The organism is Ferruginibacter sp. (assembly GCF_028288465.1).
Classification (GTDB): Bacteria; Bacteroidota; Bacteroidia; order Chitinophagales; family Chitinophagaceae; genus Ferruginibacter.
Map to the genome: position 1 here is coordinate 1 of NZ_JAQBNR010000014.1, position 40,882 is coordinate 40,882.

Annotated in this window: 36 protein-coding genes; 15 read left to right on the forward strand and 21 right to left on the reverse strand. The window is 41.8% G+C overall.

Translation table 11 applies throughout. The annotated features are described in order from the left end of the window. Positions 1–324 precede the first annotated feature (324 nt). From JWR61_RS04940 to JWR61_RS04965, 6 genes are all read left to right on the forward strand, one after another. Entirely contained in the window at positions 325–912 is a 588-nt protein-coding gene (locus JWR61_RS04940; protein WP_301926729.1) for a hypothetical protein, read from the forward strand. A gap of 199 nt (positions 913–1,111) precedes the next feature. Continuing rightward, positions 1,112–2,179, forward strand: a complete 1,068-nt coding sequence (locus JWR61_RS04945) for a hypothetical protein (protein WP_301926730.1) — start codon at positions 1,112–1,114, stop codon at positions 2,177–2,179. A gap of 9 nt (positions 2,180–2,188) precedes the next feature. Then, complete coding sequence (locus tag JWR61_RS04950; RefSeq protein WP_301926731.1) at positions 2,189–3,037, forward strand: HAD-IIA family hydrolase; 849 nt, start codon at positions 2,189–2,191, stop codon at positions 3,035–3,037. 94 nt (positions 3,038–3,131) lie between these two features. Further along, positions 3,132–3,632 carry a hypothetical protein gene (locus JWR61_RS04955; RefSeq protein ID WP_301926732.1) on the forward strand — a complete coding sequence of 167 codons (501 nt, stop codon included), beginning with the start codon at positions 3,132–3,134 and terminating at the stop codon, positions 3,630–3,632. An 88-nt stretch (positions 3,633–3,720) separates the two neighbouring features. After that, positions 3,721–3,963: a hypothetical protein gene (locus tag JWR61_RS04960; RefSeq protein ID WP_290340695.1), complete on the forward strand. Its 243-nt coding sequence runs from the start codon at positions 3,721–3,723 to the stop codon at positions 3,961–3,963. A gap of 331 nt (positions 3,964–4,294) precedes the next feature. Then, positions 4,295–4,435, forward strand: a complete 141-nt coding sequence (locus tag JWR61_RS04965; RefSeq protein WP_301926733.1) for a hypothetical protein — start codon at positions 4,295–4,297, stop codon at positions 4,433–4,435. A 222-nt stretch (positions 4,436–4,657) separates the two neighbouring features. Here JWR61_RS04965 and JWR61_RS04970 read toward each other — a convergent pair whose 3' ends face one another. From JWR61_RS04970 to JWR61_RS05000, 7 genes are all read right to left on the reverse strand, one after another. Beyond that, positions 4,658–5,986: a HAMP domain-containing sensor histidine kinase gene (locus tag JWR61_RS04970; protein ID WP_301926734.1), complete on the reverse strand. Its 1,329-nt coding sequence runs from the start codon at positions 5,984–5,986 to the stop codon at positions 4,658–4,660. A gap of 7 nt (positions 5,987–5,993) precedes the next feature. Beyond that, positions 5,994–6,668 (reverse strand): response regulator transcription factor, encoded by a 675-nt coding sequence (locus JWR61_RS04975; protein WP_301926735.1) that lies wholly within the window; start codon positions 6,666–6,668, stop codon positions 5,994–5,996. Between the two features lie 5 nt (positions 6,669–6,673). Continuing rightward, positions 6,674–7,537, reverse strand: coding sequence for a hypothetical protein (locus JWR61_RS04980; protein WP_301926736.1), 864 nt, complete (start codon positions 7,535–7,537; stop codon positions 6,674–6,676). A gap of 12 nt (positions 7,538–7,549) precedes the next feature. Then, the gene (locus JWR61_RS04985) at positions 7,550–7,852 is read right to left on the reverse strand and encodes a hypothetical protein (RefSeq protein WP_301926737.1); all 303 of its coding nucleotides are present in this window, start codon (positions 7,850–7,852) and stop codon (positions 7,550–7,552) included. Between the two features lie 61 nt (positions 7,853–7,913). Beyond that, a complete protein-coding gene (locus tag JWR61_RS04990; protein WP_301926738.1) occupies positions 7,914–8,588 on the reverse strand; it encodes a hypothetical protein in 675 nt (224 codons plus the stop codon). 544 nt (positions 8,589–9,132) lie between these two features. Beyond that, on the reverse strand, positions 9,133–10,170 hold the full coding sequence (locus JWR61_RS04995; protein ID WP_301926739.1) for a T9SS type A sorting domain-containing protein: 1,038 nt from the start codon (positions 10,168–10,170) through the stop codon (positions 9,133–9,135). Between the two features lie 93 nt (positions 10,171–10,263). Next, positions 10,264–12,216 (reverse strand): von Willebrand factor type A domain-containing protein, encoded by a 1,953-nt coding sequence (locus JWR61_RS05000; RefSeq protein ID WP_301926740.1) that lies wholly within the window; start codon positions 12,214–12,216, stop codon positions 10,264–10,266. Positions 12,217–12,468: 252 nt separating this feature from the next. Between JWR61_RS05000 and JWR61_RS05005 the strand changes: the two genes are divergently transcribed. After that, entirely contained in the window at positions 12,469–12,747 is a 279-nt protein-coding gene (locus JWR61_RS05005; protein WP_301926741.1) for a hypothetical protein, read from the forward strand. 66 nt (positions 12,748–12,813) lie between these two features. On the opposite strand, the gene JWR61_RS05010 is transcribed toward JWR61_RS05005, so the two are convergent. The 3 genes from JWR61_RS05010 to JWR61_RS05020 all read right to left on the reverse strand — a co-directional run bounded on the left by JWR61_RS05010 (position 12,814) and on the right by JWR61_RS05020 (position 15,265). Next, positions 12,814–13,344: a YMGG-like glycine zipper-containing protein gene (locus JWR61_RS05010; RefSeq protein WP_301926742.1), complete on the reverse strand. Its 531-nt coding sequence runs from the start codon at positions 13,342–13,344 to the stop codon at positions 12,814–12,816. A 262-nt stretch (positions 13,345–13,606) separates the two neighbouring features. Next, complete coding sequence (locus tag JWR61_RS05015) at positions 13,607–14,530, reverse strand: YihY/virulence factor BrkB family protein (protein ID WP_301926743.1); 924 nt, start codon at positions 14,528–14,530, stop codon at positions 13,607–13,609. A 171-nt stretch (positions 14,531–14,701) separates the two neighbouring features. Further along, positions 14,702–15,265, reverse strand: coding sequence for a DUF4082 domain-containing protein (locus JWR61_RS05020; protein WP_301926744.1), 564 nt, complete (start codon positions 15,263–15,265; stop codon positions 14,702–14,704). A gap of 250 nt (positions 15,266–15,515) precedes the next feature. On the opposite strand from JWR61_RS05020, the gene JWR61_RS05025 reads away from it, so the two are divergent. The 3 genes from JWR61_RS05025 (at position 15,516) to JWR61_RS05035 (ending at position 20,328) form a co-directional block, all read left to right on the forward strand. Next, a complete protein-coding gene (locus tag JWR61_RS05025; protein ID WP_301926745.1) occupies positions 15,516–18,101 on the forward strand; it encodes a circularly permuted type 2 ATP-grasp protein in 2,586 nt (861 codons plus the stop codon). A 92-nt stretch (positions 18,102–18,193) separates the two neighbouring features. Continuing rightward, on the forward strand, positions 18,194–19,072 hold the full coding sequence (locus JWR61_RS05030) for a transglutaminase family protein (protein WP_301926746.1): 879 nt from the start codon (positions 18,194–18,196) through the stop codon (positions 19,070–19,072). 215 nt (positions 19,073–19,287) lie between these two features. Beyond that, positions 19,288–20,328 carry a putative zinc-binding metallopeptidase gene (locus tag JWR61_RS05035; protein ID WP_301926747.1) on the forward strand — a complete coding sequence of 347 codons (1,041 nt, stop codon included), beginning with the start codon at positions 19,288–19,290 and terminating at the stop codon, positions 20,326–20,328. A 69-nt stretch (positions 20,329–20,397) separates the two neighbouring features. On the opposite strand, the gene JWR61_RS05040 is transcribed toward JWR61_RS05035, so the two are convergent. After that, complete coding sequence (locus JWR61_RS05040; protein WP_290340706.1) at positions 20,398–20,967, reverse strand: group 1 truncated hemoglobin; 570 nt, start codon at positions 20,965–20,967, stop codon at positions 20,398–20,400. A gap of 17 nt (positions 20,968–20,984) precedes the next feature. Then, positions 20,985–21,413, reverse strand: coding sequence for a hypothetical protein (locus JWR61_RS05045; RefSeq protein ID WP_301926748.1), 429 nt, complete (start codon positions 21,411–21,413; stop codon positions 20,985–20,987). Between the two features lie 241 nt (positions 21,414–21,654). Here JWR61_RS05045 and JWR61_RS05050 point away from each other — a divergent pair, with 241 nt between their 5' ends. Next, the gene (locus JWR61_RS05050) at positions 21,655–21,816 is read left to right on the forward strand and encodes a hypothetical protein (RefSeq protein WP_301926749.1); all 162 of its coding nucleotides are present in this window, start codon (positions 21,655–21,657) and stop codon (positions 21,814–21,816) included. Positions 21,817–21,850: 34 nt separating this feature from the next. On the opposite strand, the gene JWR61_RS05055 is transcribed toward JWR61_RS05050, so the two are convergent. The 3 genes from JWR61_RS05055 to JWR61_RS05065 form a co-directional block, all read right to left on the reverse strand. Beyond that, positions 21,851–23,014 carry a nitrilase-related carbon-nitrogen hydrolase gene (locus tag JWR61_RS05055; protein WP_301926750.1) on the reverse strand — a complete coding sequence of 388 codons (1,164 nt, stop codon included), beginning with the start codon at positions 23,012–23,014 and terminating at the stop codon, positions 21,851–21,853. A 321-nt stretch (positions 23,015–23,335) separates the two neighbouring features. Next, the gene (locus tag JWR61_RS05060) at positions 23,336–24,784 is read right to left on the reverse strand and encodes a DUF4932 domain-containing protein (RefSeq protein ID WP_301926751.1); all 1,449 of its coding nucleotides are present in this window, start codon (positions 24,782–24,784) and stop codon (positions 23,336–23,338) included. 115 nt (positions 24,785–24,899) lie between these two features. Further along, complete coding sequence (locus JWR61_RS05065) at positions 24,900–25,664, reverse strand: AraC family transcriptional regulator (protein ID WP_301926752.1); 765 nt, start codon at positions 25,662–25,664, stop codon at positions 24,900–24,902. Positions 25,665–25,873: 209 nt separating this feature from the next. Between JWR61_RS05065 and JWR61_RS05070 the strand changes: the two genes are divergently transcribed. The 4 genes from JWR61_RS05070 (at position 25,874) to JWR61_RS05085 (ending at position 30,044) form a co-directional block, all read left to right on the forward strand. Beyond that, the gene (locus JWR61_RS05070) at positions 25,874–26,536 is read left to right on the forward strand and encodes a DinB family protein (RefSeq protein WP_301926753.1); all 663 of its coding nucleotides are present in this window, start codon (positions 25,874–25,876) and stop codon (positions 26,534–26,536) included. A gap of 146 nt (positions 26,537–26,682) precedes the next feature. Then, the gene (locus JWR61_RS05075; RefSeq protein ID WP_301926754.1) at positions 26,683–27,390 is read left to right on the forward strand and encodes a hypothetical protein; all 708 of its coding nucleotides are present in this window, start codon (positions 26,683–26,685) and stop codon (positions 27,388–27,390) included. A gap of 29 nt (positions 27,391–27,419) precedes the next feature. Further along, positions 27,420–29,138 (forward strand): hypothetical protein, encoded by a 1,719-nt coding sequence (locus JWR61_RS05080; RefSeq protein ID WP_301926755.1) that lies wholly within the window; start codon positions 27,420–27,422, stop codon positions 29,136–29,138. A gap of 66 nt (positions 29,139–29,204) precedes the next feature. Further along, positions 29,205–30,044 (forward strand): alpha/beta fold hydrolase, encoded by an 840-nt coding sequence (locus tag JWR61_RS05085; RefSeq protein ID WP_301926756.1) that lies wholly within the window; start codon positions 29,205–29,207, stop codon positions 30,042–30,044. 38 nt (positions 30,045–30,082) lie between these two features. On the opposite strand, the gene JWR61_RS05090 is transcribed toward JWR61_RS05085, so the two are convergent. From JWR61_RS05090 to JWR61_RS05115, 6 genes are all read right to left on the reverse strand, one after another. Then, positions 30,083–30,556: a DinB family protein gene (locus JWR61_RS05090; protein ID WP_301926757.1), complete on the reverse strand. Its 474-nt coding sequence runs from the start codon at positions 30,554–30,556 to the stop codon at positions 30,083–30,085. 223 nt (positions 30,557–30,779) lie between these two features. Continuing rightward, positions 30,780–32,456, reverse strand: coding sequence for a SusD/RagB family nutrient-binding outer membrane lipoprotein (locus tag JWR61_RS05095; protein ID WP_301926758.1), 1,677 nt, complete (start codon positions 32,454–32,456; stop codon positions 30,780–30,782). A gap of 26 nt (positions 32,457–32,482) precedes the next feature. Then, positions 32,483–35,854, reverse strand: coding sequence for a SusC/RagA family TonB-linked outer membrane protein (locus JWR61_RS05100; protein ID WP_301926759.1), 3,372 nt, complete (start codon positions 35,852–35,854; stop codon positions 32,483–32,485). A gap of 316 nt (positions 35,855–36,170) precedes the next feature. Continuing rightward, complete coding sequence (locus JWR61_RS05105) at positions 36,171–37,226, reverse strand: aldose epimerase family protein (protein ID WP_301926760.1); 1,056 nt, start codon at positions 37,224–37,226, stop codon at positions 36,171–36,173. A gap of 13 nt (positions 37,227–37,239) precedes the next feature. Beyond that, complete coding sequence (locus JWR61_RS05110) at positions 37,240–38,580, reverse strand: sugar porter family MFS transporter (protein WP_301926761.1); 1,341 nt, start codon at positions 38,578–38,580, stop codon at positions 37,240–37,242. Further along, a complete protein-coding gene (locus JWR61_RS05115) occupies positions 38,561–40,756 on the reverse strand; it encodes a tetratricopeptide repeat protein (protein WP_301926762.1) in 2,196 nt (731 codons plus the stop codon). Before JWR61_RS05115 ends, JWR61_RS05110 begins: the two co-directional genes overlap by 20 nt. Positions 40,757–40,882: the final 126 nt, after the last annotated feature.

Here is a 40,882-nt window from a genome sequence, read left to right on the forward strand (position 1 = left end):
AAATTTCCAAGGCGAGTCTCTGCACAAGTTGCTGAAGTCCGCAACCAGCATCAGTTGCAGGACTCACTGACTATCAGTGTGAAGTACACGCATTACACGATGACCGTCCAGAACAATTTGAAAGTGCCTTCCTGATAGGTCGGCGAGTCCTGCGGCTTATAAAAAATTGTAAGGCTTCATGCCCAGCGCAGAGACTCGCCTTCGAAGTGTTCGATTTGCAGATTGGCAGCCAGCGATTTTACAACATGACTACACATTCAGGTATTTATCATTGATCTACACTAATCGTTCGTTATCTGAAACAAAATTTATTATCTTAACATCATGCCAGTAAAAAGAAAAATACCTTTTGACAACGGACATTTCTTTATCACTTTTACCTGCTACAACTGGCTGCATTTATTCGATCTTACACATGGATACGATTTAGTGTACAACTGGTTTGATATACTGAAAGCACAAGGCCATTATATTACGGGATTTGTAATCATGCCAAATCATGTGCATGCAACTATTGCATTTAGAAAAACTGCCAAAGGCATCAACACAATCATCGGAGACGGAAAAAGATTCATCGGTTATTCCATCGTTGAGCGTCTTAAGAAATCAGGATATACAGATGTACTGGAACAATTAGAAAACGCAGTTAACAAGAGTGACAAAAAAAGAGGCAAGTTACATGAAGTATGGGAAGATAGTTTTGACTGGAAGGAATGTATCAGCGATGCATTCACCTGGCAAAAACTGGACTACATGCACGAGAACCCATGTGCAGGTAAATGGCGGCTGGCCGAAAATGCCATTGGATACATCCATAGTTCTGCCCGCTATTATATTTTGGGTATCCAGGGATTTTACCCGGTCTTAAATTTTAAAGAATTACACGACATTGATTTGACCTCTGCTTCCTGAGAATACTAATTTGTTTCCGGTGAAAATTCCCAAGCGAGTCTTTTCACAAATTACTATTGCCTGCAACCAGCAATAGTTGCAGCGCTCACCAGCCACAGCATGCAAAAAATAAATGACCAGCTTTTACTATTAACCATATTCGCTATTTTGCAGCTTATTCAATAACAACGATCGCATTACCCATACATCAAATGAGTACATGAGTAACCCGGAAGTAATGAAAATGCCTTTTATCGATTTCACAGAAATCGTAAAAGAAGCCTGGCAGGCGTACGACAACAGCCGGCAAATAAAACGTATTGTAGATATCAGCGCCAAAGTGTCTACCAACCATGTGTACCGCATTACGTTTACAGATGCGAGCATCATTATTGGCAAGCTTTCTTATTTTGGTGTGTTCGATCATTTTGTGGAGGACCATACCATCATCAATTCCTTATCCAACAATTTACCGGCGCCGTTTGAAAATTTTCTGGCCCGCTCGCTCACCAAGGGGGAAAAGTTATTTGTATATCATTACAACAATTCGCTGCTGAATGTTTGGGTGGTCTTTTACCGGCCCATCACCATCAAAAAAAGAATGCCGGCAAGGCTGGATGAAGCACAGATCATCAAACTGGGCGAACAGGTGGCTTTGCTGCACAAGGCCTGTCACAGCATACGCAATACCCTGCAGCATTCTTCCAAAACATTGAACACAGATATTGAACACCTGCTGCGCAAACTGGAAACACCCGAAGGCAAATACGAACACCGCCTGCAAACAGACCAGATAAAAGCGCAATGCGACCTGTTTATACAAAACGCCGCCTTGCTGAATGAACCGGCACTGGATAAGATACCCGTGTTTGTTGACTGGAACATCGGCAACTTTTCTGTAACCTCTTCTTTTAAATTATACTCCCGCTGGGATTATGACTGGTTTAGAATCGGCAACCGCGTGCTGGATTTTTATTTCTTAAGCCGCGTGGTGTCGGACATCGGTGACAAAACCGCTTTTAGTTATTTTATCGGCCCGATGATGGAAGAAAGGTTTTTATTGTTCCTCCAATCTTACCACAGTGTATTTCCGCTCACGGAGCCGGAGATCCATTTTTTAAAAGAAGCCTACCGGTTTTTTATTTTGAACTATGTGATAAAAGAAGGCCGGTTTTTCTTTCACGAATTGTTTGCTACCAAATTACAAAGGGAGGCGATCGAAATTTATTTTCCTTCCATTGAAAAGGAATTTAATGCAGACCCCATCCTGAAAGCTTTAAACATTTAATCGTTCTGCATGCAAGAGCTACATTCTTTTTTATCGGTGGCATCCGGCTTCAAAGCCGTGTTTCTCGATTCGTACGGGGTACTAAAAAACTACCAGGGTCTCATTACCGGGGTGGAAAACACCGTGACCACTTTAAGGGAACAGGGTGTGGCCATCCGCATACTCACCAATGATGCCTCCCGCAGCCAGGAGCAACAGGTAGCCGGTTTTAATAAACTGGGTTTGCAGGGTTTACAAACGCATGAAGTAATCACCTCCGGCATGATGGCCAAACATTTTCTGCAGCATAAAATAACCGGTGGAAAGATTGGTTATATGGGCACGGAAAATTCGGCACGCTACATCTTGCAGGCCGGGCTGGAACATGTTTCCATCCGTGAAATTGATATGGATAAGCTGCATGAGATAAGCGCCTTTGTATTTCTGGATGATGAAGGTTTTGACTGGAATACGGATATCAACAAAACCATCAACCTGCTGCGCAGTACCAAAATTCCGGTGATTGTAGCCAATTCAGATAAGTTGTACCCGGTATCCAAAAACGATGTAGCCGTAGCAACGGGGGGCATTGCTAAACTGGTGGAGAATTTACTCGGCCGAAAGTTTATGCACTTCGGCAAGCCGGATACGCAGATGTTCACGTATGCCTACAACCGGTTGAAACGCCTGATGCCGGTTACCAAACCCGATATACTGATGGTAGGTGATAACCTGCACACCGATATTTTAGGCGGCAATAAGTTCGGCGTTAAAACCTGCCTGGTATTGTCCGGCAACACCAGCGAACACAGCGTGGAACAACAGATCATGTCAACGGGTATTATTCCTGATTATGTTTGCAGGTCTATTATAACGTGAGCCGTCATATAAACCGGAGTTGTAAATTTGGTGTGATGATTCAACTATTATATAAAATGATAGTGCAAAAACTACCTCCTGCAATCTTTTACTAATGAGGCCCGTACTTAGTTACAAGTGGAAAAAAATACTTTACTGGTTTGAATTGATTGCACTGCTTTTAATGGTGAGTGATGCATTTTTATTTCAGGTACACGATACGGGTGACAGTATTGATTTTTTTTCAAGCATTGAAACGGATCGCAGAATAAATTCTCACTACTCAATCTATTACCTTAATACGAAAGCTGGCCTGCAAATACCGTTGCCGGAAGATGGGAATTACAATATTCCGGATACCTGCAAACTCACCATCAATAAAGGATTTTTTACTAAAAAGCCAGCAAGCGTAGATATTATTGAAGGTACTTACCATCACCACTACCTGACCAGCATATTAAACAGAACTTTTGGTTCACTGATGATAACAGTTACACTGGCATTATTTATTTTGTTTGTGACCTTGCAATGGGTATTAAAAAAAACGCTCAATGAGATGCTGTTATTTATCATTTTATTTTTCGAGTTGTTTTTTATAATCGAAATATGGGTTTGAATTCATCAGCCTGTACTCCTGTTGGTAATGCACTTTTCCTGCATCAAGCTTTTCTGGATTTTCATTAACTTTAATAAAACATTTGAATATGAATACCCACGATAAGAAAACGGAAGTACTTGAATTACTCAGCCAGACCAACGATAGCAGTTTAATTGATGAAGTATATGAAATGCTGCATCCCGAATCGGCGATAGAAAATATCAACCTGCAATCACTTCCCGGCGAACTGCAACAAAAGATAAACAAAGCCCTTGATGATTATAAATCCGGCAACTACATTACTCATGAACAGATGAAAGAAAAAGTACAGCAATGGCTTACCAAATAATCTGGACTGCCGAAGCGGATAATGATTTTTACTCGATCATTCATTATTTAAAAGAGCACTGGTCTGATTATTCGGCGGAAAATTTGCTCACAGGATACTGAAAAAATTGGAACGAATTGCCGGAATGCCTTATGTCCCAAAGTTTACTTCTCAGCCAGCTATTCAAATGATAAAGCTGGATAAAAAGAATGTCTTATTCTATACAATTGAAAATAATTACATGATCCTGCTAAGCATATATCCTTATAAAAAAGATATTACAAAGAGTAAGTATTACTAATATGGGGCCCTTTTTAAAAATTGCTCCCCCTCCAATTCTACCATCAGGACTATGTATCAAAGAGTCTATCTTTTTTTGAGAAATAAATCATCCAAACACAATGATGCTAACACCAGCGAACACAGTGTGGAGCAACAGATCATCTCAACCGGTATTATTCCTGATTATGTTTGCCGGTCTATTATTACCTGAGGTATCATATAAACCGGAGCTGTAAATATTGTGTTACTACTCAACTATTGTATTAGCCATGGTTGCAAGTGCTTATTTCGCTTTGCTATATTCTTTCCGCCCCGATATTCCGCCCGGGAACTGGTTCGTGGCTGGTAAAAATCAAGCGATCATGCGCCGGTGTGGATTGAAATATAGCGTCCAATTTTTCCTGGTCTCCTGTTATAATTCATTATCACACTCTTAATCAGCCATCATTTGCCACGGAATTTCGATGCTGAAAACGGTACCCTTGCCCAATTCAGAGTTTACCTTTATCTCAAATTCATGATACAGTGCAATGCTTTTTACAATAGATAAACCAAGTCCGTACCCTTCCCCACCCTGCTGGCCTGATTTTTTAAAGCGGTTAAATATTGTTGTAAGTTCTTCGGGCGGTATTCCTATTCCGGTATCTTTTATCAACAGCGTGTAATGTTCCCCGGGAGTATATTGATCCATCACCTGGATGAATCCATTGGGTTTATTGTAGCGTATGGCATTGTTGATAAGATTATAGAGCAGTTGAAAAACAAGGTCGTGATTTACCTGCTTTACACCAGCGTTCATTGAAACACTATTGGTAAAACCAATATCGTTTATTTCCAGGCGATGTGATAGTTCGTCCATTACTTCTGTTACCACAGTATGCATATTAACGGTATCATTTTTTGCGAACTGATCGTTTTCAATGCGGGATATATACAACAATGAATGAACAATTTTTTTAAGCCTGTTGAGGGTTTTCATCATCGCCGATATTTTTTCCTGCTGTGCTTCGCTGATGCTTTCATCCACCATCATGTTTTCAATATTGGTTTGCAGAATACTGATTGGTGTCATCAGTTCGTGCGATGCATTGGAAGTAAATTCTCTTTCCTTATCAAAAGCTTCATGAATTTTTTCCATCAAACTTATCAGCGAATTGTCCAGGTACTTAAAATCTGATGTGGAGGTTTTTACTGGCGGCAATGATTCTTTAAATGGAAATTTCCTGTCCACCAGTTTGGTTCGCACTATCCTTGCAAGCGGCCTCAGCAATACATTTGTGTAAACCAGATCTGCTATTATACTGATTGCAATTAACCCTATCAGGATGTAAAGGGTAAACCGCTGCAGCAGGTGATTGTATTCGCCGATGGTGGCGGTTGTTTTACCAATCTCCAGCAGGTAATGCTGATGGCCATAGGTTAATGTATGAGTAAGCACACGGTAATTCAACGTGTCGTTATCTACTATGCGTTGCGAAGTTTCAATGGTATCTGAAACAACCTGGTTACCGGCCGGAAAGAGTGAAATATATTCTTCCTTCAGCATGGTATAGCTTCCATAGGCGCTGTCGCCCTGCAGGTAATAATCCACACCGTTCTTTTGTATTACGGCGAGTACCTTTTTTTTCTGTTCTCCTAAATAATAATTGGTGTATTGAAAACTCACCCGGTTTACCAGCAATGGCAGCATCACTACAAAAAGTACTACAATCAGTAATTTTGAAAGCGTGATAAAAAGGGTAAGCTTGGTGAGCAGTTTCATTGAGTACTTAAATTTTTATTTTGTAACCGATTCCCCGCAGCGTTTGCAACCAATCCACCGGTGCATGAACAGACATTTTTTTCCGGATATTTTTTATGTGTACATCAATGTAGTTTGAATCATACTCATCATCAGAAAAATTGCCCCAAATATGTTCACTCAATTGAAAACGGGTGAGCGGCCTGTTTTTATGCAGCAGCATGTAGCTGAGTAAATCAAATTCCTTACGGGACAGTTCAATATCTTTTTTTTCAAACCAAACCGCACGTTTATTCAGGTCGAGATAAAAATCACCCAGCTCAATTAATGGATCATTGTTACCAGACCTTCTTCTTGTGATGGCCTGCATTCTCGACTGTAATTCCAGTAAGGAAAAAGGCTTTGCAAGATAATCGTCTGCACCAAGGTCAAGGCCTTTGATACGGTCATCCAGGTCGCCTCTTGCCGTTAAAATAATATAAGCGGCATTGGGGCACATTTTCTTTGTTTCGTTGAGCACCTCCAGCCCGTCTTTATCCGGCAGCCCAAGGTCAAGCAGTATAAAATCATATTGATTTTCTTCCATCAGGTTATTGCCCTCGTTTGCTGAATAAGCAATGTCGCACAGGTAAAATGATTTTTCTAAAAAGGTACACATATCTTTTGCCATGGCCTTTTCATCCTCTATAATAAGTACTTTCATAATTATTAAAACTGGTAATAAAAACTTAAGGTTATAAATGAGTTTGCCTTGCCCGGATCTGTTTGCGCATAATTGCTTAACACTGACAATTGGTAGGCAGCTTCCAGCACATAGTGTGCACGGTTATAGGCAAGTGGCAATTTAAAATTATAAGACAGCAAATTGAATGTAGTGGTGGTGGTGGTTTTGGCAGGACCCTGTGATGGAGTTCCGGTGATTGGACTTAACAAGATACCCAGCACACTATCCCGTAATTTTTGTTCTGTAAGATATGTTTTATAAAAATGTTGTGAGCCTGCCACTATATCCGCAGAAGGATTGATGGTAACAATATCCTTTTTACCGATACTGAACAGGTTAATTGATTTTGATATTCCTCCCGTAACAAATTCATCACTGGTTTTTCCGAAAGCGTAATCTCCTGCCAGGCTGATATTCAGCCAGCTTTCGTATGTAAGCGCTATGCTTGCATTGTCGGCATTGCCGGCCTGCAGCAGTGGTGAATAGGCCGGGTAAAAACTATGGCTGTAACTAAGATCGGCAGATAATTTTTGTGCCGGCTTAAAGTTTACGCCTGCACCCAGGCTGGACGCAGAAACCGAAGACGTTTTGTCGTTTAACAATTTATATGCAAGGCCTGAAAAATAAAAACCTGACTTAAAGCGATACGTGGCGGCCAACGCAGCATAAGGTGTATTCTCCGCAGATTTTTGTCCATAGTAACTGGCGTTGTTGGCGTACACTGTTGCCAGTGTTAAGGTAGCTTTAGGAGCGGTACTGTCTGTGTTTATTACGGTGGTGGTATCTGTTTGCGCAAAACACAAAGAACTGTAAAATATAATGGCGGTAAATAATGTCAGCAGTTTCATGAGGTAAATTATTTAGTGAATAATTTTAATTACTGGTTTAATAATTTTTGGTTTAATAATTTTAACCGGTATCACTTTTATAACCGGTATCGGTACGGGTTGCTTTCTTGACTTAGGCACTTCTTTAATGACGTTCTCCGCAGACATATCAACGGTATTATCCGGCACTGTTGCTTTAGGTGGAACGGTGTCAGTTTGCATTTTTGAAATCATAACAAAATGGATCACTGGTTTACCGTCACTGGCCTTCGTCAATTCAGGAACGATCATTAAAATCAAGCCCGTAACACATCTCAAAATCTTTAAAGCTTTCATTGCGCTTATTTAAAACAGGTTTTGCACAGTTAATAAACCATGCAAAACCTGTTATAGATTATTATTTAATTTTAATACCTGTTTTCACACTTGTATTCATTTTAACAGCAACAGCCGGTTTAACCGCATGAGCAGCCGAAGAACTGGATTTTACAGTGGTTACAGCGGTGGCATTTACTTTTTTATCTGCTTTAACAACCGTTTTCTGCACGTCTGTTTTTACCTGGCTGCCGGTTGAAACTGCTGCCGCAGCAGTGGTATTTACGGCCATTTTGCTGCTTTCTTTTACCTGGTTGCCATCCTTTTTTATACCCGCAGTTGAAACGGTCTCCTGACTGGCTAAAGACGCATTTTGCGCTGTTTTATTGTTTTTTTCGGATGCGTTAATATTTACATCCGACTGCGTGTTTGCCGATACAGTTACATCCTGTGAAGCCGCGGTTTTTACCTGCTGTTTCTCTGTTGCAGCCTTTGCAGCAACTGCCTGCTTTTCTTGAGCAATTTCACCTTTTCCCTTTTCAACACCTTTATTCACTTTGTGCCCGGTGTTGTTCACCGCATTTGATTGTACGGTGGTTGTGGAAGATGCATTGCCTGCGCTTTTAACTTCGCTGCTTCCTTTGTCGCTGTGTAACGTGCTAACGTTGTTAGCTGCCTGCTGGCTTTTTACACTGGTTTGCGCAAACGATGCTGTTGCTAATAAAAATGCCGCGGAAAATAATAATGTCGTTTTCATAATGCTGTTTTTTTAGTTTAATAATTGATTACAAAACAAATGTAGAAGCCCAACATGAAGCGAAAATGAAAAACAACATCGTCTGAAAAGTTTTTTTCTTTACGTACGGAAAAAACACGCTGATGGCTTTATATACCAATTTCTTCTGCTTCGGACTTTCGTATAATTGCAGTTGTACATACGTTGCAGGAGGCCGGTTAACAGCGTGGAATAAATAAATTACACATCCATTACCAGGGGCAATAATAGATAGCGTATCCCTGACAGGTCGGAGGGCCGTTACGGTTAGCGAAAAAATTACCAACGCCTAATCCGCCTGCGAAACATTTTTATTGGTATATGCATGGTGGTCGTCCTGCCTTCATCGTAGCATGCAGGGGGCTTGTTATACACAGCTACGTTATATCTACGTTAGCTAACGTAGATATAACGTAGGGATACCGGATTAATACCGACGAAAACATGGCGCTGATATGCAGGCAATAAGCAACTGTATTTACCCTTGTTGGTATCCCCACTTTATCCTAATACTTTTTACATTTCTTTATTCCGCCACAAAACGACTGGCAGAAATTAATTGATTGCCATTGCCAATAACCCGTATAAAATAAATGCCACTGCTCCATTGCTCACTGCTTTGTATGTTCTGCGTAGTAAGTTTGGCCGATGCATTGATTTGTTGCTGCAACACCAGCCTGCCGGTTACATCTACCACCTGCAACGTATAATTGTTGGCTGGTTTCAATTTAAGTGCCACCGAAAATGACGCTCCCCGCTGGACAGGATTCGGAAATATTTTTATTGAATCGGTGATGACGGTCTTTAACCTGGCAGCTGTAACCTTGTATGTCTTTATGCTATATACAGTCGATACTCCCCCCAATCTAAAACAAAGTCGTTTATCTACATTACTATTCACAACAACCGCATCCAGTGTTTTGGCAAATTTGTGCAGGCCGATTATTTCATTCGCTATCTCAAAACCATCTGCCGGTATGGCCATTTCAATTTCCCTGTTGGCAAAGCCGATGGCGCTGATAACAATGGTAACTTTTTGCTGACCTGTTTTAGCAGTTAGTAAAAACTTACCTGTTGTATCCGTTATTACACCAGCGCCATCCTTTACCTGCACAGTGGCGTTGGCAATTATTTCACTGGTGGCAGCATCTTTTACCACACCGGAAAATGTAAACTTATTTTGAACAGGTGCATAGGCTACCAGCCCCATCCTGGCTGCATTGACGATGGGGAGCGTTGCCTTCACCTTACCGATTTTTTGCTGGGCTACGGCTTGCCTGGAAAACAACAATGCTGGTACCAAAAAGCTAAAAAAGTAATTGTGCCAGCGTTGCTTCTTTTCAGCTTCTAACGGCAGGGGTTGCTGCAACTCGCTGTTGTTAAAACGGCCGCAAATAGTAGCATCACTTTTTAAAATGGTATTGTACACTTCGTTGTTGCTCATGCCGGTAAAATCAATCACGTTTTTTTCACAGGCACTGCAAAACCGGCCCTGCTCCGCAGGCAGCATGCCCGCCCAGTTTTTATCGCAGGGTGTTTCAATGGTTAGTTGTATGGTACTCATAAAATAAATGTTGTACTGGTAAAAGATGAGGGAAAAATAAACCGGTAACTTATCTCCGTTACCGGCTTATGCGATCTATTGTTTCAAAGGGAATTATTGTTTGCTCAAATCATCGTCTTCATCCGGCACATTGGCACCCGCAATATCCGCAGCGGTTTTTACCAGTTTGATAAACTCTTTCCGGTATCCTTCCGCATCTTTACCAACGGCAGTGTTGGCCAGTTGCAACACACTGGTATAACTGGCATGTTGTTTAAACTCCGAGTTGCGTAACAACATGCCGAAGGATGCTACAGCGGCGGCAAAACGATAATTATCGCTTGTATGCAATTTGTTTTTACCGGCATAATTAACGGCCTGCTCCAGCAACTGACTGGTGTTGCCAGCGGGTTGTTTGTAGCGCAGTTTTACGGTCATCCATTCGCTGTTAAAAACAGCTTTTGGAAATTCAGCTTCTGCCTGGTATTTCAATTTGTCAACATTTTTTAGAAAAGGAGAAACGTTGCCAACCGGTATAATTTCATACAAGGCCGTTACCGTGTGGCCACTACCCAATTCGCCTGCATCTTTGGTATCATCATTAAAATCTTCTTTGTTCAGCATCCTGTTTTCGTAACCGATCAGCCGGTATCCCTGCACCAGTGCAGGGTTAAATTCAACCTGCAACTTTACATCTTTGGCAATGGTAAATAAAGTACCTCCAAACTCGGCCACCAATACTTTTTTTGCTTCAATCAAATTATCAATATAGGCATGGTTTCCATTGCCCTTATCTGCCAGCTTCTGCATTTTGGCATCCTGGTAGTTACCCGTACCAAATCCCATGATGGTTAAAAACACGCCACTCTCCCGCTGCTTTTCAATCAGGCGCTCCAGTTCATCATCGCTGCTGGCGCCTACATTAAAGTCGCCATCGGTGCATAATATTACGCGGTTGTTACCCTTATTTTTAAAATGCGCAAGCGCTGTTTTATACGCCAGTTGTATGCCTTCGCCTCCGGCAGTGGATCCGCCGGCCTGCAAAGCTTCAATGGCATTTTTAATGGTTGTTTTATTGGCACCGCTGGTGGAAGGCAGCACCAGCCCGGCATTGCCGGCATACACCACAATGGCCACATTGTCCTGTTCCCTTAACTGGTCAGTTAACAGCTTCATGGATTGCTGTACTAATGGCAATTTATCCGGGCTTTCCATGGAGCCGGACACATCAATTAAAAAAACCAAATTGCTGGCGGGCAAATTTGTTACAGGAATATTTTTTCCCTGCAACCCAATCAATGCAAGGCGGTGATCAGGGTTCCATGGACAGTCGCCCATTTCGGTGTTGACGGTAAAAGGCTGATCACCTTCAGGCTGCGGGTAATCGTACTTAAAATAGTTGACCATTTCTTCAATGCGCACGGCACCGGCAGGTGGTAAGCTACCTTGTTGCAACAACCTTCGCACATTGCTGTAAGAGGCGGCATCCACATCAATTGAAAAGGTAGACAATGGATTTTCTGTTGCCTTTACAAATGCATTTTCTTTTATAAAGTCATAGCCTTCCCTATCAGCTATGTTATTTGTATACTTATCTTTTTTTAGTCCAGGTTGGGCGGTTATAACCTGTATACCAGCCGCTTTTCCCTGGAGTGCGCCGTTGAGGTTAGCCTTATATGCGGGTTTCATTGCGATTGTGCGATCGTAGCTTTCATCTGCTATTAATTGCGAAGATGAATAGCCCGTAACCACCACTTCCTGTAGTTCATTTGTAGTGTAAGATAACTGTACATTAATTATTTTTTTGTTACCCACCTTCACTTGCTTTGATACAAAGCCTACCGAACTAAAAACCAATACCGCTTTTTCATCCGGCACGGTGATGGAATAAGAACCATCCGCAGCAGACACGGTAGCGGTTTTTGTATTTTTAACCATGACCGCGACACCAGCTACCGGCTGCTTTGTTTTATCGGTAATTTTTCCGGTTACAACAAACTGGGTGGGCGTTTTAAAAGCAACCAATGCAATGATTGCGGTGGCGAGTAGTACGATTATTTTCTGCATAACATTTAATTTATTACACAGATGCAGCGATTAAAAAGATTGCATAAAATGCAGCAATTATTTTTTGCAGCTATTGGTTAGAAACATGAAGTATTTTTTGAGTGCTGTACAAATTGTTGAAAACCGCAACTGGCTGGGGTTACAGGGTTTACTGATTGTTAATGTGAAGCACGCATATTTATTTGCTTCTGAACTTTTAACTTTTAAGACGATGGCCTATCTTTCATTTGTGAATAAATTGCTCAAAACAAAATGAGGCTTAGAAGATATTGGTTTATTACTTTTCCCGACAATCCATATGGCCCCCAAAATATCGGCGTAAGTGCTTACACAAAAGAGGAGGCAAAATTATTGATCAGGCAACTGTCATTACGCGATGCATACATGGCACTGATTAGCGCCAGCCTTAATGATACAACCAAGGTGATTGAAGATATTGATATAAGGCTTCTGGACCAGGGAAATGTAATACCAAATATGGGTGTGGTTACATTTAAGAGGATTTGGTACCCCAGTTTAAATATGTCATAAAGGATAATAATAGTGCTCGTTTAAATCCCGGTCTGACCTTCGGTACCGACCGGGATTAAGCATCAATTAATACGTCTTCCTTTTGCGGGCAACCCTTCCGCTTTTCCTGTCTTTAGAACGGCCAATGGCATAGCCGGCACCGCCACCCACTACGCCGCCAATAATTGCACCCGCAGCTTTATTTTTACTCACCACAGCACCAATTACAGCGCCTGATCCTGCACCGATGGCAGTACCTTTAGCCGCATCACTCCAGCCCTTGTCGCGATTATCAGGCGCAGGTGCGGAAGCAGTGGAGCTATTGCTATTGCTGCTGCCGGATTTTGTGCTGCTGCCGGCAGACTTATGTACAGGAGCCTTAGCGGCTCCGTTACTTGTTGTTGTAGTGGTAGTAGTGGTGGTTGTGGTTGAACTGGTTGTGGAAGTAACTCCCGGTTTTAGATGATTTGCCTTGGCAGTGTCACTTAATATACTGCCTTTGGAAAGGCCGGTAGTGTCTACCAGTACCATATTTTTATTGGTATCAAGGGGAGTTTTGTTGTTTTTACATCCCATAAATAAAACGAGACTTCCAAATGCGTAAATGAGCTTTTTCATAACTTTTAATTTTATTTGCTTCACAGGTAGTAACGGAACGTGGTTTAAGGTTTTAAAGTATAAAACATACCTGTTATAAAAAGTATGCCACGTTTTTTTCCAGTTCAATTGGCCGGTCAATATAAATTTTTGCTTTAATATAGAAGCGTAGAAGTAGCAATTTTTTACACAACGGGCGCTAAGAACACACAGAAGACAATGCCGGTAACACCCCTTTGTGCCCGGCTTTTTCCTTGTTTCGCTGTGGGAAAATAACAGTTTGTTACGATGTGTAAAATTGCCCGCTGTTTAATTGAGTGGAATTTTCTTTTGTTTCATTGTTTGAAACTGTTGTTATAAAATCCTGTTGCTTATACTGCGCCAGTATTTTGGTAAAGGCAGCGCCGAAATAGAGTATCATGGCAGCGTAAAATACAAAAAGCAACAATAATACTATTGAAGCGGAAGCACCGTAAAAATTGGTGATGTTGTTATATGTAAGCAACCAATGCAGCACAATTTTACCAATTGCAAACAGCACGCTGGTAAACAAGGCGCCTGCCCAGGCGATGCGCCATTTTGGACGTACATCTGTGAGATACCGGAATATTAGCAGGAACCAGATAGCAACAATGAGCGTGGAGATGGTGAAGGCCAGCACCAGGTTAAATAGCGCTGACAGGGAAGGAAAAATGCGGATGAAATAATTGCCGATGAATACCTGGACGGTCTCAATTAAAATACCAACAGAAAACAGCAGGCCGGTTAGCAATATCAGTATCAGCGAGTGCAACCGCTGCTGCAAGGTGGCCAGTACTCTTTTACGCTGGCCGTCTGCCACACTCCATATCTGGCTGATGGAACTTCGGACCACTTTAAAAACAGTGGTAGCCACAAACAATAAAAATACAAAACCCAGCACTGTTGCCAGCAGGTTGAACGATAACTCCTTTACGGCTTTGATGACAGCCCCCACCTGGCGCACCGCCTCCTTACCGAAAGTATCGGAGAGACTGATAAAAAGTTCGTGCCGGAAAATTTTAGGATCGATGAATAAACCAAATACCTGTACGATGATAATGAGTATGGGGGGCAACGCAAACATGGTAAAAAAGGCGGTGGCACCCGCCATCCTTAAAGGATCATTCTGCAGAAACAACCTTACAGATGACTTTAATATACCTGCCGATGCTTTAATTGTACTCATGGTAATTGTGCTTACACCAGACCCCGCTTAAAATTTGTGCCATTTTTTAGTGGCAGTAAAAAATGAAGATAATGCAAATTGCGGTTACCATTTTTTACCAGGGATAATAACAGGGTATTTATAAAAAAGCCATTCCCCTGAAGAATGGCTGACGTCGCACATCCCAACATTTTACTGGGTCGGCTGAAATGTAAAATCAACAAATCCTGCCGGCGTTTGGCTCAGCGGCAAATCAGGAAACAGCTGCTCCCGGCTGATTTTACCGGCATAGCCGGTTAAGGTAATATCCCCTTTTGTAAAAGGAAACGTAGTTGAGCTTCCATTGAAGTAATAAAACACTTTGGTGTTTACAGACAAAATATAAGGTGTATTGGCATCGATGGGAATATTCACCACCAGGCTGTCCTTCCATCCATCAGCATGCGTGCAGGCCAGTTGGTTACCCGCAATAATTGATTGATCAGTTACTTTCCAAAGCGTAACACGATACTCGCCGGATTGAGGCAAATGCAGTTTCAATGTTTGGATATTCCCTTTTACTGCCGATTTAAAGGCAACCCCCAGTTCGTAGGTTTGGCCGTCAGAGGCAGCCGTTGGATCGGCTTCTTTAATCAACTGTTCTACCGTGCCTTGCTGCACAGGTATTACTGCCGGTGGCTTGCCGGTTTCTTTTTTACAGGAAAAAAAAGAGGTCAGCAACAATGCCGCGGTTACAGATAATGCTATTTTTTTCATGGCGTTAAGTTTTAAATTGTTTGAAAAGTGTTTTCCTGATAGTCGCAATCGTTAAAAAAAGGGAAACAAAAAATAACAGCAGGAAAAATGGAGTTAACATAAATAACACGCGAAGTGCTACCTCAACGGGTGTCATTCTCCTGCTTTGAGGTACAACTATTGTTCTTTCAGCCGATCACAATCCAGTTACGCAATAAGTCGTAATTTTAGCGAAAACTATCTGCTGGCTTTTGTTGTATAAAAAATATCCATGGTTTCAAATCTAGGTTCCGCTGCTGTTCCCCCGGGTTATTTGAGTAATCAATATTCGTATGATGAAATGCTGGGCAAAGACGGTCATCTTCGTCCCCACTGGGACGCTTTTTTTAAATCGCTTAACCAGCTGGGCAGTGGCGAATTACAGAACCGCAACAGCGAAATTTCCCGGCTGCTGAAGGAGAATGGTGTTACCTACAATATCTACGGCAACAGCAAAGTTGATAACCGCGACTGGAATATGGATGCGGTACCTTTCCTTATCAGTAAAGAAGAATGGGAAATTACCGAGGCGGCACTTATACAACGTGCCAGCTTGTTTAACCTGTTGCTGCAGGATATTTATGGCGAACAACAACTAATCAAAAAAGGCATCATTCCATTGGAACTGGTGTACAATCATACCGGCTTTTTGCGGCAGTGTGCCGGCATTAAACTACCCGGAAAACACAGCCTGGTATTGTATTCAGCCGATATGGCCCGCAGCCCGGATGGTAAATTGTGGATCATCAGCGACCGCACGCAGGCACCTTCCGGCTCTGGCTATGCGCTGGAAAACAGAACGGTGATGACCAGGGTTTTACCTGAGCTGTTCAATGGTTTAAAAGTGCGGCACCTTTCGCCTTATTTTGATACCATGAGTAATTCGCTGAATGAACTGGGCGCACGGCATCACCAAAACCCACGCATTGTAATACTAACACCGGGGCCGGGCAATGAAACCTATTTTGAACATTCCTATCTTTCTTCCAACCTGGGTTATACGCTGGTTCAGGGACACGACCTGATGGTGAAACATAATTTTGTATGGTTGAAAACTTTGAGCGGACTGGAAAAAGTAGATGTAATCATCCGCCGTGTGGATGATATTTACTGCGATCCGCTGGAACTGAAACCCGACAGCCAGTTGGGCGTAGCGGGTTTGTTGCAGGTTATCCGCAGTGGCAACGTTAGTATTGCTAATCCGCCAGGGAGCAGCATTTTAGAAAATCCGGGGCTGATGCCTTTTCTGCAAAACGTCTCAAAATACTTTTTTGGCACCAGCCTGCTGATGCCTACCATTGCCAGCTGGTGGTGCGGACAGCCTAAAGAAATGAAATATGTTCTCAACAACATTCAATCGCTGGTAATTAAAAGAATTTACCGCGGCATTAATAAAAGCACTTCTGTTGACGGAGGCAGTCTATCCGCCGCCAAATTAAATGAGCTGAAACAACAGATCATTAAACACCCATTTTTATTTGTAGGGCAGGAAAAGATTAACCTGAGTTCAACCCCTTCGCTGGTGAACGGCAAAATGGAACCACACAAAACAATTTTCAGAAGTTTCCTGGTGAGCAACGGCGACAGCTATACCGCTATGGCCGGCGGCTTGAGCAGAACTTCTTCTGACGCGTTGAACTTCATAGTATCCAACCAATCGGGCGGACAAAGCAAGGACACCTGGATTATTTCTCCGGAGCCGGTGCAATCAATTATACTGCCGAAGAAATTCACTGAAAAAGCTGCTGTCGCTTCCAACGGAGGAGTATTGCCGAGCAACACTGCCGAGAATCTTTTTTGGGTGGGCCGGTATACCGAGCGCTTACTGGGCAACGCCCGTTTTCACCGGACAGTTATTCAGACAATTGCCGAAGGTAACAGGCTGATGATGGAAGCCGATGTACAGGCCGAACAGGTGTTGTTAAAAGCGCTTACACATTATACATCTACTTACCCGGGATTTATAGATGAAGAAGACAAAGACAATGAAGAAAAATTAAAACAGCCCTGGCCTGAAATAAGGGATATCCTGTTCAACGAAACAAGGGCGGGCAGTTTAAAATACGATTTTGTATTGTTCATCCGGGCCGTGCATGCGGTAAGAGACCATTGGTCAACCGATACCTGGCGGGTATTGCGGGGTATGGAAGAAGCCTGGTCAACAATAAAAGACCCTGCTACCACAGGACATCTGAAAATGCAGCATATACTGGATAGCCTCGTTACTTCGGTAGTGGCATTCATCGGGTTGAACAGGGAGAGTATTTCCCGGGAGCAGGGCTGGCTGATGCTGGATATGGGGCGTAAAATGGAACAGTGTCTTTTGCTTACGAGTATGTTGCGGGCAACACTGGTAATTAAAAATGATGACCTGGTTGATTATAAATTACAGGAGGCCGTGCTGGTGAGCAACGAATGCCTTGTGAACTTCCGGTACAAATACCGCTCGCTGATACAATTGCCGCTGGTACTGAATCTGATGATTTTCGATCCGAATAATCCAAGGGCATTATTGTACCAGTTGGACAGGTTAAAAAAGAGTTTGGCCAATTTGCCAAAAACTACCGAAACAACCCTGGCGGCGCATGATTTGTTTATTATCGAAGCCTACCAGCTAATTCACAGCGCCAGCAAAGAAAAGTTATCCCTGCCGGATGAAGCAGCCGGGCAATATTTAAACCTCGATGCGTTTTTATCTGACATGTATGATATATTATCAGGTATACAAAACGCGGTTTCTAAAACTTACTTTGTACATGCCCAGTCACAAAAACAATTGTTTACAACAGATACACCCGAAGGGGATTTTTTTGAATAAGTCGACGGGTGTAACTGTCGTCTTAAAAATTACATCGCCACTATTTTCAGCAACCCTAAAACGTTATAAGAAAGGTTTAAATCAATATACAGATGTACCACAGGGTTATTCATAAAACAGACTATATATACCAGGAAGCGGTGAGCCTTTGCCATAATATTGTGCGCCTTACGCCCCGCAGCACCAATAAACAATTCTGCAAATCATCTGTGATTAAAATCGTTCCGGAACCGGATGTACTGATTGAATACGAAGATTTTTTTGGTAATAAACTGGTTTATTTTACCATAGAAAAAGAACATAAAAAACTGAGTGTACATGTTACTTCGGAAATAGAAAAATTATTGCCGGCAAATGAGCGGCCACCGCAAAACAATCCTGTAACCTGGGAGGAGACCTGCCTGCTGACGGCAGCCTCCGCCAATGGTTTAACAGATGTAAAACAGTTCATTGCCTCCACCCCTATGACGGAAGCGGATGATGCCATTGAAGCGTACGCCAAAGAATCTTTTCCGCAAGGCCGGCCGTTGTATGAAGGATGCAAAAACCTGATGAACCGCATCTTTGCCGACTTTAAATTTCAGGCTGGCTTTACTACTATCTCAACGCCCCTTTCGGTAGTGATGAAAGAAAGAAAAGGTGTTTGCCAGGATTTTGCACACCTCGCCATTGCCTGCCTGCGTTCACTCGGTTTACCTACCAGGTATATCAGCGGTTATATTGAAACTATTCCGCCGCCGGGTGTTGAAAAACTGGTCGGCGTTGATGCTTCCCATGCCTGGTTTGCTGTATACATTCCCAACAGTGGTTGGGTAGAATTTGATCCCACCAACAACCTGATTCCGGATAACCAGCACATCGCCATCGGCTGGGGAAGAGATTATGCAGACATTACGCCGCTAAAGGGTGTAATCATGAGCAGTGGTAAACATGAGTTGCGGGTATCTGTTGATGTCAGACGAGTCCGTTAGTGTTTCACGCAAAGAAACAAAGTAAGATGAGAACCCAAACTTATTTTTTGAAAATTCCTGCATAAAGTTGGCGCCAATTTTTCAATTGATTTTATAGCCTATGTCTTATTTAAATTAATTGACGAAAGAAATCGTTGTACCTGTTGTAATGGTTGTTTCGTTGCGTGAAATTAAAAATGGAATAATTATTGGCTGAGGCGGTAATAAAAAAAGTAATGAAATTATATACCTGTACCAGTTGTGGTAATCCCATTTATTTTGAAAATTCAACCTGCCTGCAATGCAGTCATGCACTTGGTTTTGATGACAGTAAGTTTAAATTGGTGGCGCTGGAAAACAATCAAAATGCCTATTCAGAAGTTAATAATAAAAACCAATTATACCGCTACTGTTCCAATGCGGTGATGGGTACCTGCAACTGGCTTATTCCTGTAAACAGTGTTTCACCATTTTGTACAGCCTGCGAATTAAACAGAATCATCCCAGAACTTAACACTGCTGATAACCAGGCTAAATGGAAGCGAATTGAAGTTGCAAAACACCGGCTGGTGTATTCGTTACTGCGGTTGCGACTGCCCGTGAAGGCTAAGCAAAACCCTGATGATGCGGAAGGTATTGCCTTTGATTTTATGGCAGATGTTTCCCCGGAAGAAAGAATTATGACCGGTCATGATAATGGTATCATTACGCTGAATATTGAAGAAGCCGATGAAGCTGAACGGGCCAGACACAAATCAGAACTTGGTGAACGGTACCGCACGCTGCTGGGGCATTTCCGCCACGAAATTGGTCATTATTACTGGGAAATATTGATCAAGGACAGTCCTTACCTTGAGAAATACCGGCAACTGTTTGGCGATGAACAAAAAGACTATGGTGAGGCATTGCAGACGTATTATGCCAACCAAACCCCTGCCAACTGGAATGATGCTTTTATTAGTCCATATGCTACGGCGCACCCGTGGGAGGACTGGGCAGAAACATGGGCGCATTACATGCACATGATGGATACGCTGGAGACCGCGTGGTCGTTTGGCATAAACATACAACGGCCCGAAATTAAAACCAGCATCAGCAATGATCCATATAGTGAATCTAATTTTATCAATATTATCAACCGCTGGTACCCGCTTGCTTTCGCTGTAAACAGTCTAAACAGAAGCATGGGCCATGCAGACTTTTATCCCTTTGTAATTTCAGCACCTGTGGTGCAAAAATTACAATTTATCCATGAAGTATGTGGTGTTGGAAAATAAATAGGCATTAATAAAAAGTGCGGTTCCTGTAAAGCAGACCGCACTTTTTTAATTTTGACTTTTAAATTTTTAATTCTGCACAACCTGTTTTCTTAACGATTCTACAATTCCTGCGAGGCTTTGCAAGGCGGGGTTGGTAGGCATAATACCGTTTTGCCCTGCACCTTTTACCAGGTCCGTTTCAAACGAATCAAAATCATCGTTCATTGCTTTACCATTCATACGGGAGTTTTGAGCCGGATCGTGCGCTGCCACCATGTTTTTACCCCCATAGGTAAAGTTTTTTGCGCCGGTTCCTACGGCTACAAAATCGCTCAAATTTTTACTCAATGCTGCAAAGCCGGACGTATTGCCACTGGTAACCTCCATTAATAAAACATTGAAAAACTTGTTGATGTTGGTGTCAGCGGCAATCACAAAAATGGAGCTGTCTACCACAGAACGGATGGTAAGGTATCCCTGTTCAATTTTGGCAGAAGAATTTTTAGGATCAGTAACCATTGTTGTTCCACCCAATGAATCATACAGGGTTGGCTTTGTAACTACCGGTGTAGTTTTATCGTCTTTCTTACAGGACTGTATCATTACAGTCGAAATTGCTAAACCCATTGCTATGGATAAAAATGCTGCTTTTTTCATGATTGTTTTTTATTTGATTAAAAGATGCGTTTAAAAAAGGTGACGGCTTTATAGGTGGACGAGGTGGCCGCAACAGGGCATCCGTTTTTCATTTCTTCTTCGCTGGGCATATAGCGTGAAGCAGCAAGGTTGAAGTTGTTTTTAAAATCATGTTCAATTTGTGTAGCAGATGTTTTTACCGGGTAAAATGTAAAAACCAATATGCGGGTGGCGGGATTGATAAATACATGATCAATTCCGTTTTGTACATTCATCCAGCCTGCTATCTTATCCGCCTGCTCTTTACTGATATTTTCTTTAAAGTCAATGCGGGCCATAATTTTTGTATGTTCATCAGGGGCCTTGGGCCTTGTAACGATATAAATATGCACGCCCAGCACCAATACCAACACTAAAAAAATGGAGAGGGTACCTAACAGGATTTTTTTAATCAGTGGCTTTTTCATAATGAATGTTTTACTATGTTTTATTATCAGGTTAAAGACGGTATCGATAGTAATTACGACAATTTGATGACAATGGATTTCAACGAAGAAAAAAATATTTTTGATAAGTAGGCTTTACCGAAAACCAATCAGACTAAATGGTTTTGGATACGTTACGAATAGTAGTAAAGACAATAAAAAAATACAAAGGCTGGTATGTAATACTAATGATCAAGGCTTTGCGAAAAAATAATTTCTTATAATGCCGGGAATTGATGTGATTGGTAGTATATGCGATTGCACCATCGCTTTTGATAAAATAAAATCGCAGGTTAATATGCACCGGGAGCAACTGTATACAAGGTTCCGGGTACTGGTAGAAGAAGTGATTTGGTTTATAAACTTCAAATGCTGCAGGAGTTAAAATATAGCCGAGCCGGCAGAAAGCGCCTCCTTTGTTACGGTAAATAAAGATTCACAATACGGCCCTGTTTCTGCGTGGGTGCTAAAACAGTCAGGGAATCATTCTGCAATATCAGCACTTTTCCTTCTGGCTTTAAATCCCAAAGGCTGCCGGTAAAAAAAACGTTGAGCCCATTGTGAATTCCTGATTGCGACGCACGGCTTGTTATACTGTACCTTGTCCACGCATCACCTTCTGTAATTTTGTTATACAAAGTGGTATCAGCAAATTCTGCGGAGTTTGTAAAACTTTTATATCCGGTCCAGCGGGTATGCCAAATGGAATCTGTTCCGCTAAGGGAAGGTATCATAACAAAATTAACTTTGCCGGCAATACGTTTATAGGCTTGCGGAAACAAGCTGCCTGCACAAATCAGCAGGCCCATCCTGCTCACCCTGGTGGAAAAAATGGGTTTTTGATCTGTATTACCGCATGTTGAAAATATTTGTTCATCATCTACCGGAAATACCTTTTTTACAATGGGTGGGATAATTTTTCCATTGGGGCCAAAAACAACTGAGGTATTGTAAATTTTCCCGTTGGGCGTTACCTCCAGGTGGCCGTCAACGTTAATGGAAACATCTGGCAATGCTATGGAACCTGCCGCTATCACGCAGTTGTACTCTTTGGCAAGTTGCGAAAAAGTAGTTTCATAAATTGCACACATTTGCTTAGCCTTCATACTAAATAAGGCATATTTTCTTTTGTCTGCTGCGGGCGCATTGCAATAGTTCACAAAAAATTTGTACAGGTTTGCAATAACCAGGATTGTCATCGCAGCGTCTACTGAAGGCTGCGAGTAAATTTCGCTTTTTTCGTTGGCCGTAACCAGCCATGTACCAATATACTCCGGCAATACTACTATTGACCGCGGAGTAATTTTATGTTCCTTTTTTAAAGCCTCAAAATATTTTCGAAGGCAGCTTTTAAAGCTTGAAGCGGTTGAATAATCGTAAGTAGATAAATAAGGCTGCATGCCAATGATATTGCCTTTACCGTAGTCTGAGCCAATTTCCGTGTAAGCCAATCCATTCTTGTAAAAAGAATAAGTATCTGCAGTTGATGTCCTTTCTTTTACACGGTCCATCTCGGCCCAGATATTATAAGCGGTAAGCAATACCAAAACAAACACTCCTGAAAATACAATAAATGTTTTCATGAACAATTCGGTGGCTATTTAACCTTGTTTTAAGAAATTTCTTGCTGTGTAGGTGAGTATGGCAAAAATGGAACCGATTGTTGAAGATAAACAAAAACTATTTCGGCTAGGATGTTGTTTTGAGAAGCCAATGATTACAATCAAGCGAATGAAATAGCTGTAATCTGCTATTAAAGACAGAATGAAATTATTCATTTACAGTTATTTACAGTAGCAGAAACACCTTTCAAACTGGTGGGGAAAAAATTACGCAGTGATTGAAATTTATTTTGAAAAAAATCCGGCAATGATTGAAGCCAGCCGGCATAAGGCTGCAACTAATTATTGTTTATAGGCTTCTTTTAATTCCAGCATAATAGTTTCAACAAAAGCATTGTAATTTTTATTGGGATTAATATCTTTTTCAAACATCTCCAATTTCTTTACAATAAATGGCAGGTAGGTAAACCCTCCCTTCACATTGCTCCTTATAATTTCTTCTGCGTGGCTGGTATCGCCCAATTGCCTTGCAATGATCACTTCGCCTGCTCTTACAAAATGTTCATACAAGCTCTGTATCCAGTTGGTATACGATTGTTTGCGCATCGCATCCTTTATGGGCAGGTATAAATATTCGGTTGACTTTTTCAGTTCCTCCGGCAACTGATCGATGGCGCTGTTTACAAAGGAATGCCCAAACTCGTGCACCGACAATCCCTGTATCCTGTCAGGATAATCAAAACCAAGATCCAAATGCCCGGGATCAAACGACTGAAAACTGAAAGGCGCAAAGGCATTGTAAATGCTTTTGGTGATGGCGTTCATTTTGCCATAGCCGGAGCTGGTAATTAAATTCATCACCGGCACCAGGTTATAGTCGTGAAAAGATTTGTTGTAAAAATTTTCCATGGTCAGTATAAATTTGGAAGAAGGCAGGTTCTTTTCAACATCCATTTTTGCACGCTGAAAATTGGACTTATTTTCTTCCATCCATTTTTCAAAATGGATAGCTTTATAAAAGCTGTTGAACGAATCTAAAAAGGCTGTGGCAATGAGCCTGCCTGCTGCTGCATCACCATTACCTGAAAAAGCAAGTATGGTTTCTTTATTGGTAGTGCTGTTCAATTTTGCATTGGGTACTTCGTCCACCTGTTCCAGCAAGCCAACAAAAAAGTCGTTATAAAATTGTTTAGCCTGGTATTGCCTGTACAGCTGCATCATGGCACAACTGTCAAATACTTTATAGCGATGGTAATTTTTCCACGCCATCAAATTCCAATCCTGCCAGGTAGTTTTCTTATTGTCAATTACTACAGAATCGGTGAGCTTTTCCAGGTCAGGTCCCATGTCCAGCTGCAGCATTAAACCAAACAATTCCAGGTTGGTGTTGCTGATTACATTGATTTTTTTCGCTGCAACGGTCTTATAGTTTAACAACAGGCTTCCATCTGCATGATCGCCTTTTATTTCAATACTGTGTGGAGCTGTTTTGTCTGCAGTCAGCTGAAGCAAAATGGTGTCATTCTGTGGCGAGAGTTGCCTGCTCCAAATTGTATTGCTTCCTTCTTTTACTGCCAGTTGTAAATTACCCTGTGTCAGCTGCACGGAGTAATGAATAAAAATAATGTCGCCTGCTGCGGCATTAAACGTTACAGCGTCAGTCTTATTGAAATTGCTAAAGCTTTCATTCATTTGACCGGGTGTATTGCTGCTTCTAAAAGATCCGGCATAATGACTGCAGGAAGTAGTCAACATTAGTATAAACGAAAAGCACAGCGTAATTTTTTTCATCCAACAAGATTTAAACATTTTAAAAGTCTGCGTTGCAATATTATATTGAATAACACAGGCCCGCTTGTATAAAATTGCTTTTTTATCAGATGGTTCGGTTTATTAAAAATGCTGTTTATTCAGGTTGAACAAACCGGCTGGGGCTAATGCCAAAATACTTTTTAAAACTGTTTGTAAAATGGCTGGGATCGTAAAAGCCTTGTGAATAGGCTATATCAGTAAGTGGTATATTTTGCAGCAATAATTTTTTTGACTGGCCAAGCCGGTACAGCATAATATAGGTTTGAGGTGTAACGCCTTTTGCTTTTTTAAATTCCCGGATAAAATGAAATTTGCTCATGCAAAATTTCTTTGCCAGCCAGTCTGTATCAATGGGCTTGTTGGGATAAGCATCAATGATTTCGTCTATCCGGTAAAAAACGGATGCCCAGGAGTTTTTGGGATGCGGATCTGTTGCATGACCCGCCAGCATTTTAAAAGAAGTCTCCCATTTTTGAGCAGCTGTATTTTCTGTATTAAACAAATGCAGTAAGTTATTAAAAAGCGGTACGTCGTAAATCACCCTTTCTAAAGCCATTACCGGTTTGTTATTGGAAAAATGTTGTAATACTTCCGGGTTAACATAGATGGTTTTGTAACTGTAGCCTGCAGGGCTTAAAGAGAAATTACGATGCACTTCATTTACCTGCGTAATGCTGATGGTTCCGGCGGGGGCGATAAATTCCTGTTCGGTATTTTTCAATATTTCTGTTCCGTTTGTAATGAGCGATACACAAAAAAAGTCGTGAAAATGAAAAGGGAAATAATCGTTTTCATTTTCCGAAGAAAATAATTCCGTGTTATCAAAACATCCAACTCTTTTATATTGAAATGATGGCATGCCGAAATTTTAAATCAGTATGAATAAATCTATGCCCTGTATTTGAAGATACAAACTATTTAAAGCACGATGCAACATGAAGCTGAATTTTCATCTAAAATCAAAAAGGCTGAAAACATTTAAACAAAGAAGCTTGCATCTGAAAATAATCTGGACTAACTTTCAATAGCAATTTTCAAAACAGCTTGTATAATCAAAAAATCAGCTTCATGCAACAGCAAACAACACCCATCAACCGCAGAAATTTTTTACGCAATGCTTCACTCGCTGCTGCCGGTACCGCCGGTTTCAGCATGCTTTCTTTTGAAAGTTTTAGTAATCCCATGGAAGGCGAAAATCCCAATATTATTGGTCCGTTGCAGGGCTATTCGCCGCAGATAGGTATACTGGTTTCTATGATGACCTGGATAAGAGAATCCGTCGTTCGTGCGGCAAAAGATCTGAAGACAGAAGAACTTGATTTTTTAATGGACCCCAAAGCCAATACGATCGGGGCAATGCTTATGCACCTTGCAGCTACCGATACCGTATACCAGGACCTGACATTTTATAACCTGAAAGATTTCAGCGAAAGCAATCAAAAAAGGTTCGGCGTAGCCATGGAATTGGGAGATGAAGGTCGTAAACAAATAAAAGGCAACAACCTGGATTATTATTTAAGCACGTTACAGGAAGTAAGAGAAAAAACACTGGCTGAATTTAAAAAACGGGATGATAAGTGGTTTGCCCAGGTTGATCCTTCTTTTTTTGGTGGCAAACCAACCAATAATTTTTGCAAATGGTTTCATGTATGTGAACACGAAGCCAATCACCGCGGGCAGATAACACTGGTTAGAAAAAGGTTGCCGGGTGCGCCGGCCGGTAAAGAATAGCTTCGGTAGTCAATGGTGAGTGGTGAATGGTCAATAGGGAATCATCGGCCATTACAATTCAACAATCAACCGGTCACTTAACAATTATTAACACCCCGTTATCGAGTATATCAGTATTAATATTTTCGACCACAATAAAACTATTTATGGATACCCCTCCTTCTTCAGAAAAAATAATACTGCAAACCAATCAACAGTTGGTACAATGGCAAAACCGGTTGCTGCCCTGGATGATTGCTATGCCTACCCTTTTGATTGGTGCCTTTATAATACTTGGCACATTAAAACTGAACAACTTCGAAAAGTTTGCCTACCGGGGTGATGAAGAAAAAACCACATTGACCATTCCTTCGCCTTACGCCAACAGCACCGATTCTGCCTTAAAAAAAAGTGCGGATTATTTAAAATGGTATTCGCTGGTTAAGATGGAAGAATACAGCATCAACCGCCGTTACAACCAGGGTGGCGTATTGCTGATGTCACGCATCTACATTAAATACCTGGGCTTTTTTACTGGTATGATACTGGCCATTGTAGGCGCCGTTTTCATCATCTCCAAATTAAAGGAAGATGTAACAGAAATTGAAGGCAGTGTGGAGGAAAAAACAAAATTCAGGATGGTCTCGTCATCACCGGGTATTATTTTCGGCGTACTTGGTACCGCACTGATGCTGACGACAATTTTAACACACTCTGAAATCAGTGTAAAAGATATGCCCCTGTACCTGAATACTTACAATATTGCTGAAACACAAAAAACTATTAAAGCACCGGAAAAAGAAACCAAAAAAAGTAAGATCAATTCGAAAGCGGTGGATGATTTAATGATGGATACAGACAGCACAGGTAAATAACCATATTCTTCGTTTTTAAACTCAGTACAATGCGTTTATTTATTTTATTCATTGTTTGCATGGCGGCGTTGCCGCCTGCAGCACAAGCCCAGAAAAAAGTAGACCGCCAGTATTTTATAAACCTGCTGAATGCGGGCCAGTATGATAAAGTATTTGACTCCTGCACCAGGTTGCGAAAAGAAGTGTATGGCAAAAATGCGGTGGTGGATTATTTTATTGCCAAGAGTCTTTGCCTGGACGGATACAAAGACAAATCGGCTTATTGCTTTAACTGCATCATTAAAAACTTTAAATTATCCGGCGCAAAAAAAAGTTTTATACAGGAAGAAATAAATACCTGTACAGCACCTGCGGCAGAAGAAGCCGCAACGGTTGCAGCCTCGCCCGATTTTAGTTACATCAACAACGTATCTCTGCCAGAAGCCAGTGTTGGTGGAAAGATGGGTAAAGTGTATGACTGTTTTACACAAAACCAAACCATGAACTTAAGCAATATGGTGTCAACAACTGAACTTGAATCGCGGCTGTTTGCAATTAATAAAAAACCAGCAGCCATTAAAAAAATAAAAAGCATTACAGATGAGCGCTATAAAATTGATACCGGTGGCAGGTATGTCTTTGTAACGCTGAAAAAGTACCCGCTGGATAGCGTTAGCTACGCGGCCAGTCAGCTGGAAAAAGCCTATCGCTTTTTTGTAAGCTACTATGGGCTGCGGGCGCCTGATCAGTTGCTAACGGTATATATGCTGCGTGATCAAAATGCATTACGGCAAACTGCCAAACTGGTACACGGCATCATATTACCTGATCCCAATATTGGCTATTCCAACCTGTCTGACCTGAGCCTGCTTGGCATCGGCGATGCCAAACATCTCGGCACAATGTACCATGAGTTATTTCATTTGGTAGTACGCACCGACCTGGGTGATATTCCCGCATTCCTGGATGAAGGGATAGCTAGTCTGTACTCCGTAAGCAAATGGAAGAACGATACCCTATTGGGCGACTACCGGCCATGGCGGCTGGAAGAATTACAGGAAGCAAAACATGCTACTGATAAACAACTGCAAATTCCGCCGATGGATAAACTGATCAATTACAGCTGGGATGAATTTGATGGCGTGGAAACAAAAAATGTTTGCCAGGTGGCCGTCAACTACGCACTCTCCAATTTTATTATGATTTACCTGCAGGAAAAAAAGATGTTGCAGCAAATGGTAACCGCTTTCAAAAACCGGCCGTTTGTACCAGATGACCCTGCGAATGTAAAAACTAACCTGCAAATTTTTGAGTCGGTAGTGAAAGATTCCATCGAAAATTTCACTGCCCATTTTGACGACTGGTTTTCGAAATTGTACAATTTCAGCCTGTATAAGAAAAGCGCAGCTTCGGTCATTAACCCGGTAAGCATGGAGCAGCAAATCGACAACGCCTGGGCCTTATTTTATGAAACACAGGAGAAGGCATCCCGGTATATTGCAGCAGATAGTTTTAAGAGATTAGAAACAGAGCTGAGGACGATAGAGCAGGATTATCGTGCAGTTGGTGCACAAAGCAGCGCAATGAATGCAATGGCTAATTCAGCAGCCAATAATCCACCTGTGAATGAGCAGTCGAATGTGGTACAGCAAAGCGTGCCTGTTAATGACAGAACAGCGAAAAGAAATGCAGTACAACAAAGGCTGGAAGCCTATGACAAGAAATTACGCAAACTGCTTTTTGACCATATGCCTAAGACGGCAAATTGACTGGGCAAAGCTCAATGCTTTAATTTGTACAGGTTTTTTATTTAGCCGGCAATTAATAATACCTTCATGAAAATTCATTACATGCGATTCCTGTTTTTTATTGGCTGTTGTTTAGCAATACAATTTGCAGCCGCACAAACCGATTCTCTGGAATTACAATTTCCAACAGGTTCCGGTTATCTTACCTCATTTGACGGCACTAAAATTTATTATGAAGTGCGGGGCAATGGTAAGCCTGTTTTGTTATTGCACGGTTTTATTGTAAATGGCACTTCCTGGAAAAGGGCTGCACTGTATACCGGTTTGCTGAAAGCAGGCTATAAGGTAATTGTACCCGATATGCGTGGAAATGGTAAATCAGGTAAGCCGCACGATTCTACTGCGTATGATAATGACGCCGAGGCGAAAGACATAATGCAACTGATGGGATTGCTGAAGATTAATAAATATGGCGTGGTAGGTTACTCAAGAGGTTCGATTATAACTGCCCGCCTGCTGGTGCTGGATAAAAACGTACAGGCGGCAGTAATGGGTGGTATGGGAACCGACTTCACCAATCCGCTATGGCCAAGACGAATTATGTTTTACCAGGCGTTAATGGGGGATTCCATCCCGGAATTAAAAGCAATGGTAGGCTATGTACAACAGCAAAAACTGGATCAGCTGGCGTTAGCGTATCTGCAACGTTCACAACCATCTACACCGAAAGAGGTATTACATAAAGTAAAACAACCCGTACTGGTGATCAGCGGCAGCGAAGATGCAGACAATGGTTCAGCTGGCGAACTGGCAAAACTGCTGCCCAACAGTACACTGGCAACCGTACCTGGCGATCATAACCATGCGTCGGCTACCAGCGAATTTTCAAAAGAAGTGATACAATTTTTACAACAACACCGTTATTAGCAGGCATTTTATTTAAATTGGGACTTAGATAAAATGTCTCAACCGATCTTCCTGTATTTTGTGCCGATATAATCTACAAAATCCGGCTCCAGTCCCTGCTGCCGGATGAAGGTTTGAATTTGTGCCCGGTGATGAATAGAATGGTAATTTAATTGCAACGCTATATCCAGTGGCGTTGCAGCCCAGCGGCCCCCATCAAAACCAACAAACTCAACTTCTGTAGCTAATGCTGTCTCTGTCTTTTCAGCAATATAATCCACCCAAAGCTGCAGACTTTTGCTCCATTGTTCTTCCAGCTCAGTTATATTGTACACCGGCTCCCACCATGACATAGCGGGTGCCTTTGCATCCTGCATTATCCTGGCCATCCATTTATATTGCGAATTGATCAGGTGGCTAAAGAGTTTTATACTTTCGTCTTTATCGGTCAGCTCCATTATTTTCGCAAGTAGCTTTTTGTTGGTTACATCATTGTAACTAAAAGTGTCCAGTAAATATTCTTTCATCTGCATAAACAACAATCAAATTAAAGTGAGTGAATTTTTCATCAGCAGCACCCGGCGGTATTGCTATTTTTACAAATAAAATTAAATATAAATTGGCGGAACCGACCTGCTTATTATAAGTCAGGTATATGCAAAAAAGAAGCAGACTTTCGTCTGCTCTTTTCTTTTTGTATAACCAAAACCAATTGCACTTTTATTGAAGGAAAAAGCCAACCTGTAATGAAAAAATTTATTGTCCCTGTCCAAATTCAGGAGCCGGCTTGTCGTACCATACCCGCTCATTCGACAAGGTTAATACATCAATTACATTGGGTGTAAATCCTTGTGCTGTATATGCTGCGCTCCAATTAACACGGTTTACTTCTCCCGGATCATTGATCCAGAAACGGCGGGGGATTTTTTCTCCAAATGGCTCCCTTGGATAATAAGCAGAACCTGTTTTTGGATAGCCTGTTCTGCGGTCAAATACATAGGCTTCATTTGGCTGACGAATCAGGTTAAGATGCTGTTGTATATAAATCCGCTCCAGGTCATTTGTTCCGTTTAAAACAATATTGGGGTTATTTTGATAAGCCGCAATTTCTGTTGCACCGCTACCGGAGTAAGCCGTTGTAGAGCCTGCTGTAATGGCAATGGCATTCATCGTTTTGATGGATGCTTCAATGCCTTTATTGTACCAGGCCGCAGCATCGCCGGAGATATAGCCTTTCTTGATAAACTCTGCTATCATCAGGCAAGACTCTCCCGCACTTGCAAGTAATTCGGTAAAAGTGCCGGAAGTACTTCCATCCCAGCGGGGTGCATAAAAGCGGCGGTTAATGGTGGAGATCAGGAAATATTTATTCAGACCACCTGCATCAAAACCGTTGCTGCCGAAATATGCTTTTTGTGGTGTATTGGTCGTCCAGTCAATCGGGCCACCCTGGAACTGTATCAGGGGATCATTAATGTTGATAAAAGAAGGGAGTGTTTTACCATACTTGGTCAAGGTATCTTTAAAAGAACCCACCAGGCTGTTGGGATTAAAATACACCCCTATTCTTGGGTCATTTACCTTCTTCATAAAATCAACAATGGCAATACCGCCATACTTAATATCACGGTAATTGATGGCGCCGCCGGCTGCATCATAATTAACGTTTACATAAGTAAGGTTATCCTCCACGCTTTGTATCGGGCCAATTGCATTGGCCATTACTTCAGCTGCAATGGCGGCTGTTTTTGTTTTATCCTGGTTCTCGTAACGGGCTGCAATGCGCAGCTTTAATGTATTGGCCAGTTTTATCCATTTGTTCCAGTCGCCTTTATAATATACATCTGACGTACCGAAAGTTTTTGTTGTTGCCGTGCTGGGCTCAGACAATGTTGTAATGGCTGTGTTTAGCTGACTTAAAAAAGTTGCAAACAAGGTCTCCTGTGTATCAAATACGGGATTAAACACGCCTTCGTAGCGGCCTTTGATTGCTTCGGAATAAGGAATAGAACCATTTAAATCTGTCACTTTTATGCCCTGCATTACCTGCAGTATATAAGTGGTAGCGCCCATTTTTGCATAGTCTGCCGAATCTGCTTTTAAACTGATCTGCCTTCTTATTTCAAATAAATTAGGCAATACCTGTGAGTAAAAAACATTGTACCTGCTGTTGGCGTTGGAAGTTATTTCGTACGGGCTGGAAGTAAAATGCTGCGTAAAACGGAACAGCTGTTCAAAGCTTTCCCAAACCCATTCTGTACCATTCACCGCCAGCTGATCTTCCGCATAAGTAAAGAGAAATTTAGGATCGGGCGTTGTTACATTTGACGGGTTGGTATTAATCGTTCCAAAATCTTTTGTACAACCGGCACACAGCAGCAATACGCCCACCGTTGCCGCCAAAAGGTTGAATCTTAATTTATAATTTTTCATATAATTATTTTAAATTTTCCTTTTAATTAAAAGTTGGCCCTTAGTGAGAAAACCAGGTTTCTTGTCATTGGAAGAAACCCGTTTTCGCCGGAGTAGGCGGTATTGTTTGAGTTATTGGAAGCCGGGTTGAAGTTATACGGCAGTGTATTGTACAGGTACAACAAATCTCTGCCGGCAAGGCTCATGCTCATGCCTTTTAACCTTAATTTTTTAAACACTTTTTCTGTAAAAGCATAACTCAAAGCAACCTGGCGAAGCGATATCCAGGAACTTTTAACTACCCAGTAATCAGACACGCCGGTAGAAGCAGAACCATACCGGTAGCCAAACTGAGGCAAATGGGTAGGCTCTACAAAACCTTTGTTGTAAGCTTCTTCAAAGGTCATTCCACCTACATCCACACTGCTGCCGTCAGCTTGTGTAATGGTTTGTCCTTTATCAAATACGCCTTTAACAATAATGCCATCGTCGTAAGTAATGCCATCGTATTTGCTGGTCCAGGTAATGCCACCGTGCGCAGCATCACGTCCAAATAACGTGTTGGGGAAAACACCGGTATGTGTACCAAACCTGTAACTGGCCAGTACAAAGTCGCCGCCTATTTTTGCATCCAGCAATACATTTAAAGTAAAGTTTTTATAGCGGAAGGTATTGTCCCAACCAGTGCGGAATTTAGCATTGATATCACCTACATCCTGCCAGTAATTACTTCTTTGAGGAAAGGCTGCACGTGCATCACCTCTCCATCTTAAAATAGGCTGACCGGGTACAGAAGATGGGATGGAATTGATCTGAGATCTTAATGTGCCGTATGATTTTCCTACCACTGCCCAGGTACTTATTTCTGCAATGTCTGCACCAAGATTGTATTCACTTCTTCCAGGATACAGAGACACAATCAGGTTGCGGTTTCTTGAATAATTCAACGTAGTAGTCCAGGAGAAATTTTTAGTACTTACAGGCGTTGCATCAATTGCAATTTCAATACCCTTGTTTTGAATATTACCAGCATTGATCAGGATAGAACTTACTCCAGTTTCAACCGGGGCAGTTATATCCAGGATTTGATTTTTGGTGTTATCCTGGTAAAAACTAACATCCAGACCGATACGGCTTTTCAGGAAGCGAAGATCCACACCAATCTCTTTAGAGATCTTTCTAACAGGAAGTATATTTGGTTGCAATACCCTGCTGGAAGAGTAGGTAGAAGTGGGTACTGTTACACCGTTGGAATTGCTGAAGCCATTTAAAGCAAAACCGCCATTCAGTGAAAAAGGATCTGTATCACCACCCAATGCCGCTACGTTGGCTCTTAATTTACCAAAAGAAAACCAGTCTGGTAATTTAAAAGTTTCTGTAAATATCCATGAAGCACTTACTGCCGGATATTTATAAAAATTGTTGCCTGTACCATCTGAATAAGTCAATGCAGAAGACCAGTCACCCCTGAATGTACCCTGCAAAAAGAGCTGATTTTTATAAGCGATATCAGCACTGGCGTATACAGAGTTTAGTCTTCTCCTGTTAAGAATACCACCGTTAACAGTAGGTGGATTTACAGAATTCGTGATAAAGAAATTACCGGGGTAATTTAAACCGCCGCTTGTTGTGGCGGTGGAATACGTTGTTTTATAATCCTGCGATTCGGCACCGATATAACCTGAAATAGAGAGGTCTTTATTGAACTCTTTATTCATCATCAGCATCGCTTTTAAAAATTTGGATTCCTTGGTATTAAAGCCCTGCGAATAAGAACCTCCTGCAAAATTGGGCAATTCTCCCAGTTCTTTATTTTCTGATTTGCGGTAGATGTTATTGATATTTCCTTCCAGTACCAGCTTTGCCCAACTAGTTACATCGGCTGTTAGAGCGATCCTGCTGCGCAACATTTGTTCGTTCTGAAAATAATTATCGTTGTATAAATTAAACCAGAATCTTGACTCAGGCGCTTTGTTTGGCTCCGCATTGTTGGTAGGGTCGGGAGTGCCACCCAGTATGCTGGTATATTTATCAGGCTGCATCCAGTATTTGGTATCGTAGTTTCTTGGAAGCACCCAGGTATACATGTGGCCTATATTGTAAGAACCGAAGGCGTCAAGACCGCCTAAGCGGGGCGGGTTTTTTCCGGCAAAATCGGTATAGGCTGTGCTGATATCAATGTTTAACCGGTTGGTAATTTTATGCGTTACCCTTAAATCAAACGAGTTCTTTTTTAAAGTGTTATTCAGGTAAATACCGCGGGCGTCATTGTAATTATAAGAGAAGCGAAACGTGGAGCGATCGGTTGCAGCATCCAGTGCTACATTGGTATTGGTACCACCACCGTTCTGATATGCATCCAGATAGTTATTGGGATGTGGGAGGTATTTGGTCATGGTGCCATCATAGTTTCTTACGTCCTGGCCCAGCATTCTCGGACCCCAGTTTTCGCCTTCTCTTTGAATCTGGCGATCGATATAAGGTTGATTGGTAGCTGGATCAATCGGAAATATTTTGGTGGTCCAGTTTTGATCAGCGGTATAATTAGGATCCCTGTTATCGGTAAAAAAAGCACCTACACTACCGCCCCCAAATTCATTCTGAAAATCCGGCCCTTTGTATGGCTGAGACAGGTTGAGGGTTTGATTAACACTTACACCAATACCTTTACGCTGACTTCCTTTTTTTGTAGTGATCAGTACCACACCATTGATGGCTCTTGTTCCATACAAAGCTGCAGCAGCAGAACCTTTCAGTACGGATACGGTTTCAAAATCTTCCATGTTCAGGTTCTTCAGATCGTTACCAAAGTCACGGCCTTCACCAGCGAAAATATCATTGTCCATGATAACGCCATCTATAACAAATATGGGTTGGTTATTTTTTCCCAGGGTTGAGTTACCGCGGATGATGATTTTTGTATTTCCAAACAAGCCACCTGCACCCTGGTCGATCTGCACACCGGCCACACGGCCCTGCAAGGCGTTGATGGGATTGACTTCATTTGTCTTAGCCAGTTCAGATCCTTTGATGTTAGTTACAGAGTAACCCAGTTCCCGTTTTTGTTTGGTAATACCGAGGGCGGTAACGACCACTTCATTGAGGTCGCCGGTGGCAATGTCAAGCGTTACGTTCAGCTGGCTGGCATTTTGCGTATTCAGTTCTTTAGTGGCAAAGCCCTGCGAACTGATTACCAGTGTTGCATTTGGCTTGTCTACGCTGATGGAATAATGTCCGTTTTCATCGGTTACTACCGACTGGCGGGTGCCTTTTACATTTACCGTTGCAGCTGGAACGGCGGCTCCCTTGCTGTCTTTAACATCACCTGTTACTGTTCGTTTTACCTGGGCAAACAAAGTAAGGTTGCCAAATGCAAGGGTAAACAAGAATAGTAACAACCATTTTTGATTTTTCGTCATAGCAATTGTTTTAATTTTTAAAGAAATTCACAAGCTTAAAGAGAACAGTTAGTTAGAGGGCACGAGGGATAACAATTAGTTAACATTAGTACAAAGGAAAAGCTAATATGGTTCGTCACAAATGGAGTAAATCTTCATTTTAATGGATTATTTTACGATAATGATGGGTGGCTGGTAATGCAAAGGTTTGCGTAAAAACAGTCCCGCTGCAACACAAATATTATTGTAAGAAAAGTGATTGTTTAATGTTTAATTTGTCTATAAGGGATGAATAGTTACTGGCAATTATGAAAATGGTAAAAGAAAAAATTATATTTTAGATGACGGTAAACCGGTAGGTGGTTGTTGTATTATACACCTCGCCTGGAGAAAGTGCTGCACTGGGAAAATTGGAATGATTCGGTGCATCCGGAAAGTTTTGCGTTTCCAAAGCGATGGCGCCGTGTTGCAGATAGGGCACGCCCTGGACACCTGTGATGGAACCATCCCACCAGTTAGCTGTGTAAACCTGTATGCCCGGCTGATTTGTCAACACCTGTAACAACCTGCCCGAAACAGGCTCCTGTAATTCCGCAACTAATGAAATTGCCCCTGTTGAATTCTGCAACACAAAGTTGTGATCATAGCCTTTGTCGGTAATCAATTCATTTATATTTTGCCCGATTCTTTTGTACTCCCGGAAATCGAGCGGCGTATTTTCAACCGGTGCTATTTCTCCGGAAGGAACATTGTGCTCATTCTTTTTTGTATAATTCTTCGCGTTGATTTTAAGCAGGTGTTCATCAACAGTGGCATCGCTAAAGCCTGATAAATTAAAGTAAGAATGATTGGTTAAATTAATAATCGTCGGCTGATCGCAGGTTGCTTCGTATTGTAAAATCAATTCGTTGTTGGCATTCAGCGAGTAAGTTATTGTAACTTCCAATTTTCCCGGATAACCTTCCTCCATGTCAGCACTTGTATAGCTAAATGCAACGCCGGCGGCGTCTTCATCGCTGATTACATTTTTAACACGCCATACTTTTTTATCAAATCCTGCAATGCCACCATGTAAATGATTGGGGCCGTTGTTTACAGGTAACTGGTATTCCAGATTGTTGAGTGTAAATTTTCCAAACGCAATTCTGTTGGCGAACCGGCCGACAACACAACCAAAATAAGGATGTGAATTAAGGTAATCTGCCGGCCTGGCGAATCCACTTACAATATTTTTTTTATGGCCATTTTTATCCGGCGCAAGAACACTCATAATGGTACAACCGTAATTTGTAAAAGTTACTTCTACTGAATCATTGCTTACCACAAATGATAATACTTCCTCTCCGTTAATACGGTTTTCAGCTGGTGTACAGGTGATGGTTGGTTTAGCCATTGTTCGGTTATGTTCAGTGAAAATTCATTGTTGTTTCCAGCTCTTCCAGTGTTTGTCCCTTGGTTTCTTTTACTTTAAACAGCACAAATAAAAATCCCAGTAAACAAACAGCTGCATAAAAATAGAATGTGGCATCTTTAAATTTTTCAAATAAAACCGGGAAAGAAAATACGAGTATAAAATAAGCTGCCCACAAACACATTACTGCTACTGAAGTTGCTTTGCCCCGTACTTTGTTGGGAAATATTTCGGAGATCAATACCCAGGTAACAGGTGCCAATGACATGGCATACACGCCAATAGCAGCGAGCAAATAATAAGACACAACAGGAGATGCAGCTGCCAGTAATTGTACAATAATTAAATAGAGCACCGCCAGCCCGCCAAAGCCAATCAGCATCAATGGCTTCCGTCCTATTTTATCAACCAGTAACATGGCGGCAATGGTAAAACATAAATTTACACCTCCTATAAAAACAGTCTGCAATAACTGGTCATCCTGCGAAGCGCCGATACTTTCAAAAATTTTGGGTGCATAATTAAACACGGTATTAATACCCGACAGTTGCTGAAAAACGGCCAGCCCGATGCCAATCAATATAGCCGGAAATATTGCCTTTGAAAACAATTCCCTGTAGGTTGTTTTTTGCGTGTTATCGTGCAATGTGTTTTCTATTTCAATCATCGATTGGTTTGCAAATGCTGTTCCTCCAAACCTGTTCAATATGTTGAGCGCCGCTTCTTTTTTGCCCACCTTTATCAGCCATCGCGGACTTTCAGGTAGACCCAGGCTTCCCAAAAAAAACAGGGCAGATGGGATAACGCCCAGTCCAAACATCCATCTCCACGCATCATCGCCGTGACTTGCAAAAGAATAATTAACGAGGTTGGTAATTAAAATTCCGATTACAATCGTCAGCTGGTTCAATGCTACCATGCGGCCTCTTAAATGAGCCGGCGCCACTTCTGAAATATACATGGGTGATAACATGGATGCCATCCCCACACCAATACCAGCAGCAAACCTGGAGGCGATAAAAATATTGCGTGATGCAGCAAAGGCCATTGCCAGAGAGGATACGGCAAAGATGGCAGCGGCTACCAGCAATCCTTTTCTTCGACCTTTTTTCTCTGCAACTTCAGCGGCAATTAAACAACCAACAATAGCACCTAAGGCAAGGCTGCCCGTTGCGAAACCTTCCCAGTAGGCATCCAGGTTAAACTGCTTTTGGAGAAAAGGCAGGGCGCCTGAAATTACGGCAAAATCAAACCCAAAAAGATAACCGCCCAGGGCCGAAATAAAGGATATCCGCAGTATGTAAGTGTTGTTAAATTTAACCGGCAAGTTTTGCATCGTATAGTTTTGAGATCATTTTTTTGTGAATCAATGCGCCCTGGTGACTTTTATTAAGTGCCAATACTTCATTAAAATAGTTAGCGGCCGCTTCAGTATTTTCTTTTCCCAAACCCAGGCTGCCTAACCCCGCCAGGTAAAGGCAATGTATTTTATTCAGCAGGTTTAAATCTGCGTCAAAAACAAGCAAGTCGGGCAGCGACACGGCAAAGTAATCAATGTTGATTTCATCCTGCATATGCAGTTTGCCAAAGTTGATCAACCGGTTAAATATATCATTGGCCTTATCATGTTCACCCAGTTTAAGCCAGGCCAGCCCCTGGTAAAAAATTTTATCCGGCTGCGGATCATTGTAAAAAATGGCTTGCACCGGTTCACTGATTCCCCGGGTTGCTTTCTTAAAAAAGTGAAGGGCCGGTTCCTTTTTATCCAGGCAATCATATACTACTCCTTTCCAGTAGTCGATATCATTTTCCTGCGTACCGGGCAATTTTCCTTCTCCTAAATTAATTGGATACTGTTCAAGCGAATTCAATAATTCCAGCGCATCATTATACCTTCCTGCTGATATAGCAATTTTAGTGAGCTCCAGGTGACAACACAAATATTGGCTGATGACTTTACCTTCACCACCTTCCCAGGGATGAAATTTAAAACCAGCGATTAATTCTTTCGCTTTCTCATGCTGACCAAGCTGGTTGTAAATGGTAATTCGTTCCAGGTAAAGGTCTTCCCTGCTGCAAACCAGCGGCAAATATTTTTCAAGCAAAGTCAATCTTTCTTCTAAAGGTTTGTTTAGAGCCTTGTACAACTGGTCCAGTTCCATCAACACACGGGCATCCCTTCTATCCAGGCTAAAAGCCAGTTCCATAGCGGCCAGCGCCTTGTCTTTATCGCTTTCCTTATTAAAATAAGCGAGTGAAAGATTGCGGTGTACCGTAGGGAAAGTGTTTTGGATAAGCGCAGATTTTTCCCAGCAAGCAATGGCATCCCCGTACTGGCGTTTATCGTACCAGTAATTGCCCAGGTAATACAACGCATTGGCATCTGCTGGATTGATTGCGACTGCAGCTTGCAAAACAGTTAGATCTTCTACGCGGTTTGGAAATACAAACGCAGGGTTTGATTCAGCACCTGTTTTAAAATAATCATGCGCTTTGTTTTGATTGCCCGATTGCAAGGCAAACCATCCGAGGTAGTAATACACCAGGGTATATTTATCCTGTGTGGAATTACAATACAGCAGCAACAACGCAGCCGCTTCATCAAACAATCCTGCATGCGCATAGTCAAAAGCGTATTCTATATAGTTATGTACCCAGCCATGGGTCTGTTCGTGTATTAATGCCTTCGTCCTCCCCGCTTCAGTTTCATTATTGTTATTTTTTTGTAACAACATTTTTTCAAACAGGCAACCGATATTAAACGGATCTATCGTCAGCGACTCATCAATCAATTTTAGTGCTTCTTCATTACGGTTAAGTTTTCTTAAAATAAAAACAACTGCATGCCGTACAGAATGGCTGTGGTAATTTTTTACAAGTGACTGCCTGATATAACCTAGCGCATCTGCATATTTATGCTGAATGACTGCAATCCTTGCAAGATTGAAATAGCCCGCATGCTGCCAGGCATCGTTCCAAACGCTTTTATAAAATGCATCAAATGCATCTGCCCAATTTTGCTGCATTTGCAAACAGCAGCCTAAATTATAATACACTTCCCCATCATACGGATTGGGATTTCTTTCTGTCAATGTTGCCACCGCAGCCCTTAAATAGCTCTCGGCAGTTTTGCTTTTTCCCCTTCTTAAATACCAAAGGCCCATGGCGTTATTGCACCTGGCATCCCTGGCATCTCTGCGCAACGCTTCGGTATAATAATTTCTTGCATCAAAAGTGGCATGGCGATATTGTTCAATGTGCAGGCCTGTTAAAAAAAGTTGTTCATTGTTATCAATTTCCGCTGGCTTCTTTGCGGCCATTGCAGGAGCAGGAATAGCCGGTATCGCAGTTTTTGCTTTTTGATAACTGATCAGTTCCTCTCCGGAAATGCTATCCGTAACAATTACTTTGATGTCTTCTGCTGCTCCTTTAAAATAAAGTCGTGTTGTATAAATTTGTTCGGGCGAACAGATAATAGTTTCTGAAAAAAACGTATCCTCATCATTTTGCAATTAAATTCTAAGTTGTTCATAGTGGATGGTTACATACAATTTCACCTCAAGCTGCTTGCAGTTAAACGTAAGATTGATTGCTGCATTTTTGCTTGCATTTTTTACTTCGCCCACTTAGCTGTAAGG

Excerpts from the sequence above, each read along its gene's own strand:
- JWR61_RS04985 (WP_301926737.1), bottom strand. The coding sequence starts at position 7,852 with ATGAAAGCTTTAAAGATTTTGAGATGTGTTACGGGCTTGATTTTAATG.
- JWR61_RS05100 (WP_301926759.1), bottom strand. The coding sequence starts at position 35,854 with ATGACGAAAAATCAAAAATGGTTGTTACTATTCTTGTTTACCCTTGCA.
- JWR61_RS04975 (WP_301926735.1), bottom strand. The coding sequence starts at position 6,668 with ATGAAAGTACTTATTATAGAGGATGAAAAGGCCATGGCAAAAGATATG.
- JWR61_RS04960 (WP_290340695.1), top strand. The coding sequence starts at position 3,721 with ATGAATACCCACGATAAGAAAACGGAAGTACTTGAATTACTCAGCCAG.
- JWR61_RS04965 (WP_301926733.1), top strand. The coding sequence starts at position 4,295 with ATGTATCAAAGAGTCTATCTTTTTTTGAGAAATAAATCATCCAAACAC.
- JWR61_RS05040 (WP_290340706.1), bottom strand. The coding sequence starts at position 20,967 with ATGAAAAAAGCAGCATTTTTATCCATAGCAATGGGTTTAGCAATTTCG.
- JWR61_RS05070 (WP_301926753.1), top strand. The coding sequence starts at position 25,874 with ATGCAACAGCAAACAACACCCATCAACCGCAGAAATTTTTTACGCAAT.
- JWR61_RS05050 (WP_301926749.1), top strand. The coding sequence starts at position 21,655 with ATGCCGGGAATTGATGTGATTGGTAGTATATGCGATTGCACCATCGCT.
- JWR61_RS04970 (WP_301926734.1), bottom strand. The coding sequence starts at position 5,986 with ATGAAACTGCTCACCAAGCTTACCCTTTTTATCACGCTTTCAAAATTA.
- JWR61_RS05000 (WP_301926740.1), bottom strand. The coding sequence starts at position 12,216 with ATGCAGAAAATAATCGTACTACTCGCCACCGCAATCATTGCATTGGTT.
- JWR61_RS05110 (WP_301926761.1), bottom strand. The coding sequence starts at position 38,580 with ATGCAAAACTTGCCGGTTAAATTTAACAACACTTACATACTGCGGATA.
- JWR61_RS05045 (WP_301926748.1), bottom strand. The coding sequence starts at position 21,413 with ATGAAAAAGCCACTGATTAAAAAAATCCTGTTAGGTACCCTCTCCATT.
- JWR61_RS05080 (WP_301926755.1), top strand. The coding sequence starts at position 27,420 with ATGCGTTTATTTATTTTATTCATTGTTTGCATGGCGGCGTTGCCGCCT.
- JWR61_RS05020 (WP_301926744.1), bottom strand. The coding sequence starts at position 15,265 with ATGAAAAAAATAGCATTATCTGTAACCGCGGCATTGTTGCTGACCTCT.
- JWR61_RS05035 (WP_301926747.1), top strand. The coding sequence starts at position 19,288 with ATGAAATTATATACCTGTACCAGTTGTGGTAATCCCATTTATTTTGAA.
- JWR61_RS04955 (WP_301926732.1), top strand. The coding sequence starts at position 3,132 with ATGAGGCCCGTACTTAGTTACAAGTGGAAAAAAATACTTTACTGGTTT.
- JWR61_RS04940 (WP_301926729.1), top strand. The coding sequence starts at position 325 with ATGCCAGTAAAAAGAAAAATACCTTTTGACAACGGACATTTCTTTATC.
- JWR61_RS04980 (WP_301926736.1), bottom strand. The coding sequence starts at position 7,537 with ATGAAACTGCTGACATTATTTACCGCCATTATATTTTACAGTTCTTTG.
- JWR61_RS05055 (WP_301926750.1), bottom strand. The coding sequence starts at position 23,014 with ATGAAAACATTTATTGTATTTTCAGGAGTGTTTGTTTTGGTATTGCTT.
- JWR61_RS05105 (WP_301926760.1), bottom strand. The coding sequence starts at position 37,226 with ATGGCTAAACCAACCATCACCTGTACACCAGCTGAAAACCGTATTAAC.
- JWR61_RS05010 (WP_301926742.1), bottom strand. The coding sequence starts at position 13,344 with ATGAAAAAGCTCATTTACGCATTTGGAAGTCTCGTTTTATTTATGGGA.
- JWR61_RS05090 (WP_301926757.1), bottom strand. The coding sequence starts at position 30,556 with ATGCAGATGAAAGAATATTTACTGGACACTTTTAGTTACAATGATGTA.
- JWR61_RS04995 (WP_301926739.1), bottom strand. The coding sequence starts at position 10,170 with ATGAGTACCATACAACTAACCATTGAAACACCCTGCGATAAAAACTGG.
- JWR61_RS05075 (WP_301926754.1), top strand. The coding sequence starts at position 26,683 with ATGGATACCCCTCCTTCTTCAGAAAAAATAATACTGCAAACCAATCAA.
- JWR61_RS05030 (WP_301926746.1), top strand. The coding sequence starts at position 18,194 with ATGTACCACAGGGTTATTCATAAAACAGACTATATATACCAGGAAGCG.
- JWR61_RS05095 (WP_301926758.1), bottom strand. The coding sequence starts at position 32,456 with ATGAAAAATTATAAATTAAGATTCAACCTTTTGGCGGCAACGGTGGGC.
- JWR61_RS05085 (WP_301926756.1), top strand. The coding sequence starts at position 29,205 with ATGAAAATTCATTACATGCGATTCCTGTTTTTTATTGGCTGTTGTTTA.
- JWR61_RS05060 (WP_301926751.1), bottom strand. The coding sequence starts at position 24,784 with ATGAAAAAAATTACGCTGTGCTTTTCGTTTATACTAATGTTGACTACT.
- JWR61_RS04950 (WP_301926731.1), top strand. The coding sequence starts at position 2,189 with ATGCAAGAGCTACATTCTTTTTTATCGGTGGCATCCGGCTTCAAAGCC.
- JWR61_RS05025 (WP_301926745.1), top strand. The coding sequence starts at position 15,516 with ATGGTTTCAAATCTAGGTTCCGCTGCTGTTCCCCCGGGTTATTTGAGT.
- JWR61_RS05065 (WP_301926752.1), bottom strand. The coding sequence starts at position 25,664 with ATGCCATCATTTCAATATAAAAGAGTTGGATGTTTTGATAACACGGAA.
- JWR61_RS05005 (WP_301926741.1), top strand. The coding sequence starts at position 12,469 with ATGAGGCTTAGAAGATATTGGTTTATTACTTTTCCCGACAATCCATAT.
- JWR61_RS04990 (WP_301926738.1), bottom strand. The coding sequence starts at position 8,588 with ATGAAAACGACATTATTATTTTCCGCGGCATTTTTATTAGCAACAGCA.
- JWR61_RS04945 (WP_301926730.1), top strand. The coding sequence starts at position 1,112 with ATGAGTAACCCGGAAGTAATGAAAATGCCTTTTATCGATTTCACAGAA.
- JWR61_RS05015 (WP_301926743.1), bottom strand. The coding sequence starts at position 14,530 with ATGAGTACAATTAAAGCATCGGCAGGTATATTAAAGTCATCTGTAAGG.